At 61.2% G+C, this 55,587-nt stretch carries 55 protein-coding genes and 1 tRNA gene (1 of these 56 only partly in view); 26 read left to right on the plus strand and 30 right to left on the minus strand.

Annotation, left to right across the window (positions count from 1 at the left end):
• Positions 1–32: 32 nt before the first annotated feature.
• Complete coding sequence (locus HFC70_RS16145) at positions 33–821, minus strand: SDR family oxidoreductase (RefSeq protein WP_168474308.1); 789 nt, start codon at positions 819–821, stop codon at positions 33–35.
• 270 nt (positions 822–1,091) lie between these two features.
• Here HFC70_RS16145 and HFC70_RS16150 point away from each other — a divergent pair, with 270 nt between their 5' ends.
• The 3 genes from HFC70_RS16150 to HFC70_RS16160 all read left to right on the plus strand — a co-directional run bounded on the left by HFC70_RS16150 (position 1,092) and on the right by HFC70_RS16160 (position 5,505).
• Entirely contained in the window at positions 1,092–2,753 is a 1,662-nt protein-coding gene (locus HFC70_RS16150) for an electron transfer flavoprotein-ubiquinone oxidoreductase (RefSeq protein WP_168474309.1), read from the plus strand.
• A gap of 207 nt (positions 2,754–2,960) precedes the next feature.
• Entirely contained in the window at positions 2,961–4,847 is a 1,887-nt protein-coding gene (locus HFC70_RS16155; RefSeq protein ID WP_168474310.1) for a M10 family metallopeptidase C-terminal domain-containing protein, read from the plus strand.
• 142 nt (positions 4,848–4,989) lie between these two features.
• The gene (locus tag HFC70_RS16160) at positions 4,990–5,505 is read left to right on the plus strand and encodes a GNAT family N-acetyltransferase (protein ID WP_246735821.1); all 516 of its coding nucleotides are present in this window, start codon (positions 4,990–4,992) and stop codon (positions 5,503–5,505) included.
• Positions 5,506–5,535: 30 nt separating this feature from the next.
• On the opposite strand, the gene HFC70_RS16165 is transcribed toward HFC70_RS16160, so the two are convergent.
• On the minus strand, positions 5,536–5,754 hold the full coding sequence (locus tag HFC70_RS16165; protein ID WP_168474311.1) for a type II toxin-antitoxin system VapB family antitoxin: 219 nt from the start codon (positions 5,752–5,754) through the stop codon (positions 5,536–5,538).
• A 200-nt stretch (positions 5,755–5,954) separates the two neighbouring features.
• Between HFC70_RS16165 and HFC70_RS16170 the strand changes: the two genes are divergently transcribed.
• On the plus strand, positions 5,955–7,094 hold the full coding sequence (locus HFC70_RS16170) for a low temperature requirement protein A (protein WP_168474312.1): 1,140 nt from the start codon (positions 5,955–5,957) through the stop codon (positions 7,092–7,094).
• Positions 7,095–7,110: 16 nt separating this feature from the next.
• Here HFC70_RS16170 and HFC70_RS16175 read toward each other — a convergent pair whose 3' ends face one another.
• A complete protein-coding gene (locus HFC70_RS16175) occupies positions 7,111–7,512 on the minus strand; it encodes a DoxX family protein (RefSeq protein ID WP_168474313.1) in 402 nt (133 codons plus the stop codon).
• Positions 7,513–7,813: 301 nt separating this feature from the next.
• Here HFC70_RS16175 and HFC70_RS16180 point away from each other — a divergent pair, with 301 nt between their 5' ends.
• Entirely contained in the window at positions 7,814–8,428 is a 615-nt protein-coding gene (locus HFC70_RS16180; RefSeq protein ID WP_168474314.1) for a L,D-transpeptidase, read from the plus strand.
• Between the two features lie 38 nt (positions 8,429–8,466).
• Here the strand turns inward: HFC70_RS16180 and HFC70_RS16185 are convergent, their stop codons facing one another.
• Positions 8,467–9,249, minus strand: coding sequence for a helix-turn-helix domain-containing protein (locus HFC70_RS16185; protein WP_168474315.1), 783 nt, complete (start codon positions 9,247–9,249; stop codon positions 8,467–8,469).
• 115 nt (positions 9,250–9,364) lie between these two features.
• Between HFC70_RS16185 and HFC70_RS16190 the strand changes: the two genes are divergently transcribed.
• Positions 9,365–10,300 (plus strand): DMT family transporter, encoded by a 936-nt coding sequence (locus HFC70_RS16190; RefSeq protein ID WP_168474316.1) that lies wholly within the window; start codon positions 9,365–9,367, stop codon positions 10,298–10,300.
• Positions 10,301–10,351: 51 nt separating this feature from the next.
• Here HFC70_RS16190 and HFC70_RS16195 read toward each other — a convergent pair whose 3' ends face one another.
• A complete protein-coding gene (locus HFC70_RS16195; RefSeq protein ID WP_168474317.1) occupies positions 10,352–11,263 on the minus strand; it encodes a DMT family transporter in 912 nt (303 codons plus the stop codon).
• A gap of 131 nt (positions 11,264–11,394) precedes the next feature.
• On the opposite strand from HFC70_RS16195, the gene HFC70_RS16200 reads away from it, so the two are divergent.
• Positions 11,395–11,871, plus strand: coding sequence for an Lrp/AsnC family transcriptional regulator (locus HFC70_RS16200; protein WP_168474318.1), 477 nt, complete (start codon positions 11,395–11,397; stop codon positions 11,869–11,871).
• Between the two features lie 192 nt (positions 11,872–12,063).
• Here the strand turns inward: HFC70_RS16200 and HFC70_RS16205 are convergent, their stop codons facing one another.
• A complete protein-coding gene (locus HFC70_RS16205) occupies positions 12,064–13,080 on the minus strand; it encodes a zinc-binding alcohol dehydrogenase family protein (protein ID WP_168474319.1) in 1,017 nt (338 codons plus the stop codon).
• Between the two features lie 124 nt (positions 13,081–13,204).
• Between HFC70_RS16205 and HFC70_RS16210 the strand changes: the two genes are divergently transcribed.
• Entirely contained in the window at positions 13,205–13,621 is a 417-nt protein-coding gene (locus tag HFC70_RS16210; RefSeq protein WP_168474320.1) for a helix-turn-helix domain-containing protein, read from the plus strand.
• Here HFC70_RS16210 and HFC70_RS16215 read toward each other — a convergent pair.
• Positions 13,607–14,764, minus strand: coding sequence for an MFS transporter (locus HFC70_RS16215; protein ID WP_246735828.1), 1,158 nt, complete (start codon positions 14,762–14,764; stop codon positions 13,607–13,609). The genes HFC70_RS16210 and HFC70_RS16215 overlap by 15 nt on opposite strands.
• 372 nt (positions 14,765–15,136) lie before the next feature.
• Here HFC70_RS16215 and HFC70_RS16220 point away from each other — a divergent pair, with 372 nt between their 5' ends.
• Positions 15,137–16,045, plus strand: a complete 909-nt coding sequence (locus HFC70_RS16220) for a diacylglycerol kinase family protein (protein ID WP_168474322.1) — start codon at positions 15,137–15,139, stop codon at positions 16,043–16,045.
• Positions 16,046–16,087: 42 nt separating this feature from the next.
• Here HFC70_RS16220 and HFC70_RS16225 read toward each other — a convergent pair whose 3' ends face one another.
• From HFC70_RS16225 to HFC70_RS16245, 5 genes are all read right to left on the minus strand, one after another.
• Positions 16,088–17,692 carry an ABC transporter ATP-binding protein gene (locus HFC70_RS16225; protein WP_168474323.1) on the minus strand — a complete coding sequence of 535 codons (1,605 nt, stop codon included), beginning with the start codon at positions 17,690–17,692 and terminating at the stop codon, positions 16,088–16,090.
• Positions 17,693–17,694: 2 nt separating this feature from the next.
• Positions 17,695–18,819, minus strand: a complete 1,125-nt coding sequence (locus HFC70_RS16230; protein ID WP_168474324.1) for an ABC transporter permease — start codon at positions 18,817–18,819, stop codon at positions 17,695–17,697.
• A complete protein-coding gene (gene oppB, locus HFC70_RS16235; RefSeq protein WP_168474325.1) occupies positions 18,812–19,735 on the minus strand; it encodes an oligopeptide ABC transporter permease OppB in 924 nt (307 codons plus the stop codon). The genes HFC70_RS16230 and oppB overlap by 8 nt, the downstream gene beginning before the upstream one ends.
• Positions 19,736–19,793: 58 nt before the next feature.
• On the minus strand, positions 19,794–21,389 hold the full coding sequence (locus HFC70_RS16240; RefSeq protein ID WP_168474326.1) for a peptide ABC transporter substrate-binding protein: 1,596 nt from the start codon (positions 21,387–21,389) through the stop codon (positions 19,794–19,796).
• A 218-nt stretch (positions 21,390–21,607) separates the two neighbouring features.
• On the minus strand, positions 21,608–22,966 hold the full coding sequence (locus HFC70_RS16245; RefSeq protein WP_168474327.1) for a glutamine synthetase family protein: 1,359 nt from the start codon (positions 22,964–22,966) through the stop codon (positions 21,608–21,610).
• Positions 22,967–23,170: 204 nt separating this feature from the next.
• Between HFC70_RS16245 and HFC70_RS16250 the strand changes: the two genes are divergently transcribed.
• On the plus strand, positions 23,171–24,541 hold the full coding sequence (locus tag HFC70_RS16250; RefSeq protein WP_168474328.1) for an aspartate aminotransferase family protein: 1,371 nt from the start codon (positions 23,171–23,173) through the stop codon (positions 24,539–24,541).
• Between the two features lie 57 nt (positions 24,542–24,598).
• On the opposite strand, the gene HFC70_RS16255 is transcribed toward HFC70_RS16250, so the two are convergent.
• The 3 genes from HFC70_RS16255 to HFC70_RS16265 form a co-directional block, all read right to left on the minus strand.
• On the minus strand, positions 24,599–25,375 hold the full coding sequence (locus tag HFC70_RS16255) for an SDR family NAD(P)-dependent oxidoreductase (RefSeq protein WP_168474329.1): 777 nt from the start codon (positions 25,373–25,375) through the stop codon (positions 24,599–24,601).
• Between the two features lie 108 nt (positions 25,376–25,483).
• A complete protein-coding gene (locus tag HFC70_RS16260) occupies positions 25,484–25,771 on the minus strand; it encodes a DUF2218 domain-containing protein (protein WP_168474330.1) in 288 nt (95 codons plus the stop codon).
• A gap of 1 nt (position 25,772) precedes the next feature.
• Positions 25,773–26,363 (minus strand): PadR family transcriptional regulator, encoded by a 591-nt coding sequence (locus HFC70_RS16265; protein ID WP_168474331.1) that lies wholly within the window; start codon positions 26,361–26,363, stop codon positions 25,773–25,775.
• 157 nt (positions 26,364–26,520) lie between these two features.
• Between HFC70_RS16265 and HFC70_RS16270 the strand changes: the two genes are divergently transcribed.
• The 3 genes from HFC70_RS16270 (at position 26,521) to HFC70_RS26795 (ending at position 28,369) form a co-directional block, all read left to right on the plus strand.
• Complete coding sequence (locus HFC70_RS16270; protein ID WP_168474332.1) at positions 26,521–26,994, plus strand: OsmC family protein; 474 nt, start codon at positions 26,521–26,523, stop codon at positions 26,992–26,994.
• A 220-nt stretch (positions 26,995–27,214) separates the two neighbouring features.
• A complete protein-coding gene (locus tag HFC70_RS26790) occupies positions 27,215–27,583 on the plus strand; it encodes a hypothetical protein (RefSeq protein WP_210259298.1) in 369 nt (122 codons plus the stop codon).
• Between the two features lie 63 nt (positions 27,584–27,646).
• Complete coding sequence (locus HFC70_RS26795) at positions 27,647–28,369, plus strand: hypothetical protein (RefSeq protein ID WP_210259299.1); 723 nt, start codon at positions 27,647–27,649, stop codon at positions 28,367–28,369.
• A gap of 218 nt (positions 28,370–28,587) precedes the next feature.
• On the opposite strand, the gene HFC70_RS16280 is transcribed toward HFC70_RS26795, so the two are convergent.
• The 4 genes from HFC70_RS16280 to HFC70_RS16295 all read right to left on the minus strand — a co-directional run bounded on the left by HFC70_RS16280 (position 28,588) and on the right by HFC70_RS16295 (position 31,568).
• Positions 28,588–30,090, minus strand: coding sequence for an AMP nucleosidase (locus tag HFC70_RS16280; protein WP_168474333.1), 1,503 nt, complete (start codon positions 30,088–30,090; stop codon positions 28,588–28,590).
• A gap of 97 nt (positions 30,091–30,187) precedes the next feature.
• Positions 30,188–30,364, minus strand: a complete 177-nt coding sequence (locus HFC70_RS16285) for a hypothetical protein (RefSeq protein ID WP_168474334.1) — start codon at positions 30,362–30,364, stop codon at positions 30,188–30,190.
• Positions 30,365–30,384: 20 nt separating this feature from the next.
• Positions 30,385–30,585 carry a hypothetical protein gene (locus tag HFC70_RS16290; protein ID WP_168474306.1) on the minus strand — a complete coding sequence of 67 codons (201 nt, stop codon included), beginning with the start codon at positions 30,583–30,585 and terminating at the stop codon, positions 30,385–30,387.
• A gap of 89 nt (positions 30,586–30,674) precedes the next feature.
• A complete protein-coding gene (locus tag HFC70_RS16295; protein WP_168474545.1) occupies positions 30,675–31,568 on the minus strand; it encodes a LysR family transcriptional regulator in 894 nt (297 codons plus the stop codon).
• Positions 31,569–31,669: 101 nt separating this feature from the next.
• Between HFC70_RS16295 and HFC70_RS16300 the strand changes: the two genes are divergently transcribed.
• Positions 31,670–32,410 carry an SDR family oxidoreductase gene (locus tag HFC70_RS16300; RefSeq protein WP_210259300.1) on the plus strand — a complete coding sequence of 247 codons (741 nt, stop codon included), beginning with the start codon at positions 31,670–31,672 and terminating at the stop codon, positions 32,408–32,410.
• Between the two features lie 48 nt (positions 32,411–32,458).
• Positions 32,459–32,677, plus strand: a complete 219-nt coding sequence (locus tag HFC70_RS16305; RefSeq protein WP_168474336.1) for a 4-oxalocrotonate tautomerase family protein — start codon at positions 32,459–32,461, stop codon at positions 32,675–32,677.
• 87 nt (positions 32,678–32,764) lie between these two features.
• On the opposite strand, the gene HFC70_RS16310 is transcribed toward HFC70_RS16305, so the two are convergent.
• The gene (locus tag HFC70_RS16310) at positions 32,765–33,100 is read right to left on the minus strand and encodes a DUF2147 domain-containing protein (protein ID WP_168474337.1); all 336 of its coding nucleotides are present in this window, start codon (positions 33,098–33,100) and stop codon (positions 32,765–32,767) included.
• Between the two features lie 533 nt (positions 33,101–33,633).
• On the opposite strand from HFC70_RS16310, the gene HFC70_RS16315 reads away from it, so the two are divergent.
• A complete protein-coding gene (locus tag HFC70_RS16315) occupies positions 33,634–33,900 on the plus strand; it encodes a sel1 repeat family protein (RefSeq protein WP_168474338.1) in 267 nt (88 codons plus the stop codon).
• 173 nt (positions 33,901–34,073) lie between these two features.
• Here the strand turns inward: HFC70_RS16315 and HFC70_RS16320 are convergent, their stop codons facing one another.
• Both HFC70_RS16320 and HFC70_RS16325 read right to left on the minus strand, forming a co-directional pair.
• Entirely contained in the window at positions 34,074–35,183 is a 1,110-nt protein-coding gene (locus HFC70_RS16320) for a pyridoxal phosphate-dependent aminotransferase (RefSeq protein ID WP_168474339.1), read from the minus strand.
• 130 nt (positions 35,184–35,313) lie between these two features.
• The gene (locus HFC70_RS16325) at positions 35,314–35,724 is read right to left on the minus strand and encodes a PilZ domain-containing protein (RefSeq protein ID WP_168474340.1); all 411 of its coding nucleotides are present in this window, start codon (positions 35,722–35,724) and stop codon (positions 35,314–35,316) included.
• Between the two features lie 245 nt (positions 35,725–35,969).
• Between HFC70_RS16325 and HFC70_RS16330 the strand changes: the two genes are divergently transcribed.
• Positions 35,970–36,428, plus strand: a complete 459-nt coding sequence (locus HFC70_RS16330; RefSeq protein WP_168474341.1) for a host attachment protein — start codon at positions 35,970–35,972, stop codon at positions 36,426–36,428.
• Between the two features lies 1 nt (position 36,429).
• Here HFC70_RS16330 and HFC70_RS16335 read toward each other — a convergent pair whose 3' ends face one another.
• Complete coding sequence (locus HFC70_RS16335) at positions 36,430–36,783, minus strand: hypothetical protein (RefSeq protein WP_168474342.1); 354 nt, start codon at positions 36,781–36,783, stop codon at positions 36,430–36,432.
• A 472-nt stretch (positions 36,784–37,255) separates the two neighbouring features.
• On the opposite strand from HFC70_RS16335, the gene HFC70_RS16340 reads away from it, so the two are divergent.
• Positions 37,256–37,489 (plus strand): hypothetical protein, encoded by a 234-nt coding sequence (locus HFC70_RS16340; RefSeq protein ID WP_168474343.1) that lies wholly within the window; start codon positions 37,256–37,258, stop codon positions 37,487–37,489.
• Positions 37,490–39,019 (plus strand): efflux transporter outer membrane subunit, encoded by a 1,530-nt coding sequence (locus HFC70_RS16345; protein ID WP_168474344.1) that lies wholly within the window; start codon positions 37,490–37,492, stop codon positions 39,017–39,019. It abuts the gene before it with no gap.
• 117 nt (positions 39,020–39,136) lie between these two features.
• Here HFC70_RS16345 and HFC70_RS16350 read toward each other — a convergent pair whose 3' ends face one another.
• Together HFC70_RS16350 and HFC70_RS16355 are read right to left on the minus strand one after the other, a co-directional pair.
• Positions 39,137–40,360: an acyl-CoA dehydrogenase gene (locus tag HFC70_RS16350; protein WP_168474345.1), complete on the minus strand. Its 1,224-nt coding sequence runs from the start codon at positions 40,358–40,360 to the stop codon at positions 39,137–39,139.
• A gap of 237 nt (positions 40,361–40,597) precedes the next feature.
• Positions 40,598–41,743, minus strand: a complete 1,146-nt coding sequence (locus tag HFC70_RS16355; protein ID WP_246735822.1) for a calcium-binding protein — start codon at positions 41,741–41,743, stop codon at positions 40,598–40,600.
• A gap of 167 nt (positions 41,744–41,910) precedes the next feature.
• Between HFC70_RS16355 and HFC70_RS16360 the strand changes: the two genes are divergently transcribed.
• Entirely contained in the window at positions 41,911–43,128 is a 1,218-nt protein-coding gene (locus HFC70_RS16360; RefSeq protein WP_168474346.1) for an FAD-dependent oxidoreductase, read from the plus strand.
• A 9-nt stretch (positions 43,129–43,137) separates the two neighbouring features.
• Positions 43,138–43,944, plus strand: a complete 807-nt coding sequence (locus tag HFC70_RS16365; protein WP_168474347.1) for an aldolase/citrate lyase family protein — start codon at positions 43,138–43,140, stop codon at positions 43,942–43,944.
• 52 nt (positions 43,945–43,996) lie between these two features.
• Here the strand turns inward: HFC70_RS16365 and HFC70_RS16370 are convergent, their stop codons facing one another.
• From HFC70_RS16370 to HFC70_RS16380, 3 genes are all read right to left on the minus strand, one after another.
• On the minus strand, positions 43,997–45,847 hold the full coding sequence (locus tag HFC70_RS16370; protein ID WP_168474348.1) for a methyl-accepting chemotaxis protein: 1,851 nt from the start codon (positions 45,845–45,847) through the stop codon (positions 43,997–43,999).
• Between the two features lie 213 nt (positions 45,848–46,060).
• Positions 46,061–47,011, minus strand: a complete 951-nt coding sequence (locus tag HFC70_RS16375) for a site-specific integrase (RefSeq protein WP_368669701.1) — start codon at positions 47,009–47,011, stop codon at positions 46,061–46,063.
• A gap of 367 nt (positions 47,012–47,378) precedes the next feature.
• Complete coding sequence (locus HFC70_RS16380; protein WP_168474350.1) at positions 47,379–48,407, minus strand: porin; 1,029 nt, start codon at positions 48,405–48,407, stop codon at positions 47,379–47,381.
• Positions 48,408–49,123: 716 nt separating this feature from the next.
• Here HFC70_RS16380 and HFC70_RS16385 point away from each other — a divergent pair.
• Both HFC70_RS16385 and HFC70_RS16390 read left to right on the plus strand, forming a co-directional pair.
• Positions 49,124–49,213, plus strand: a tRNA-Ser gene (locus HFC70_RS16385).
• A gap of 254 nt (positions 49,214–49,467) precedes the next feature.
• Entirely contained in the window at positions 49,468–50,457 is a 990-nt protein-coding gene (locus tag HFC70_RS16390) for a porin (protein WP_168474351.1), read from the plus strand.
• Between the two features lie 120 nt (positions 50,458–50,577).
• Here the strand turns inward: HFC70_RS16390 and HFC70_RS16395 are convergent, their stop codons facing one another.
• Together HFC70_RS16395 and HFC70_RS16400 are read right to left on the minus strand one after the other, a co-directional pair.
• Positions 50,578–51,462 (minus strand): alpha/beta fold hydrolase, encoded by an 885-nt coding sequence (locus tag HFC70_RS16395; protein ID WP_168474352.1) that lies wholly within the window; start codon positions 51,460–51,462, stop codon positions 50,578–50,580.
• Between the two features lie 79 nt (positions 51,463–51,541).
• Positions 51,542–53,611, minus strand: coding sequence for a lytic transglycosylase domain-containing protein (locus tag HFC70_RS16400; protein WP_168474353.1), 2,070 nt, complete (start codon positions 53,609–53,611; stop codon positions 51,542–51,544).
• A 220-nt stretch (positions 53,612–53,831) separates the two neighbouring features.
• Here HFC70_RS16400 and dapA point away from each other — a divergent pair, with 220 nt between their 5' ends.
• From dapA to HFC70_RS16415, 3 genes are all read left to right on the plus strand, one after another.
• Complete coding sequence (dapA, locus tag HFC70_RS16405; RefSeq protein WP_168474354.1) at positions 53,832–54,716, plus strand: 4-hydroxy-tetrahydrodipicolinate synthase; 885 nt, start codon at positions 53,832–53,834, stop codon at positions 54,714–54,716.
• A 159-nt stretch (positions 54,717–54,875) separates the two neighbouring features.
• Entirely contained in the window at positions 54,876–55,355 is a 480-nt protein-coding gene (smpB, locus tag HFC70_RS16410) for an SsrA-binding protein SmpB (RefSeq protein ID WP_168474355.1), read from the plus strand.
• A 3-nt stretch (positions 55,356–55,358) separates the two neighbouring features.
• A protein-coding gene (locus HFC70_RS16415; RefSeq protein ID WP_168474356.1) for a DUF3830 family protein crosses the window boundary here: on the plus strand, positions 55,359–55,587 show its 5' portion. It continues 191 nt past the right edge of the window; only the first 229 of its 420 coding nucleotides appear in the window; its start codon is at positions 55,359–55,361; its stop codon lies beyond the right edge, outside the window.

Genomic DNA, 55,587 nt, shown 5'->3' on the forward strand with positions numbered 1-55,587 from the left:
ACCCATGGCCCCGGTGCCGTTGATCCCATCACTCAGTTCGACTTGGACGCGCCGCCGTCGACGCGCAGCATGGTGCCGGTGATGTAGCTGGCGGGGACCGAGCAGAGGAAGGCGGCGGCGGCGCCGAATTCGTCCGTGGTGCCCATCCGGCCGGTGGGAATGGTCTTGATCGAGGCGCTGCGCACCTCTTCGATGGTCCGGCCGCTTTTCGCCGCATTGGCGCCGTCCAGCTCGTCGATACGGTCGGTATGGATGCGGCCGGGCAGGATCATGTTGGCGGTGACGCCGTAGCTCGCGACCTCGCTCGACAGCGTCTTGTTCCAGCCGACCAGCGCGCCGCGCAGGGTGTTGGAGAGCGCCAGGTTGGGGATCGGCTCGAACACGCCGGACGAGGCGACCGTCAGGATGCGGCCAAACCCTTGCGTCTGCATCAGCGGCAGCAGAGCGTTGGTCAGCGTGATGACCCGGACCACCATGGACTGGAAGAAGGAATAGAGCTTTTCCGCGGTCATGTCCTCCACCGTGCCCGGTGTCGGGCCGCCGGTGTTGTTGACCAGGATGTCGATGCCGCCGAGCTTTTCTTTCACGGCATGCATCATGGTCTGCACGAAATCGGCGTCAGTCAGATCCGCCTCGACATAATCCGCCTTGCCGGGGCCGGCCGTATTGATCGCCTCGCAATTGGCCTTGAGCTTGTCGGCGCTGCGGCCGCACAGCAGCACATGCGCGCCTTCAGCGGCCAGGGCCTTGGCGATGCCGAGCCCGAGGCCGCGCGACGAGGCCAGCACCAGCGCCCGTTTTCCCGTGATACCGAGATCCATGAGGATGTCCTTTTCAATTGATTGTGCTGCGATCTTATAAGCGTCGCGGCATTTTTGGGAAGCGCAAAGCGGCCGCGCCCCGTGGCAATTTGCGCGGGGCAGGGCCCGGCAATTTAATTGACGTGAACGTAAACGTCATATAATTCTGCGTCCGAGGACTGGCATTGGTCAAAAACACAAAGCAGCTGTCGCAACTCGGCTCGACAAGGCGCCCATGTTTTGACAAGGAAGTAGCCATATCGAGGAAATGGCCGAGCGGAGTGAGAGACGATGAGCGAGCAGCAGGAATTGCCGGAACGCGAGAGCATGGAATTCGACGTGGTGATCGTCGGTGCCGGGCCGGCCGGCCTGTCGGCGGCCATCCGTCTGAAGCAGGTCAATCCGGAGCTGACCGTCGTCGTTCTCGAAAAGGGCGCTGAAGTCGGCGCGCATATCCTGTCCGGCGCCGTGGTCGATCCGGTCGGCATCGACAGGCTTTTGCCCGGCTGGCGCGACGAGGCCGATCATCCCTTCAAGACCGAGGTGACCGACGACCAGTTCCTGCTCCTGGGGCCGGCCGGCTCGATCCGCCTGCCCAATTTCGCCATGCCGCCGCTGATGAACAACCACGGCAATTACATCGTCTCGCTCGGCAATGTCTGTCGATGGCTGGCGACCCATGCCGAAGCGCTGGGCGTCGAGATCTATCCGGGCTTTGCCGCCACCGAACTGCTTTATAACGAGGCCGGCGCCGTGATCGGCGTGGCCACCGGCGACATGGGCATCGAGAAGAATGGCGAACCGGGTCCGGCCTATACCCGCGGCATGGAACTGCTGGGCAAATATGTGCTGATCGGCGAAGGCGTGCGCGGCTCGCTGGCCAAGCAGCTGATCGAACGATTCGATCTTCAGAAGGACCGCGAACCCCAGAAATTCGGCATCGGCCTGAAGGAACTCTGGCAGGTCAAGCCGGAGCATCATAAGCCCGGCCTCGTGCAGCACTCCTTCGGCTGGCCGCTCGGTATGAAGACCGGCGGCGGTTCGTTCCTCTATCACCTCGAAGACAATATGGTCGCCGTCGGCTTCGTCGTGCATTTGAATTACAAGAATCCCTATCTCTATCCCTTCGAGGAATTCCAGCGCTTCAAGACCCACCCGGCGATCCGCGCCACGTTCGAGGGCGGCAAGCGCCTGTCCTACGGCGCCCGCGCCATCACCGAAGGCGGCTACCAGTCGGTGCCGAAACTGTCCTTCCCGGGCGGCGCGCTGATCGGCTGTTCCGCCGGTCTGGTCAACGTGCCGCGCATCAAGGGCAGCCACAATGCCGTGCTGTCGGGCATGCTGGCGGCCGACAAGATCGCCGAGGCGATCGCCAATGGCCGCGCCAATGACGAGCCGGTCGAGATCGAAAACGCATGGCGCTCCACCGATATCGGCACGGATCTGAAGCGCGTGCGCAATGTTAAGCCGTTGTGGTCGAAATTCGGCACGGCGTTCGGCGTGGCACTCGGCGGCCTCGACATGTGGATCAACCAGATCTTCGGCACATCGCCCTTCACGCTGAAGCACGGCAAGACCGATGCGCAATCGCTTGAGCCGGCGGCAAAACATAAGCCGATCGCCTATCCACGGCCGGACGGCGTGCTGACCTTCGACCGCCTGTCGTCCGTCTTCCTGTCCAACACCAACCACGAGGAAGACCAGCCGGTCCACCTGAAGGTCAAGGACATGGATCTGCAGAAGCGCTCCGAACACGACATCTATGCAGGGCCCTCGACCCGCTACTGTCCGGCCGGCGTCTACGAATGGGTGGAAAAGGATGGCGAGGACGTCTTCGTCATCAACGCCCAGAACTGCGTGCACTGCAAGACCTGCGACATCAAGGACCCCAACCAGAACATCACCTGGGTCCCGCCCCAGGGCGGCGAAGGGCCGGTCTATCCGAATATGTGATGGTGGGAGATCGGGCCGCCCGGATCGCCGCGCCGAGAGGGGCGGCGATGCACCGGTCGGTGCCAACAGGGGCGCGACCGGCGGAAATCGGTGTCCTGGGTAATCGCCCGCGCTTGATTTTGAAATACTTAACTACCTTCCTTTACAGAGAAATATTGAATCCTCTTTATTAGTGGACACTTAAGTTGTGTTTCGAAGGGGGTATCGATGAGTGTTGCGACGGTCGCGTCATCGCGGCAGTATTGGGATGCGCTGGTGGGTGGTTACAAATGGACCGATGCCACGGTTACGTTTTCATTCGCCACATCGACGAGCGACTATGGCGCGAACTACAGCCGTACGGGCGAGGCCAATAACGGCTTCGGCGTGCTGAACGCCACGCAACAGTCCGCCGCGCGCGCCGTGTTCGCCGAAATATCCGGTTTCACCAACCTGAATTTTTCCGAGAGCACGGGATCGGACGTCTCCTCCGCCACGATCAGGCTCGGTCAGACCCTGTCCACCGCCACGGCCCATGCCTATTTCCCGGGAAGCTACGAGGCCGCCGGCGATGTCTGGTTCCGCAACGACGGCACCTATGACAGCCCGGTACTCGGCAGCTACGCCTATAACGAAGGTTTCCTGCACGAAATCGGCCATGCGCTGGGGCTGGCACACGGTCACGAAATCCGCGCCGGCTTTGGAAGGCTGAGCGCTGCCTACGACAGCAACGAATTTACGGTGATGACTTATCGTGACCATGTCGGCGATTCCGTCCGCGATGGGAGCGAGAACGAGACCTGGGGCAATGCCCAATCGTTCATGATGCTGGACATCGTGGCGCTGCAATATCTTTATGGCGCCAGTTACGCTGCAAGCGGCGAGGTGTTCAGCGGCGACACGGTCTATACCTTCTCCAGCACGACCGGCGAAATGTTCATCAATGGCGAGGGGCAGGGCACGCCGGGCGGCAACCGCATCTTCCGGACCATCTGGGACGGCCATGGCAGCGATACCTACGACCTTTCCAATTACACGACGAACCTGCAGATCGACCTTCGACCCGGACAATGGTCCACCTTCGCCCAGGCACAGTTGGCCGACCTCGACGGCGGCAGTCGCGCAACGAACCTGGCGCGCGGCAATCTGGCCAATGCGCTGCTCTACAGCGGCGATATCCGGTCGCTGATCGAAAACGCCGTCGGCGGCAGCGGAAATGATACGATCACCGGCAATGATGCCAACAACGGGCTCACCGGCGGCGGCGGCGACGACGTGCTCAATGGTGGTCTGGGAAATGACACGCTGAATGGCGGCTCCGGCGCGGACGTGCTCAATGGTGCTCTGGGAAATGACACGCTGAATGGTGGCGCAGACAACGACGTGCTCAACGGCGGTCTGGGAAACGACCTGCTGAATGGCGACGCTGGCGACGACCGCTTCGTGCTGGAACTTGGCGTTGACGCCTATGACGGAGGGGACGGCAATGACAGCCTGTCCTTCGCCACGTCCACCCGGGCGCTCGTCCTCAATCTGACCGATGCCAGCCAGAACAGGAACGACGCCCTCGGCGAAACCTATGTCAATATCGAGACCTTCATCGCCACCCGGTTTGCCGATGGGATGACCGGCAATGACGAGGCAAACATCTTTTATGGCGGCTTGGGCAATGACCGGCTCTATGGCGGGCTCGGCGGCGATACGCTGTTTGGCGAGGCCGGCACGGACTACCTTTACGGCGAGGCGGGAAATGACACGCTCAACGGCGGCTTGAACGCGGACAGGCTGTACGGCGGCGCCGGCGCCGATACCTTCGTCTTCGCCACGGTCACCGCCTCCACCTTTGCAGCGCGGGACATGATCTATGATTTTTCGGCGTCCGATGGCGATCTGATCGACCTTGTTGCCATCGATGCCAATAGCAGGGTGGTGAGTGACCAGGCCTTCACCTGGATTGCAACCGCCGCATTTTCCGGCCTCGCTTCGGAACTGAGGGTGGACTACCTCAATTCCGGCACGATCGTCAGCGCCGATCTGAACGGCGACCGGCGCGTTGATTTCGCCGTCAACCTGAACAGCGGCGTCGAACTCACATCGGACAGCTTCCTTCTTTGACAAGCAGGCAGTGAAAAGTACGATGCATTCGCGCACTGTGCCGCAGCGGGGTGGCGACGGGCTGGCTTATCCGAATATGTGAGTGTGGGGGGCGGCCGAAAGGCCGCCTTTCTTTCTTTTGGTGCTTACTTTGGAGTAAGGCATGGACTTGATGATTGAGGCTGCCGAGCGTCAACATTTTCCCCAGCTTCGGCAGGTCGAACTGAGCGCTTTCGAGACCTTGCGTTCTGCCGGTGCCGTTTCAGGCGAACCGATGGCAAGCACGGATGAAGAACTGCAGCGCTATCTGGATGATGGCCTGCTTTACGTCGCCATAGACGACGACGGCGATCCCGTCGGTTATGTGGGTGCGACCATTGTTGCCGAGGAGAATTGCATACATGTCGGCGAAATGGACGTTCATCCCGCCTTTCAAGGAAAAGGCATAGGGCGGCGGCTTTTGCTGGCGATCCTGAATGCAGCCCGTTTGCGTGGCCTGACTTTTGCCACGTTGACGACCGACCGGATTGCGCCTTTCAATGCACGGTTCTATCTGACCTTGGGATTCGCACTGGTCGAGGGCACCGAACGCTCACATCGCTTAACGACAATATTGGAGGAGGAAATCGCCAAGGGCCTTGATCCGTCGAGGCGCTGTGCGATGAGGCGAGAGCTTTGACAATCACGTCAAATTAGGACCCGACCAGGATCACTCCGGCGCCCCAAATGTTCCGTCCGGGTTCCAACGCCGCCGCGGCGGAACCGCGAAATCAGGCTCATTGCCGCCAAGCGCGATCAGCCGGCGTCTCGCCTCTCTCTTCACGAGGGCGGTCAAAGCCTCCTTCATCACCGCGGAGGTCTCCTGAATGCCCGTGAATTCCTTGGCGTCCGCAAGCAATTGATCGTCGATGGTAATCGTCGTGCGCATCGGCTTGGCTCCTGTAGCGGGCATCAGAAATAGCATCAATCGATAGGCAAGCCTTGCCGCGGGAGCCGACCGTTGTCGTTGGCTTGGGACTGTCGCCAGGGTCCTGTGGTCGGCCTGGCCGCGGCAAATTTCGATTATTCTTGCTCTGGACAGAGATCGCCGAGGACTGTTTTCTATCGGTGGATAGTGTCGGAGGTCCGATGTCGGAAAAGCAGTCCAGCCCGCCCCAATTTCGTGTCCAGACGATCGAGCTGTTTTTCGATCTCGTGTTCGTGTTCACGATCACCCAGGTCACGCATCTGGTAGAACACGCTCATGGTGCGATCGATTACCTCCACGCCTTCTCCATCCTGATGCTCGTTTGGTGGATGTATGGCGGCTACATTTGGCTGACCAATCATGCCCACGCGCCAAAATCCATGCGCCTGGTTCTCATCGCAGCGATGGCGGGGTTTCTGGCAATGGCGCTGGCCATTCCGGACAGCAACGGTGCGGGTCGACTCCCCTTCGGCATAGCCTATCTATTCGTGGTGCTTCTGCACTTTCTTGCCTTTGTGTGGCAAGGCGGCGCTGGTGCGGCGCGCGCCATGCTTCGCATCGTTCCCTTCAACATAACAGCCGCGCTTTTGGTCATCAGCGCCGGTCTGATTGATACCAACTGGAACTGGATACTGCTGCTGGCGCCGGTATTCCTGTATCTGATCGTTGCCGTATTCAATACCGGTGAAGGCTTCGCGCTCGACAGCAGCCATTTTGTCGAGCGCCACGGCCTGTTGTTGATCATCGTGCTTGGTGAGATCGTCATTGCGGTCGGCACCGGGTTCAATGCGCCGCCGCGCGATCTTACGTCTCTTCTGGCGCTTGTCCTGGCGCTGGCCGTCATCGCTGCGCTCTGGTGGAGCTATTTCGATCGAGACGATGCCAGGGCCGAACACAATATGCTTGCGCGCGACAATCGCGGGCGCACCCGGATAGCCTTGTTCGGCTTTAACGGTGCCTATTTGGTCATGATGGGAGGGCTCATTCTGGTCGCGGCCGGACTGAAGGCCAGTCTTGGCGAAATGACAGGCGAGGAAACGATTGACCAAGGCGCCGCCGCCCTGCACGGCAACGATATATTGCTTCTCTGGGGGCTGGCGCTCTATCTGGCGGGGAATGGATTGTTTAAAATCGTGCTCGGTTTGCAGCCCGCATTGCCTCGCCTGGTTGCCGGCCTGGTGTTTGCCGCCGCAGCCGCCTATCACCCGCCTTTGCACGGTCTGTTGCTTGTCGCTCTCGGGCTGGTTTTGGTGGTCGTAACGCTTGCGGCGGAATCTGCCGCAAGCCACAGCATGTCGTGATAGGCCTTCCGATCTCTCAGCCCTGCCGGCCGGCCTTCCAGGCCACCACCATCAGCGCGCCGATGACAGAGATATGTTCCATGGCCACATGGAATTCGATGGTGCGGAACGGCTCTTCCATCGTCCAGAAATCGTGGGCGATCGGGATCGTCAGGGCGGTGAACACGGCAAGCGCGCCGGCGCCGAGCCAGGTCCAGCGGTTGAGGATGACAAGGGCCGATCCGGTCAGTTGCACGATGATCGTGGCCACGGCATAGAGCGGCGACGGTTCAAGGCCGAAATGGCTCATTTCGGCCATGGCGGTGCTGAAATCCATGAGCTTGGAAAGGCCGCTGCCCCAGAATATGAAGGTCAGCACGGTCCGCGCGACATAGCCGAACCAGGTCGTGCCGGTGAGTGAGGTCACAAGGCTGTTCATGGAAAATCCCCCGAGAGACGAGACGTGCCAGCGTGGCAGGGGTGGCCGATTTGGCCATTGGCAAAATCATGGATCCCTCCTGTCGATCAGGCACGAAAGCGGTTGCGTGTTCGCCCCCTGGCGACCATCGATGCGCGCTCTATAGAAGGCTTTGCTGACCTTCGCCCCCTTCGATCCAAGGGGATGTCGGATTTTGTTTTTTGTCAGGTTGGCCGGCCCGTGGGACAGCGCCGTTAAATCTCCATTAACCATAAATTCCTTACCGTGACGCAGAGATTCGCGCCCCACCAAGGACACAAAAATGACGATTTCCCGCCGTGCTCTGCTCATCGGCCTGCCGCTCCTCATGGCCGGTTGCACCGCCGGTCCAAGCCAGCAGGCGAAATATGGCGCGCTGCCGGACGAAAAGTTTCCGCTGAAGCAGGTGCCACTGGAAAAGATCAAGCCGGAACTGCGCCGCCAGGAAGTGGCCTATGAAACCACCCATCCGGCCGGCACGATCGTCGTCGACACGCCGGCGCGCCGGCTCTATTACGTGCTCGGCGATAACAGGGCGATGCGCTACGGCGTCGGCGTCGGCCGCAACGGCTATGCGCTGGCCGGTCAGGCCTATATCGGCCGCAAGGCGGAATGGCCAAGCTGGACACCGTCGCCCAACATGCTGCGCACCAATCCGGAAAAGAACAGGAAATATGCCGGCGGCCTGCCGGGCGGCCCCAACAATCCGCTGGGCGCCCGCGCCATCTATCTCTACCGCGGCGGCAACGACACCATGTTCCGCATCCATGGCACCAACCAGCCGCAATCGATCGGCCTTGCCATGTCGTCCGGCTGCGTGCGGATGATGAACCACGACGTCATCGACCTCTACGAGCGCGTCGCTGTCGGCGGCCGGGTCGTGGTGTTGCAGGCCTGATACCAAGTCTCGATGGTAGGAGAACCTATAGGTTCCTCTCATCGAGACTTGGTATAACGTCTGCGCATCGCCGTCGGGTTCTGGCCGGTCAAGCGCTGGAACATGGCGATGAAGGCCGAAGGCGTGCTGTAGCCCAGGCGTTGCGCGATACGGTGGATAGCCTCGCCCTCCTCGATGAGGGCAAGTGCTGTCAGCAGCCTGAGGCGAAGTCGCCAGTGGTTGAAGGACAGCCCAAGCTGTTGCTGGCATCGGCGCGCCAGCGTCCGCTCGGTCACGCCCACACTATGCGCCCATTCCGACAGCGAGCGCGTGTCGCCGGGATTGTGCTGCAATCGCGCCAGCACCGGAGCCAGGATCGGGTCGTCCGTCGTCGGAAGATATCGATCGAAGCGTGGCGCCGCGCCGATCTGATCGATGATCACCATGGCAAGGCGCATGTCCTGCGGCGTGCGGGGATGATGGACGCCCCGGAGCTCAAAATCGGCCACGACAGCTTTCAGCACGCTGCTGACATCCAACGTGCAAGGTTGCTGCGGCAACTCGCTGCAAAAGTCTGGCCCCACATAGATCGAGACATATCGAATGTCCTGCCGGGTGATCGCATCGTGTTCAAAGCCGGGCGGTATCCACAGCGCATATTGCGGCGGCGAGAGATAGGTCACGCCCTCCACCGAGATTTCGGCAACGCCCTGGATCGCGTAGTTGAGTTCGCCCCAGGTCTGGCGGCGTGGTGGAAAGACCGTGCCGGCCCTGAAATGCACGGTTCGAAACGACACGGGATCCGGCGGTTCGCCTTCCAGGTCTCCGTAGACGATAGGCATTGGCCATTCTCCGCAATGGGTTGTCCGAAACTCACGATATAATGAATTACTGACATATGCTAGAAGCCGGAATGGGCGGCAACGGGTCGCCACTATCCATAGGGCGCATAGAACGATGGCAATCGACACGAATAAGGGTTCGGGCTGGGTTGAGATATCCGCCGGCCTGTTGGCTGTCCTGACGATTCTGATCTGGTCGGGCAATACAATCGTCACCAAGGCTTCGGCTGGCGTCATCGAGCCGGCGTCGATCTCCTTCTATCGCTGGCTGATGGCCTTGCTCATTCTGTCGCCATTCGTGGGCCGGCAGATATGGACCAATCGCCTCGCGGCCCTGAAGCTCGCTCCAAAGCTTGCATGCCTGGGTCTGCTCGGCATGGTGATCTATCAGAGCCTTGCCTATGAAGCGGCCAAGACCACCACGGCCGTCAATATGGGCTTGCTGGTCGCATTGATGCCGTTGATCGCCATCCTGCTGGCGTCCGCTTTCGCGGCCGAAAGGCTGACATTGATGCGGCTGATCGGTGGTGGTGTCTCCGTCATGGGCCTGGTCTACCTGATTTCTCGTGGCGATCCGGCTGTCCTGCTCAAGGGAGGCGTCCATATCGGCGATGGTCTGATGATCGTTGCGGTCATCGCCAACGCGCTTTATGGCGTGCTGCTGAAGCGTTGGGCGCTGCCATTGCCGATGTGGCTGCAACTGTGGTGGCAAATCGCCTTTGCGACGCTCTTCCTCTTTCCGCTGTGGCTGTCGAGCAATATCAGCCCTATCACCCCATCAAATCTGCCGTTGATCCTCTTTGCCGCCATCCCGACCTCGCTGCTCGCTCCCTTCTGCTGGATGGTGGCGATCCGCCATCTCGGGGCGGCGCGCAGCGCCCTTGCCATCAATCTTCTGCCGGTCTTTGTGGTGGTGCTCGCATGGGCTTTGCTGGGCGAGCGGTTCGAATTCCACCATCTTGTCGGTGGCGGGTTGGCTCTTCTGGGCGTGGCGATCGGTATTCGGCAGCCCGCGTCGCCGGGCGCATCGCCGGCCGCCAGCAGGGACTAGAATGTTTCAATCTAGCCAGGAAACGCTCAAGGCTTGACGCTTCGGGCCGTTCTATGTCCGGCGATGGTGGGACAGAAGACCCGTCGACAACAACACGCCGGCGCCGGTCACCAGCGTGGCGATGATCGTCAGCGGGCCGATCGGCTCGCCGAGCAGCAGCGCGCCACCGATGGCAGCGGCCACCGGCGTCACCGCCGTATAGGCGGCCGCCTGCGTGCCGCCGAGGCTGCGCACCGCCGCGCCATAGAGCAGCGTGGCCAGCAGCCCGGACAGGATGCCCTGCGTCAGGATCTGCAGGCCGGTCTCTGTAAACGGTGCGCTCAGCAGGTGGGTGCCGTAGAACGGCAGCAGCGCCAGGTTGATGATCGTCGACCAGACGCAGATCAGCGCACCGCCCTCGAAGGCCGACAGCCCGGAGCGACGGAAGGCATGGGTGTAGATCGCCCAGAGCGTCGCGCCGGCTGGCAGGATCGTATAGCTCACCCAGGACAGTATCCCCGTCGAGAAATTAGCCGCCAGCAGCAGCAGGCCGCCGGCCAGGATCGCCGCCATGCCGAATTTGCGCATCCTGTCCGGCTTTTCGCCGAGCAGCGCCATGCCGATCAGCGCGGTGGCCAGCGGCATGATGCCCGGCAGCAGCACGCCGGCCGCCGAGGCCGGTGTCGAGCGCATGCCGAAGGCGACCACCTGGAAGAACGGCGCGCCGGAGCCGAGCACCATCAGCACCAGCGGCAGTTTCGGCACGCCCTTCGGCCACAATCCGGTTTTCAGCCAGAAGGGTGCCAGCAGCACGGCCGGAATGCCGTAGCGCAGCAGGCTGAGATCGAGTGCCGACAGGGAGCCGCCGACGCTGTGGCGGGTCGAGATTAGCCACGCCGCCCAGATCAGCACCACCGAAAGGGCCGAGGCGGCGCCGATGCCGGCGGATAGGGTGGGCTTGGTCGTCTCTGCTGCCGGGGACATGAGGGCCTCTTTATGTGCGGTTCGAAGTGCCATTCTAGTTCAGCCGAGCCTTGCCTGTCCTTGCTATTTCTGCCGGTTGATGATGCAATATTGGCATAAGCAGGAACAAGATGGTGCCAAAGGACGAAAATATGCCAAAACTCGATAAATTCGATCTCGCCATCCTGGCGGCGCTGCAGGACAACGGGAGGGCCACCAATGTCGAGGTTGCCGATAAGGTCGGCCTGTCGCCGTCGCCCTGCCTGCGGCGCATCCGCCTGATGGAGGAGGCGGAGATCATCCGCGGCTACCGGGCCGACATCGATCGCCGCGCCGTCGGGCTGGAGCTGACCGTCTTCATCGCCTTCAAGGTGGCCCATCACACCCGCCAGCATGCCCAGGAATTCCAGCAGGCCTTGCAGGACCTGCCGGAAGTGGTCGGCTGCTCGATGATCTCAGGCCATTCGGACTTTTTGGCGGAAGTGGTGGTGGAAAACCTCGCGGCCTACGAGGCGCTACTGACCGACAAACTGCTGGTCCTGCCCCATGTCACCGATATCCAGTCAAACTTCGCCATCCGCAGCGTCAAGACGGCCGGACCGCTGAAGCTGCCGGACGGCCGGGGGTGAGGGAATTACTGGCCTGGCCTGCCCCTCACCCTAACCCTCTCCCCGCAGGCGGGGAGAGGGGACGTGCCCCGATTTATTCGCGAGAAGAAGTTGGGCGGGTGCGGCATCGTCCCTTCTCCCCGTTAACGGGGAGAAGGTGCCGGCAGGCGGTTGAGGGGCCGCGCCTCAATCGGGGGCAACTGAGGAATCTTTTCAGAACCCTTCGAGCACGACCTTGCCTTTCATGCGGCCGCTTTCGACCAGGGCGTGGGCCTTTTTCAGGTTTGCGGCGTTGATGGTCCCAAGCGTTTCGGACAGCGTCGTGCGGATCTTGCCGGCGTCGACGAGGTCTGCGACATGGGTCAGCAGCTTGTGCTGTTCGATCATGTCGGCGGTCTCGTGCAGGGACCGGGCGAACATCATCTCCCAATGGACCGACACGGCTTTGCCCTTGAAGGCCATGATGTCGAAACCGCCCTTCGGATCGTCGATGATGGCGATGCGACCCTGCGGCGCGATGATGGCGGCGAGATCGGCCTTGTGCACGTCGCTATGGGTGACGGAAAAGATGAAGGCCGGTGCGCCGATGCCGAGCGCCTCGTATTGCGTGGCCATCGGCTGGCTGTGGTCGATGACGTGGTCGGCGCCGAGCGTCTTGGCCCATTCGGCCGTTTCCGGCCGCGAGGCAGTGGCGATTGCCGTCAGGTCGGTCAGTTCCTTGGCCAATTGAATGGCGATCGAGCCGACGCCGCCGGCGCCACCGGTAATCAGGATCGCATGGTTGGCGCCCGCCACCTTGTCCTGGACCTTGAGGCGATGAAACAGCGCCTCATAGGCGGTGATCGCCGTCAACGGTAACGCTGCGGCTTCTGCAAAGCTCAGGGTTTTCGGCTTCAAGCCGACGATCCGCTCGTCCACCAGGTGAAATTCGCTGTTGGTGCCGGGGCGGTTGATGGCGCCGGCGTAAAAGACTTCGTCGCCCGGCTTGAACAGCGTGACGGCATCGCCGATCGTCTTGACCACGCCGGTTGCGTCATAGCCGAGCACGCGGGTCTGGCCTTGTTCCGGCGCCGCATTGTTGCGGACTTTCGTATCGACGGGATTGACCGAGACGGCCCGGATTTCGACGAGAAGGTCCTGGCCTTTCGCCTCTGGCATGGGCATGTCGAAGTCGATCAGCGCGGTGTCTGCGGTAATGGGCTGGGGTGTCGTGTAACCAATGGCGCGCATGAAAAATCTCCTTGAATTGTCTGCACGCCATTCAAGTGATACATATGAACGACATTCGCAAGAATGCACATATTGTGTTCATAGGCACATATCTTGGCTGTAGTATCAAAAAGGATACCGTAAAATGTCCCGTCCGCGCGCCAAGCTGACCAACAATTTTCCGGGGTGTCCGGTCGAATCCACGCTCAGCCTGCTCGATGGCAAGTGGAAGGGCGTCATCCTCTATCACCTGCTGAACGAGGGCACGCTGCGTTTCAACGAGTTGCGGCGCCGGCTGTCATCGGTGACCCAGCGCATGCTGACCAAGCAACTGCGCGAACTGGAGGAGAGCGGCATCGTCTCGCGCACGGTGTTTGCCGTCGTGCCGCCGCGAGTCGATTATGCTTTGACGCCGCTCGGCCGCAGCCTGGAGCCGGTGATCCTGGCGCTGTGCTCCTGGGGGCAGCAGCATGTGGTCTGCCGCAATGGCACCAAGACCATCGTCATGCCGGAGGAGCCCGAAACCGAGGCTGCGCTTGAGGTCCGCTCAGAGGCGGCCTGACGGACGCCTTTCGAGCAGCACGGACAGGCCGAACACCATGAGGCCGAGAAACGACAGCACCGAGCCGACATAGCCGGTGGCGCCATAGCCGTAACCGGCCGAGATGACCAGGCCGCCGAGCCAGGCGCCGAGCGCATTGGCAATGTTGAAAGCGGAATGGTTGGAGGCGGCCGCCAGCGTCTGGGCATCGGCGGCGACGTCCATCAGCCGCGTCTGTACGGCCGGACAGGCGGCAAAGCCGCAGCCGGTGAGGAACACGCAGATGCACAGCATGACAGGATCATGGGCGGTCATCGAAAACACGCTCATCAGCACGACATTGAAGGCCAGCATGCCGCCGATCGTGCCCTTCAGCGAATAATCCGCCATGCGGCTGCCCAGCACATTGCCGACATTCATGCCGACGCCGAACAGCGCCAGCACCACGGCAATCATGCTGGCCGGCAGGCCGGCTGTGTCCGTGGTGGTCTTGGCGATATAGCTGAAGATCGAGAACATGCCGCCGAAGCCGACGGCGGCGACCGCCAGCATCAGCCAGACCTGGATGCGGCCGAAGGCGCCAAGTTCGCGGCGAATGCTGGCGCCCTCGGACACCTGATCTTTCGGCAGGTAGAGGGCCAGCAGCACGACGGTCAAAACGCCGATGCCGCCGACCATGCAGAAGGCGGCCCGCCAACTCATGATCTGACCGAGGAAAGTGGCAATTGGCGTGCCGACCAGCGTGGCGATGGTCAGGCCCAGCATGACGCGGCCGACAGCGCGGGCGCGCCGGTGCGGCGGTACCATGGAGGCGGCTACCAGCGCCGCCACGCCGAAATAGGCGCCGTGCGGCAGGCCGGTGATGAAGCGAAGCGCGGTGAACGACAGGAAATCCGGTGCCAGCGCGCTGGTGACATTGCCGAGCGCGAAGACGCCCATCAGCAGGAGCAGCAGCGTGCGGCGCGACAGCTTGGCGGCCAGAACGGCAATGATCGGCGCGCCGACCACGACACCGAGCGCATAGGCGCTGATCACCTGGCCGGCTTCCGGCACGCTCACGCCATAGGTCGTTACGACATCCGGCAGCAAACCCATGATGGCGAATTCGCCGGTGCCGATGCCAAAACCGCCGGCGGCAAGGGCGATTTCGATCAGGATGGCCATCAGCGGCGTGATGCCGGCAGGGCTCTGGGTCGCCGTGGCACGGGCAGCGGAATCGACGGGCAGGCAAGTCGTATCGGTCATGAACCACCTGGAATCGGCTGCCTTGGGAGATGCAGCGCGTCTGGGCTGAAGGAGGGGTCGCAACTGGCGCGCGGGGCAGGGGGATTTCTGCCGGTACCGTGAAGCTGACGTGATTTGACATATATCACGGATTTGTGCGGTGCGGTAAAGCCCCCTGTGATCACATGCTCTTGATTTCGGCGCGCCAACACTGATTTGTGTGCAACACATGAAACCTTTGACATTGCCGCACGTTGTTCCCCGCCGTAAATCGCGCGAAACCACGTCGAGCGGCCCACCGGAAGCGGAATGATGAAACTGAAAGCAGTGTTCAATCGCGACGGCGGCACCTTCAAGACCACCGATATGCAGGCCTATTGCGCCCATGCGACGGCCGCCTTTGAGCGGGCCGGCCATCAGGTGTCCTGTTCGGTCGTGGCCGGCAGCGAGGTCGAGGGCACGCTGAAGTCGGCAGCTGGCGAGGGGGTATTCGATGCCCTGATCGCCGGTGGCGGCGATGGTACGATTTCGGCCGCGGCCGGCATCGCCTGGAAGGCGGGCCTGCCGCTCGGCGTCGTGCCGGCCGGCACCATGAACCTGTTTGCCCGCTCGCTGAAACTGCCGCTCGACATCTGGCAGGTGCTCGATACGCTGGCGGGAAGCCCGGTGCGCGCCGTCGACATCGCCACGGTCAACGGCCGGCCCTTCGTCCACCAGTTTTCGGCTGGACTGCATGCGCGCATGGTCCGAATGCGCGACGCCATGGAGTTTTCCTCGCGCTTCGGCAAGATGCGCGCCAGCACGCGGGCCGCCCTCAGCGTCATGTTCCAGCCGCCGCGTTTCGAGGTGATCTTCGACATGGACGGCGATGGCCGCAACGAGCATCGTGCCGTTTCGGCCATCTCGGTGTCCAACAATCCGATCGGCAACAATGCCCTGTTTTTTGCCGATGATCTGACGACCGGCAAGCTCGGCGTCTATCTCGCCGATCCGCTGACACCGTCGGGCGTCGCCTATCTGGCCGTCGATATCCTGCGCGGCCGGCTGGAGGAAAACCAGGCCGTGACCGCCTCGACCGCAAAGCTGGTGAAACTGCATTTCCCGGAACACCGCAAGGGCGCGGCCTGCGTGGTCGACGGCGAATTGCTGCGCATGCCAAGGGATGTCGAGGTCAAGCTGCATGCCGGCGAACTGAAGGTGCTGGCACCGGCCGTGGGGTGAAACAGGACATAATATCCTCTCCCTTGCGGGAGAGGATATGTCTCAATGGGCAAACGCCGCGGCGATCAGGGCCTTGGTATAGTCCTCGGCCGGACGCTCGAAGATTGCCTCGGTCGCACCCTGTTCGACGATCTTGCCGTTCTTCATCACCACCACATGGTCCGACATCGCCCTGACCACGGACAGGTCGTGGCTGATGAAGACATAGGAGAGGCCGTGCTTTTCCTGCAGGTCGCGCAACAGTTCGATGACCTGCAACTGCACCGATCGGTCGAGCGCCGAGGTCGGCTCGTCGAGAATGATCACCTTGGGCTTCAGGATGATCGAGCGGGCAATGGCGATGCGCTGGCGCTGGCCGCCGGAGAATTCGTGCGGATAGCGGTTGCGGGCCGCCGGATCGAGGCCGACTTCCAGCAGGGCCGCGATGGCGCGCTTGTCGCGGTCGGCCTTGGTCAGCTGCGGCTCGTGCACGTAGAGGCCTTCGGTGATGATTTCGCCCACCGTCTGGCGCGGCGATAGCGAGCCATAGGGGTCCTGGAACACCAGCTGCATCTGCCGGCGATAGGGGCGCATCTGGCCGCGGTCGAGCAGCGAGATGTCCGTCGTCTCGAACCGGTAGCGCCCGTCAGAGGCAAGCAGCCTGAGCAGGGCACGGCCGAGCGTCGACTTGCCGGAACCGGATTCCCCCACCACGCCGATGGTCTGGCCCTGGCGCAGCGTCAGGCTGACATTGTCGACGGCGCGGAAGGTTTTCGATCCGCGGAACAGGAAGCCGCTGCCGATGTTGAAATCGACGACCACATTGCGGCCTTCCAGCATGATCGGCGCATCATCGGCCGGCGGCGCCTTCACGCCATGTGGCTCGGCCGCCAGCAACATTTTTGTGTAGTCGGCCGTCGGCCGCTCGAAGATCTCTTCGCGCGAACCCTGTTCGACGACCTCGCCGCGCCGCATGACGATGACGCGGTCAGCGACATGCTTGACCACGCCGAGGTCATGGGTAATCAGCACGATCGCCATGCCGAAGCGCTTCTGCAACCCGGCGAGCAGGTCGAGGATCTGCGCCTGGATGGTGACATCCAGCGCCGTGGTCGGCTCGTCGGCAATCAGCACGTCGGGCTCGTTGGCCAGCGCCATGGCGATCATCACGCGCTGGCGCTGGCCGCCCGATAGCTCGTGCGGATAGCTGTCGATGCGCCGGTTCGGATCGGGAATGCCGACCAGGTTCAGCAGTTCCAGCACACGGGTCCGTGCCTGGCTTTGGCTCATGCCGCGGTGGTAGCGCAGCGGTTCGGCGATCTGCTTGCCGATCGTGTAGAGCGGATCGAGTGAGGTCATCGGCTCCTGGAAGATCATGGTGATCTTCGAGCCGCGAACCTCGTTGAGCGCTTTCAGCCCGGCATGGGCCAGATCGACCTCGCCGTAGGGGGCCGAGCCCTCGACCCGGCCATTCGATGCCAGAAGCCCCATGATGCCCATCATCGTCTGGCTCTTGCCGGAGCCGGATTCGCCGACGATGGCAAGCGTCTCGCCCTTCCTGACCTCGAAGGACACGCCCTTGACCGCCTCGACATCGCCGTCCGGCGTCGAGAATGTCACCTTGAGATCCTTGACCGTCAGCACGGTGTTCATTTGCGTTGTGTCCATGCTTATCGATCCTTCGGATCAAGCGCATCGCGCAGGCCGTCGCCGACGAAGTTGAGGGCAAACAGCGTGATGACGAAGAAGATTGCCGGGAAGATCAACAGCCACGGCGCGCTCTGCATATTCTTGGTGCCCTCCGAGATCAGCGTGCCCCAGCTGGCCAGCGGCGCCTGGACGCCAAGGCCGAGGAAGGACAGGAAGCTTTCGGTCAGGATCACCTGCGGCACCACGACGGTGACGAAGACGATGACCGGCCCGATCGTATTGGGGATGATATGACGGCGGATGATCTGCCAGTCGGTGAGACCCAGGGCCTGGGCAGCGCCGACGAATTCGCGGCGCTTCAGGGACAGGGTCTGGCCGCGCACGATGCGGGCCATCTCCAGCCATTGCACGGCGCCGATGACGGCAAAGATCAGCACGATCGACCGGCCGAAGAAGACGACCAGCACCACCACCAGGAAAACGAAGGGCAGCGAGTAGATGATTTCGACAAAGCGCATCATCACATTGTCGACCCGGCCGCCGATATAGCCCGATGTCGCCCCATAGATGACGCCGATGCCGAGCGAGACGAGGCTGGCGGCAAGGCCGACGGCAATCGAGATCTGGCCGCCGAGCATGACGCGGACCAGAAGGTCGCGGCCGTTGCTGTCGGTGCCGAACGGGAAATACTGCTGGTCGACCGTGCCGGTTAGGGTCATCGACAGCTGGTCGGGCGAGGTTTCGGCCACCGTGGTGTTCTTGAACTCGTTGACCCGGTCGAAATAGCGGATGCTGCGCGGATCGATCGGCCGCTCGGAGGTCACCTTGACGGTGAAGGCACCGTTTTCGATGGCGAGATTCTCGATCTTCAGGCGGGCCCGCTGCGCGGCACCTTCGGCAACCGCGGTCAATGTTTCCGGATCGGGCCGCGGCGTCAGGCTCGGGGGGATCGAGACATAGGACGGGAAGACCTGATCATAGGTATGGGGCGAGAAGAACGGGCCGGCAAACGAAAACAGCACGATCAGCAGCAGCATGACGCAGCCGGCCATGGCCGCCTTGTTGCGCCGGAAACGCAGCATGGCGAGTTGCCCGAGGCTGCGGCCTTCGATTGCGGGCGCAAGCGGAGTGGGTGTATCAGTCATGGCGGACCCTCGGATCGAGCAGGCCATAGGCGATGTCGACCAGCAGGTTGAAGACGATCACGAACACGGCGACGAGAATGACCGTGCCCATGACCAGGGGATAATCGCGATTGAGAGCGCCGAGCACGAAATAGCGGCCGACGCCGGGAATGGTGAAGATGCTCTCCACCACGGCCGAGCCGGTGAGCAGCGCGGCGGCACAGGGCGCCAGATAGGAGACGACCGGAAGCAGGGCGCCACGCAGCGCATGGGTGATGACGACGACCCGCGATGGCAGGCCATAGGCCCGGGCCGTGCGGATATGGTCGGTATGCAGGGCCTCGATCATCGATCCGCGGGTGAGGCGTGCGAACACGGCCAGTTGCGGCAGGGCAAGCGCCGTCATCGGCAGGATCAGGTTGCGCGCCGATCCGTCACCCCAGCCGCCGGCCGGCAGCCAGGACAGCATCACAGCGAAGATCAGGGTCAGCACCGGACCGACGACGAAATTGGGCACGGTGACGCCGACGGTCGCAAAGGCCATCAGGCCGAAATCAAGGGCGCTGTTCTGGCGAAGGGCTGCAATCGTGCCGAGCGTCACACCGCCGATCAGCGCGATCAGGATGGCATAAAGGCCGAGTTCGACCGAATAGGGCAGGGCCTTGCCGATCAGTTCGGAAACCGTGTTGTCCTTGTAGATGAAGCTAGGGCCGAAATCGCCGGTCGCGGCATTGCCGAGATAGTTGATATACTGGCGCCACAGCGGCTGGTCGAGCTTGTAGGTGGCCATGATATTGGCCATGGTTTGCGGCGGCAGCGGGCGTTCGAGATTGAACGGGCCACCCGGCGCGAAGCGCATCAGGAAGAACGAGATCGTCACGACGACGAACACCGTGGGCACGGCGCTCAGAAGTCGGCGCAGGACAAATGAGATCATGGCGAAAACGACGGCGCGCGACAGCCATCATGCTGCCGCGCGCCATTCCCTATGTTCGTTATTCGGAAACGCTGAGGAACTTCGACAGATGCTCGTTGACCGGATTGTCGCCCCAGCCCGAAACACGCGACGACACCAGCCACAGATTGGCATTGTTCATCAGCGGCGCGATCGGCTGGTCATTCATCAGAATGGTTTCCGCCTTCTTCATCTCGGCCATGCGCTTGGCTGGATCGGTTTCCTCATAGGACTTCTTCATCAGCGCATCGAATTCCTCGTTCTTGTACTTGCCGTAGTTGAACGTGGTGTTGGTGCTGATGTCGAGAGCCAGGAAGTTTTCAGGATCGGCATAGTCGGCTGTCCAGCCGGCGCGGGCAACGTTGAACTTGCCGCCTTCCTGCAGGTAGGCGTAGTGCGAGGCCACGTCGAGATTGACCAGCGAGACCTTGGCGCCGAACGTGTTCTTCCACATGTCGGCGACGGCGGTGGCGACGCGTTCATGGTTGGCATTGGTGTTGTAGCGGATCTCGATTTCGAGCGGCTTGCCGCCTTCGCCGTAACCGGCGGTCTTCATCAGCTCGACAGCCTTGTCTTCGCGGTCGATCTGCGACAGCGCTGCGAAATCCGGCTGTGGGCCCTGGCCATAACCTTCCATACCCGGCGGTACGAGGTTGTAGGCCGGAAGCTGCGCGCCGGCGTAGATTTCCTGGGCCAGGAAGTCGCGGTCGATGGACATCGACAGGGCGCGGCGGACGTTCACGTCGTTATACGGCGGCTCGCGGTTGTCGAAGACATAGTAATAGGTGGCGAGACCCGGGGTGACATGCACCTGGTCGCTGTAGCTTTCGCGCAGGCGTTTGATCTGGTCGGCCGAGAAGTTGTAGACGAGGTCGAGTTCCTTGGCCTCGAAGCGGCGGACGGACGCGGCATCGTCATCGATCGGGTAGAAGATGACCTTGTCGAGCTTGACGTTGGCGGCGTCCCAGTACTTGTCGTTCTTCACAACGGTCAGGGTATCGTTCGGGACGTGAGCCTGAAGCACGAAGGCGCCGTTGCTGACCATGTTACCCGGCTTGACGAACTGGTCGCCGAACTTCTCGAAATTGGCCTTGCTGACCGGCAGTGCGGTGTAGTGGGCGAGAAGCTGCAGGAAGAACGGCGTCGGGCGCTCGAGCGTGAACTCGAGGGTCTTGGCGTCGACGGCCTTGATGCCGAGCTGGTCGATCGGCACTTCGCCCTTGTTGGCCTTTTCGGCATTCTTGATCGGGTAGAGAATGTTGGCATATTCGGCCGCGGTCTTCGGATCTTCCAGGCGGCGCATTGCAAAGACGAAGTCCTCAGCCGTCACCGGCGAGCCATCCGACCAGTTTGCGTTTTCGCGGATCTTGAAAGTGTAGACCGTGCCGTCGTCGGAGACAGTCCAGCTTTCAGCCGTGCCCGGAATAATCTCGCCCTTGGCGTCGAAAATCGTCAGGCCTTCGAACAGGTCGCGCACGACGAAGCCTTCGATGTCGATCGAGATATGGGCATAGTCGAGCGTCTGCGGCTCGCCGGCATTGCCGCGATGCAGCACGGCTTCGGCGAAGGCTGGAGCAGCACTCATGAGCATGGTGCCAAACAGCAGCGATGTGGCCAGTTTCTGTATTCTTGTCATTTTTTTATCCCCTTTCAGGCTAATGGAAGGCCGAAAGAGACGAGAAAACCATTTGGAATACAAGAGGCGAATTTTACGGCAGGCCACACCTTTGATTGAAATAAACGCAAACGCAGGATTTTAAAAAGAAATCCGGCTTTGGCGCAATCAATGCAAAAATTATGTCGCGATCGCGATATTTTTTACCGCCCAGTAAAGGGCAAGGCTGTTGATATCCTCTAGATCCGCGCCAGATAGGTCTGGTAATCGAAGTCGGACACCGTCCGCAGATACGTAATCGCCTCCTTGCGCTTGGTGTCGCCGTAGAGCTTGCGATAGCGGATGTCGAAGATATCGGCGATGAAATCCGACGCGCGGAACAACTCGACGGCGGTCAGGAAGTCGTGGGTCAGCAGATCGGGATTGTCCGGCGCGCTGTCCGGCGTCGTCACCGGACCCGGATCCAATACCTCATCCAGCCCCAGCAGCATGCCGCCGAGAATGGCGGCCAGAAGCAGATGCGGATTGGCATCGGCGCCGGCGACGCGGTGCTCGATGCGGGCGGCTGGGCCGTCCTTGTCGGGAATGCGGATCGCCGTGCCGCGATTGCCAAAGCCCCAATCGGCCTTGTCGGGCGCAAACGAGCCCGGCTGGAACCGGCGGTAGGAATTGGCGAACGGTGCGAAGATCAGCTGCGCCTCGCGCATGGTCTTCAGCATGCCGGCGGTGACCGATTTCAGCGTGACCGGATCGCCGCCCTTGGCGTCGAGAATATTGTTGCCTTGGCGGTCGAGGATGCTGGCATGCACATGCAGGCCGGAGCCCGCCTGGTCGCCATAGGGCTTGGCCATGCAAGTGGATTTCAGCCCGTGCCGGCGGGCGGCGAAATCGACGACGCGCTTCAAGTAGACGCAGTCATCGGCCGCCGCCAACGCATCCGGCTTGTGCAGCAGGTTGACCTCGAACTGGCCGGGGCCGAATTCCGCCGTCGTCGCATCGGCCGGCAGGCCCATCGCGTCGGCATACTGGCGCACGGTGTCGAGAAAGCCTTCCATCGCCGCCGTGGCGCTCATATCGTAGAGCTGGAAACCGTTCGGCTCGCCGCGATAGGTCAGCACTTTCGGCGGCGTGGGCTTGCCGGTTTCGCGCCAGTCGTCCTCGACCACGTAGAATTCCAGCTCGGTGGCCACGACCGGCGTCAGGCCGCGTTCCTCGTAGCGCTTCAGCACATTGGCGAGGATGGCGCGCGGGCAGAGAAAATGCGGTTCGCCTTCCAGCGTGTGCATGGTGGCCATCACCTGCTTGGAGCCCGCGGGCCCCCAGGGCATTGGGGCCAGCGAATTCTTGTCCGGCACGCAGATGCCGTCGGGATCGCCAAGCGTCAGCGACAGGCCGGTGATGTCGTCATTGTCGTCGCCCCAGATGTCCAGCGACTGGGTCGAGGCCGGCAGGCGCACGGTGTTTTTCCAGACTTTGTCTTCCGCCTTGATCGGGATCATCTTGCCGCGCAGGTCGCCGTTCATGCCGACCAGCAGCACTTCGATGCGCGCCGAAGGGTCGGCGGCGGGGTTGGCGGCGACCGGGGAGGATGCTGTCATGGAAGGCGGCTTTCGCTGGAGGAACGAGGGGAGATTTGGCCGCAGGAGGTCGCGGATCGACGCCCTTGCCAAACGCATTTCGGAAGGTCATGTTCGTAGCCGATAACATTCCGCCTTTCAATCAGGCATGGAACAAGACCGGCGCGGACGGCCTCTCGGAAGCCCGCCTGAGACAGGTCTTGTGCGCTCAAAAGGACAGCTGCCATGAACACGCTTGCCGTTGCTTCTTCCAATCTCGGTGCCATCGATGCAGCCCATCATCTGCATCCCTTCTCCAACATGAAGAAGCTCAATGCCGAAGGCACGAAGATCATCGAGCGGGCCGAAGGCATGCATATCTGGGATTCGACCGGCAAGCAGTATCTCGATGCTTTTGCGGGCCTGTGGTGCGTCAATGTCGGCTATGGCCGCCAGTCGATCGCCGAGGCCGCCTACAAGCAGATGCAGGAACTGCCCTATTACAACACGTTTTTCGGCACCACCACGCCGCCGGCGACTTTGCTCGCCCAGAAGATCGCCAGCCATACCGGCCCGACGCTGAACCATGTCTTCTTCACCAATTCCGGCTCCGAGGCCTCCGACACCTGGTTCCGCATGGTGCGCGTCTACTGGAAGGCGCTCGGCCATGAAACCAAGACGATGGTGATCGCCCGCAAGAATGCCTATCACGGCTCGACGGTGGCCGGCGCCTCGCTCGGCGGCATGAAATGGATGCACGAGCAGGGCAACCTGCCGATCGAGGGCATCGCCCATATCAACCAGCCCTACTGGTTTGCCGAGGGCGGCGACCTGTCGCCCGCCGAATTCGGCCTGAAGGTCGCCCGCGAACTGGAAGAGAAGATCGATGAGCTGGGCGAGGAAAATGTCGCAGCCTTCGTCGCCGAACCGATCCAGGGCGCCGGCGGCGTCATCGTGCCGCCGGATACCTATTGGCCCGAGATCGTGCGCATCTGCAAGGCGCGCAACATCCTGCTGGTCTCCGACGAGGTGATCTGCGGCTTCGGCCGCCTAGGCTCGTGGTTCGGCCACCAGCATTACGGTTTCGAGCCGGATCTGGCGCCGATCGCCAAGGGCCTGTCGTCGGGCTATCTGCCGATCGGCGGCGTACTGGTCTCGGATCGCGTCGCCGAGGTGATGCGCGAAGAGGTTGGCGATTTCTACCACGGCTACACCTATTCCGGTCACCCGGTCTGTGCCGCCGCAGCGCTGGAAAACATCCGCATCATCGAAGAGGAAAAGCTCGTCGAGCGCGTGCGCGACGATATCGGCCCCTATTTTAAGTCTGCCTGGGCGTCGCTGGCCGATCACGACGTCGTCGGCGAAGCCGTCAGCGTCGGCCTGATGGGCGCCGTGCAGCTGTCACCCGACAAGGAGAAGCGCAGCCGTTATGCCAAGCCCGACGATATCGGCACGCTCGTGCGCAACCAGTGCGTGGCAAACGGCGTGATCCTGCGCGCCACCGGCGACCGCATGCTGGCCTCCCCACCGCTGATCATCTCGCGCGCGGAAGTCGACCAGACGGTCGAGGTGCTGCGCAAGGGGCTGGATGTCCTGCGCGATACGCATCGGGACTAGAAACCGGGCGGCAGGTGCCGCCCGAACACAATCATCGCTCCTGCGAACACAGTCGCCTCACGGCATGACCTGGCCGCCGTTCACGTCGATGGTCTGGCCGGTGATGTATCCGGCGAGCTGGCGGGAGGCGAGGAAGAGATAGGCGCCGACGCAATCCTCCGGCGTGCCGGTCCGCTTCAGGGGCACGGCGGCGGCAACCTGCTCAAGCTGGCCGGGCAGGGCATATTGGTCCTGGAACGGCGTCGCGATGAAGCCGGGTGCCACCGCGTTGACGCGAACATCATATTTGCCGAACTCCAGCGCCATGCCCTTGGTCACCGCGCCGACGAAGGCCTTGGATGAGCCATAGACGCCGGACCCGGCAGTGCCGCCGGTGCGGGCCGCGACCGAGGTGGTGTTGATGATGAAGCCACCCTGCTTCTTCAGGTGCGGCAGGGCGGCATGGCTCGCCGACAGCACGGAGCGGGCATTGACGTCCATCACCTTGTCATAATGGGCATCCGTCATGTCTTCGTAGAGCACGCGGGCGATCATGCTGCCGGCATTGTTGATCAGGCCATCGAGCCGGCCAAAGGCCTGCGCCAGCCGGTCGACAGCAGTCGCCATCGCCTTGGAGTCGGTGGCATCCGCCTTCAGCGTCAGAACGGTGCCGCCCGAAGCCGTGATCTCCTGGGCGATCGCCTCGGCTTCTTCGGCCTTTGAATTATAGTGCAGCCCGATCAGCGCGCCCTGGGCGGCGAAGGCCCGCGCCAGCGCCGCGCCGATGCCGCTCGACGCACCGGTGATGAGCACGGCCTTGCCGGAGAGATCGGGGATTTTGAGCGTATCGGTCATGGCAGAAGTCCTCCTGTTGTCCGACAAGTTTAGACCGCGAATGCCCTCGCTTGGCAAGATCGCTCTGGAGCTGCCCGCTTCACGATACGCGCAGCGGGCAGCTCCTATTCATGCCGCTGTCCATTCGAACGGCAGCGGTGCCTCGCGGAAGGCGAAGCGGTCGAGATGGCTGGAGACCACGCCCTGCATGCGCTCCAGCACCTCGGGCGAAGACGCCTCGATGACCACGGTCAGGGCCGCGTCATCGGCCGACATCTCGGCGACGGCTTCGGGGAAGCGCACGGTGGCGCGGTTTTCGCCGAGCTCCACCTCGAGCTTGTGGCTCCAGTGCTTGCAGAGCTGCTGCACATATTTCCAGCCGTGTTCGGTGGCGATGGTGGCTGTTGTCTTTGTCATCTCAGAGCCTTTCGATCTTGCTGGCGGCCTCGTCGAGGATACGTGCCACATCGAGCTGTAACTCGCGCGTCACATTGTCTTGAGACAGCCGCTCCTGCAGGGCGGATTTCAGATTGTGCATGGCCCGCCGCACCGGGGCGGCATCCGTCTGTTCGCTGACCCTGGCCAGAGCCGTCAGCCGCGCCATGGCAATGGCCACCTCGTCGGCCCGCTCAGTGAGATGCTGGCGCCCGGCCTCGCTGATTGCCAGCAGCTTGCGCGGCCCCTCGCTGATCTGTTCTTCGGCAAGCCCCATGTCGATCAGCAGCGTCATGGTCGGGTAGACCACGCCGGGGCTCGGCGCATAGGCGCCGCCAGAACGGCTCTCGATTTCGCGGATCAGGTCATAACCATGGCGCGGCTGCTCCTCGATCAGCTTCAGCAGCACCAGGCGCAACTCGCCGGTCTCGAACATGCGCCGGCGTTCGCCGCCATGTCCGCGGCCTCCTTCAAATCGGCCGCGGGGACCGCCGCCAAAGCCGCGCTCCTTCATGGCCTGCCAGAACGCGCGGCCTTCACGGCGGCCGCAGCCTTCAGAATGCATATGTCTCATCAGGTTTCTCTTTTCGTTGCTTGAACTGTATCTAAGATATATCTTAGTGCGGTCTTTGCAAGAGGGCCCCGGAATTTTTTCGATCCGACCATGGCGACGCCAGCCGTGCTTCGGCCTATTGTCGAAGCCGAAGACTCGCGGGAAGGAGATTGGACAAATGACCGAGCACAGACACGAGTATCGGGTGACCGTGACATGGCGGGGCAACCTGGGCAGCGGAACCTCCGGCTACCGCGCCTATGGCCGCGACCACGTGATCTCGGCCGACGGCAAGCCCGACATTCCGGGTTCGTCCGATCCGGCCTTTCGCGGCGATGCCAGCCGCTGGAATCCCGAAGACCTGCTGGTGGCCTCGCTCTCGGCCTGCCACAAGCTCTGGTATCTGCACCTCTGTTCCGTCTCGGGCGTGGTGGTCACGGCCTACGAGGACCATGCCGAAGGCGTCATGGTGATGGATGCGGAAGGGGTCGGCCGCTTCACCAGCGTGGTGCTGAAACCGCGCGTCACGATCAAGGTCGGCACCTACCCGCAGATCGCCGCGGAACTGCACGCCGAGGCCCACGAGCAATGTTTTATCGCCAATTCGGTGAATTTTCCGGTGCGCTGCGAGGCGGTGATTGTGGAGGGGTGAGGGGTGGCGTCTTGGGGGAGGCTTTGCGGCGAAGGCGGATATGCGCTTTGCTCGAAGTGCCAATTTGGGGCCGATGCGGGCTGGCCGGCTTCTAGCAGCGCATCTTCGAAAGCGGGCCAATCTGTTGAGTTGGAAGTACTTGCCTCCCTTTTGGGTTGCAATTTAATAATAACATGCGCAGCATATTTTGATACCGTACTAAAGCAATCCAGGGGGAGATATGGCTAAGAAAATCCAAGTGAGCGAACCTGCGGCAGAAGAATCAAAAACGGCTGCGGAACTAAAGCGTCGGAGGTCTCAACGATCATTCCCAGCCTCTTCATTCGAAGAGCCGCTTGGTTTTGCTAAATCCGTCTTCAAAATCGGGAGTGGGCAGCCAATTAAACGGCTTACATTGTTCGATCAACTTGGGAAGTCACCTGAGAGTGGTGCTTCTCGGCAACTTATCATCAATTCCGGCAAGTATGGGCTGACGAAGGGTGGGACGAGCGCCGACAACATCGAATTGACCGCCGAGGGACTTAAAGCAGTCGATGACCAAACCCCAGAAAGGGAACGCGCCCGTATCAATGCGCAACTTGCAATTTAAAATATTGAGCCATTTCAGGCACTTTATCAGAGATTTTCCGGAAACAAACTTCCAGCGCAAGCCGTGTTAATTGACGCCGTGAAAGATCTCGGCATCGACTCCGCCCACGCCGTCGAAGCGGTGGAAACGTTTGTTGTTAACCTAACCTTCGTCGGATTGCTTAAGACGTTGTCTGGGGCAGAGCGAATAATTCCGATGGACATGCTGTTGGATTCGATAACCCCGACCCCTGCAACGGCCGCTCGACCGTTGCCGATGCAGTCTACTAGTGTCACGACCTCAGAGCACGCAGCGTACGAGGCAACGTGCTTTTACATCGCGCCAATCGGGGACGAGGCGTCAGAGACACGGAAGCATAGCGATCTTTTCCTCGGAACCATCGTTGAGCCTGCAATCGAGCAATTCCAACTTAAGGTCGTTCGCGCAGATGCAATTGACAAGCCTGGGGTGATCACCCGGCAGATTATTGAATACATTATGAGGTCGCGATTAGTTATAGCGGACCTCTCATTCCATAATCCCAACGTTTTCTATGAACTGGCACTGAGACATGCAATCAAATTACCTATCGTGCAAATTATACGGGCATCCGATCGCATCCCCTTTGACGTAAACCAGATGCGCACTATTCCCATTGACACGTCTGATATCTATTCGTTCGCGCCGAAAATTGAGACATATCGCGCTGAGGTGGCCAACCACGTTCGTCGCGCCCTGGAGCCCGATCACGTGGTTGACACTCCCATCTCAACGTACTTTCCAAACATGGTGGTGGCGCTGCAATAGCAGACGTTGAAATCTTCGATTCGACTGAATTTCCAATGACTATTGGAAGAGAGAAATCGGGCGCAAAGTAGCGCTGCAAAGATCGAAGGGACTAGCTGTGTCAAGGAATCGCTTCCACAAGCTGAATGTTAATAGCAGCTTACCGGAATTTGAACCTTGTCCATGAAGGTCTGAAATAAGGCGCAAAGCTGGCCTTAGAAAACCCCGCAACCGTCCCCCTACTGAAACGCCGTCTCGTAAAAACTCCGCAGCTTGCGCGAATGCAGTCGTTCGGGTGGCATTTCGGCGAGTTTCTGCAGGGCGCGGATGCCGATCTGCAGGTGCTGGCTGACCTGGGTCTTGTAGAAGGCGCTGGCCATGCCGGGCAGTTTCAGTTCGCCATGCAGCGGCTTGTCGGAGACGCACAACAGCGTGCCATAGGGCACGCGGAAGCGGAAACCGTTGGCGGCGATGGTGGCCGATTCCATGTCGAGCGCGATGGCGCGCGATTGCGACAGCCGCTTGACCGGCCCGCGTTGGTCGCGCAGTTCCCAGTTGCGGTTGTCGATCGTCGCCACCGTGCCGGTGCGCATGATGCGCTTCAGCTCGAAGCCTTCATAACCGGTGATCTCCTCGACCGCATCCTCGAGCGCCAGCTGTACTTCGGCCAAAGCCGGGATCGGCACCCAGACGGGCAGGTCATCGTCGAGCACATGGTCTTCGCGCACATAGGCATGGGCCAGCACATAGTCGCCGAGCCGCTGGCTGTTGCGCAGGCCCGCGCAATGGCCAAGCATCAACCAGGCATGGGGACGCAGAACGGCGATATGGTCGGTGATCGTCTTGGCGTTGGAGGGGCCGACGCCGATATTGACCATGGTGATGCCGGCATGGCCATCCTTCTTCAGGTGATAGGCCGGCATCTGCGGCAGGCGACCGAGCGACAGGGCCGAGTCAGGCCCGTCGGCGCCGGCCGGCGTGATGATATTGCCGGGCTCGACAAAGGCGGTGTAACCGCCGCCGCCGTCCGCCATCAGATTGCGGGCATAGGCGCAGAATTCGTCGATATAGAACTGGTAATTGGTGAACAGCACGAAATTCTGGAAATGCGCCGCACTCGTCGCGGTATAATGCGACAGCCGCGCCAGCGAATAGTCGATGCGCTGCGCGGTAAACGGGGCCAGCGGCTGCGGCTCGCCGGGGCGCGGCTCGTATTCGCCATTGGCGATCTCATCATCGGTGGTCGACAGGTCAGGCGTGTCGAACAGGTCGCGCAGCTGGATATCGGCCAGCCCATTGGCCTCGGCTTCCACATGGGCGCCTTCGCCGAAGGCGAAATGCAGCGGAATAGGCGTCGAGGATTCCGACACCACCACCGGCACCTGGTGGTTGTTGATCAGCAGCGCCAATTGCTCGACCAGATAATGGCGGAAGAAATGCGGCCGGGTGATGGTCGTGGTATACATGCCCGGCGCCGTCACATGGCCGTAGGACAGGCGCGTGTCCGCATGGCCGAAGCTGGCCGTCTCGATGCTGACCTGCGGATAGAAGGCCCGGTAGCGGCCAGCGGGCGAGGCGCCGCCGGCCAAGGCCTGGAAGCCCTCGATCAGGTAGCGGGTATTGCGCTCGTAGAGCTCGGTGATGGCATCCACCGCCAGCGCCGCGTCGGTAAAGACGCGCGGCTCATAGGGCTCGGGGCCGAGGAAATTCAAAGGGGAGAGTGTCGAGATTCGCTTGTCCATGGGCCTTTATATAATGGTCTGTTTGACAAGCAAACGACGCGGCATGACCCGGACCGCTTTTTTGGTCGCCGGCGTCCGGCGACACGCTCGCAATCGTTCAGCTCAGCGACTGGCGCTGCAGGCTGACGAACAGAACGAGGCCGGCCCCCTGCTTGCTGATGCCGGCAGGTCCTGACTGGCTGAAGCCAAGCGCCGCCAGCGGGCCGAGCAGCAGGGCTGCCAGAAAGGCAACCCGGAGGCTGGAGGCGGCAGAGCCGAGGACGGATGCGGTCATGGCAGTCTCCTGTTCAAGGGTTAGAGTTGTACGGTGCAGAAGCTGCTGGCCGGATGCAGGCAAGGCGTCGCGGTGCCGTAATGCACCCGCTTCGGCCCGCGACCGTCAGCCACGACCAGGGCCGAGAAGCCCATGGCAAAGATCGCCATCGTCAGTGTGATGATTGTCAGTCTGCGCAGCACGACGTCCATGATCAAAAGGCCCCCGCCAAAATCGTTCATTCGATACAGTCTTTATGGCAGGGGTTGCCTGAACCCTGTCTGAGGTCCCGGTTCATCGGGCGTTCAGCAAGGCTGTCGCCAGCACACGGTCAGAGCTTTGCCTCGGCAAACACGGCCGCGGCCCAGTCCAGAAAGACCCGGACGCGCGAGGCGAGCTGCCGGTTCTGCGGGTAGAGGGCGGAGAGCGGTGTCGGCGGCGGCGGACACTGCGGCAGGACTTCGACCAGGGCGCCTGTCTCGAAATCGGCGGCCAGGCGATAGCGCGGCGCCTGGATCAGGCCGAAGCCCAGCCGTGCCAGATCGGCCATGGTATCGGAGTTGTTGACCGTCAGCCGGCTCGGCAGGGTGACGAAGCGCGTCTGCCCCTCGACCAGGAATTCGAGCGGCATGGTTTCGCCGGTGCGCGACGAGACGAACCCCACGCAGACATGGCCATGCAGGTCCTCGATCGACGACGGCATGCCATGCCTCTCGATATAGGCGGGGCTGGCGCAGGTCACCTCCTGGATGGTGGCGAGCCGCCGCATGATCATGCCGCTATCGGTGAGTTCTCCGGCCCGGATCACGCAATCGATGCCCTCGCGCACCAGATCGACCAGCCGGTCGCCCTGGCCGATATGCAGGTCGATCAGCGGATAGCGATCCAGAAATTCCGGCAGCCGCGGCAGCAGGAAGGTACGCGTCAGCAGCCCATGCGCATCGATGCGCAGCATGCCCTGCGGCTGGGCGTTGCGAAACACGCTGTTGGCGTCTTCGATATCGGAAAGAATCGAGAGGCAGCGCTGGTAATAGGCCTGGCCGTCCAGTGTCGGCGTGACATGCCGCGTCGTGCGCTCCAGCAGCCGGGCGCCGACATCGGCCTCCAGCAGCTTGATCGCCTCCGTCGCCGTCGAGCGCGCCAGGCCGAGGTCCGCGGCGGCAGCGGTGAAGCTGCGCCGTTCCACGACACGAACAAAGAGCTGCATGCGATCCAGGCGGTCCATGATCTTGTTCACCATAGCCGAATACTCTTGTCAAATATTGGGTGATTGTTTCGCTAGGGCGACAGGCCTATTTTCGAACCATCAACAGAAGGAGAGACATCATGACAGACACATTGGAACGCACAGCCATCGTCACTGGCGCGTCGAAGGGCATCGGCGCTGCCATCGCCCTGCGGCTTGGGGCCGATGGATTTGCCGTTGTGGTCAATTATTCCAGGGACGAGCAGCCGGCCCTCGACGTGGTCAGCGCGATCAAGGCGGCTGGCGGGCGTGCCATCGCGGTCAAGGCCGATATCGGTGCGGCGTCCGGCGTGGCGGCTTTATTCGACGCCGCCGAGCAGGCTTTCGGCGGGGTGGATGTGCTGGTCAACAATGCCGGCATCATGACGCTCGGACCGATCGCGACGGTCGAGGACGCGGATTTCGAGCGGCAGGTCGCCATCAATCTCGGCGGCACGTTCCGCGGCATGCGGGAAGCCGCAAGGCGCCTGCGTAACGGCGGCCGCATCGTCAACTTTTCCTCCAGCGTCGTCGGCCTTTATCAGCCGGCCTATGGCGTCTACGCCGCCACCAAGGCGGCGGTCGAGGCCCTGACCCATATCCTCGCCAAGGAACTCGGGTCCCGCGACATCACCGTCAATGCCGTGGCGCCAGGCCCGGTGGAAACCGATCTCTTCATGACCGGCAAGTCGGAGGAGGTGCTGAAGACCATCATCGGCCTCAATCCGCGCAAGCGCCTCGGTCAACCCAACGATATCGCCTCGGTCGTGTCCTTCCTGGCCGGCCCGGACAGCGGCTGGGTCAGCGGCCAGATCATCCGGGCCAATGGCGGCGTGATCTGATCGGCGCACCGCACTGATACGAATTTCATCAACAACAGGAGAAGCACCATGCCATTCGTCAACATCAAGACGCCGGAAGGCGCCCTGTCCAGGGCGCAGAAGGAAGACATCGTCCACCGCACCACCGACATGCTGGTCGAGTATTTCTCGGAAGCGGCGCGGCCGCATACCATGGTCCTGATCGAGGAGGTCAAGGACGGCGGTTATGCCCGCGCCGATGAGGTCTTTGTCATTCCGTCCGCCTATCGGGCTGAAGCCGGCCTATGAACTGAAAAGGCCGGCTGATGGTTCATCAGCCGGCCTTGATGGCGTCGCCGTTCCGGAACGCGAAGCGGGACCGAAGGGCTTTGCCTGCTACAGGCGCGTCCAGGTCTGCGACTTGCACAGCACGGCCAGCACGCAGCCCTTCATCTTCAGCGAATTGCCCGACACGCTGCCCGAGCCGCTATAGGTCTTGTCGGCGTCGGGATCGGTGATCTCGCCCTTATAGCTGTCGCCGCTGCCGGCCATCTTGCCGATCTGCTTGCCGGCATGCTTGCCCGACTTCAGCGTCACGCAGAAGCTGCCGCCGCAGGGCGCGATCTGCGCCGTGGCGCCGCTGGCCGTCTTCCAATTGCCTTCGATCGGCTCGGCCGCCTGCACCGTTACGGTGCCAAGCGCCAGTATCGCCGCCAGTATGAGTGTCCGCATGTCGTCTTCTCCTCCCGATATGTGCCTGTAAAAGGCCTGAGCCGCGTTCCATCCGGGCGTGCTTTGCAGGCAAGCCACGCCTCCCTCCGCCGGAACACTGAAAAATTATCTTACGCGGACGTAAAGGTAAATAGGGTTTTCGCGTCCCTGCACGGCTCGAAAGACAGTTTTTTCAGTGCCGATAGGCCGGGGAATAAGGGGCGAGTGTTTTTCATGGTGAACGGTTGGTAAATCCGATGCCGTGAATCAATGGTAAAATTAACTCGAAAGTCCCTGAGTTGCAGGGCCTGTCATGTTTAACAGAAATACAAGTTTACAAAGGGTTTTCACTGCGTTTTCAGCTAATTAATCATGCATTTTAAGCGCATTTTGACGGCCGGCTGGCATAGTGAAGTCATCAAACGAGCAGGGACAAACCCGCCGAACCGGACGGATCCAGACAAAGCCGCAGAAGACGGCCAGGAGCCCGAAGGAGCCTCAAAAGGGGCAAAACAGGGATAGTTTTAAACCGACAGGCAACAGGGACAAAACCGATGGCACGCTTTGAAATGCACAATTCCGAAATGGCCACCATGGGTGGCGAGGCGAAAGCAGACGTCTTCTGCGACATGGGTCTGATGTATGCGACCGGCCGCGGTTGCGATCAGGATCTGGTCTCGGCGCACAAGTGGCTGAACATCGCCGCCATCAAGGGCTGCGAACGCGCCGCCGAACTGCGCGCCGATCTGGCCCAGTCGATGAGCAAGTCCGATCTTGCCCTGGCCCTGCGCGCCGCCCGCGAATGGATGACCATGCACTGAGCGTGCCGAACCCTATCGTCCGGGCACAACCCGGATCAACAGACCAAAAAGAACCCTTTGAGAGAGGGAAGCGTGGCGGGGGTCTTCTGGACGGGGCCGATGCCAACACATGAGAACCGCGACCGGCAGGAACAAGGCCGGCGCGGTTCTTTTTATTGTGGCTACCGCCGTCTTTAGAGGGTCGCCAGAACTTTTGGCAGGGCGTCCTCGAACAGGTCCATGTCCGCCGGCAGGCCGGTGCTGACCCTTATGCAGCGATTGAGCGGGGCTACGCCCGGCATGCGGATGAACACGCCATGGTCCATCAGCCCGTCGACGATGGCGCGGGCATAAACCTGGTCGCGACCGCAATCGATGGCCACGAAATTGGTGGCCGAGGCAAGCGGGGCGAGCCCGTTGGCGCGCGCGATCCCAGCTATCCGTTCCCGCGCTGCCTTGATCCGCTCGATCACATCAATCAGATAAGCCTGGTCGGCGAGTGCGGCCAGCGCCGCTTCGGTCGATACGCGCACCATGCCGAAATGGTTGCGGATCTTGTCATAGGCCTTGACCGTTCCCGGCGTGCCGATCGCATAGCCGATGCGTGCCCCCGCCAGGCCATAGGCCTTGGAAAAGGTGCGCATGCGGAGAACGTTCGGCAGGTCTATCAGCGCGTCGATCGGCGGAATGGAGCCGGCCGGTGCCGTCTCGCAATAGGCTTCATCCAGAACCAGCAGGCACGTTTCCGGCAGGGCACGGGCGAAGGCGACGACGCTGTCCGCATCCCACCAGCTGCCCATCGGATTGTCGGGATTGGCGAAATAGACGAGCGGCGCGTTCTCGCGAATGACGGCGGCCAGAAGCCCGTCGAGATCCTCACGGTCGTCGACATAGGGCACCGTCACCAGCCGCCCGCCGAAGCCGTTGACATGGAAATTGAAGGTCGGATAGCCGCCGAACGAGGTGACGACCGGCAGGCCCGAATCGATCACCAGCCGCACGGTCAGGCCGAGAAGGTCGTCGACCCCTTCGCCGACGGCAAAATTGTCGGGCGACAGGCCGAGATGGGCTGCCAGCGCCGTCTTCAGCGCATGGTTTTCCGGATCGTTGTATTTCCAGATCTGGCCTGCTGTGTCGCGGATGGCGGCAAGCACCGAAGGCGCCGGGCCGAAGCCGCTTTCGTTGGCGCCGATCCGCGCTTTCACCGCCAGATGGCGCTGGCGTTCGATGGCTTCCGGGCCGACAAAGGGAACGGTGGAGGGCAGGGCGCTGATCAGCGGCGTGAAGCGCGAGAAGGCGGACATCAATCGAATTTCCTGGGCATGATTTCAAACGCGCCCACAATAGGTCGAAGCTGGCTCGACGCAAGTGCCGCTTTGGGTCGCAAGTGTCGTGCGCCGCGCAGAAATCCGGCAACGGTCGAGCCGCAATGTTTCAGCGTCGTTTGTCGCGCCCAAGCCCTTGCGGCACATTCTTGCCGCGCGCCACGATCTCGTCGCCCATGATGAAGTCGGCGCGCACGATACGGCGCAGAAGATCCTCGGGGATCGGCATGATGAACTTCACGCCGGCGCGGTTGCCGTTGCGATAGACTTCGGCACAGCCGATGCGATTGGCAAGGCCGATGACCTCAAGATAGTAATGGCTGGGCAGGCCGTGCTCCAACGACAGTTCGATGCCGGCGCCGCCGCGGGAAATGTCCTGGATCTCGCAGTTGCGGACCGATACGCGCGTCAGGCAGGGGCTGACGGCCATGATGCGCGCCGGACGTTTGACATGGAAACGTTCCCACCGGCGTTCGTACATTTCCGACTGCACAGTCGCCAAATGGGTTCCGGCGTGCATGGGCTCTCCTCTTGCGCGGTTGATCTCGCGCTTGGCGCCAAGATGACCGAATTTTGTTCTTTTCTGGTCAATCGGATCGGTAAACTTTTACAAGCCTGCGAAGATTTGACACGTCTTTTTCCAGCCTTGCGAGATTTCACCGTCTCTTGATCCAGGTCATGAAGAAACCTGAAATCGCAGATAGCATCCAGTCATCGTCTGCAATCCGGCATTCGGCCGGGCGCCGACATTCGGAGGGAAAAGACATGAACCGGAATACGATAGCCGCGAAAGCCTGGGTGATCGTCTGTGATGGTGCCAAGGCGCTGTTTCTGCAAAATGTCGGCACTGCACAATCCGTCAATCTGGCCGTCGTCGAGCAGATGAGCCAGCCCGATGAGGCCGCGCATGACCTGGGATCGGATCGTCCGGGCCGCGCATTTCAATCGGAAGGGTCGGCGCGAAGCGCCATGGAAGAGACCGATTGGCACGAAACGGCCGAGGCGGATTTCCTGCTTGCCGTTGCCGGCCGGCTCGCAGCGCTCGTCGAGACGGGGGATATCCAGGATATGATCCTTGTCGCACCGCCAAAGGCGCTTGGCCAACTGCGGCCAGCCCTTGGGGCTGGGATCAACAACGTCCTGCGTGCCGAGATCGCCAAGGACTATGTCAAACTGCCGGTCGCCGACATCGAGAAGCACTTGGCGGCCTTGAAGGCCGCATGAATTACTGGCTGAGTTCGAAGGAGAGCCGCACCACATGGTGCAGGAATTCCGGATCGATCAGCATGTTGAAGCCGACCGTCACCTTCTCGGCTTCGCGGCGAATGAAGGTGCAGCCGATCTCGTCGCGAATGCCAAGGATTTCCAGAAAGAAATGATTGGGGATCGGCACATGCGGGCTGACCTCCAAATCCGCACCGTAAAGCGAGATCGTACGGACAAGGCACCGTAACGACGTCTTGGTGCTCAGGTGATGGCCGACGAAAATGATTTTCCCGGGCCGATCGATGGCAAATTTCTCATAAATTTGATCTTGTGGAATGTCTCGCTTGGCGTCTGGAATAAACTGCAAGGGCATAACACCCTCCTTTATTGTTTTAGAGTGTCAATTTAGCGCAACTTTACTGATGCTTCCTGAACGGCTTCGATAAAATACCGAAAGAGTGCGCCGGAACGTCGCATTTATCGGGCTGTGTCCGATCAAGGACGGCCGAGTCGTGTGGGTGGATGCGCTCGCAAGTTTTACCTAACTTTACACTCTCTTGACGCCGCTTAACGTTCGTTCAGCTAGCTTGCAATCGGCAGATTTGGCGCGGAAGCCGGCAGGAGCCCAATCCGGTGCAAAGCCGCTACTGGCGAGAAATCGCCAGTGGGGCCCTGCGAGTGCCGGTTGAAGCCACAGGCTTACCCCCGGCTGGCACCTCGCGGGGCCTACAATCAAGGCCGGCACCGACAGGTGAATATTCAAAGGCAGATCTTCGGTCGTCGGTTCAACGCATCGGTGGAGTTTCGACGTCGTGACATATCTGCATCCCGCAAGAAACGCGCACATGGCACTTTTCAAACCGTTCGTCGGCGCAGCGAAGACGGCCGCCCTCGCCTTGATGGCGGTCACGATCCTGGGCGCCGTGCTTCCCCTTATCGCAGAGCTGACGGTGCGGCATTTGGGGCTGCTGGTCGGCGTGAACTTCCTTGCTATCCAGCTCGGGACGCTTTGGTCCTTGCGGAATAGCAGCCCGGCGCGCCGCATGCGCCAGCCTCTCGATAGCGGGGTTACCGAATAAATGCGACGCGCTGGCGGTAAACATCGGCAGGCCGTGCGGAAGTCACGCCGACCGCGACGCAAGGGGCTCGCATGGGCAGTCTCGCCCATCCTGGCACTTTTCATACGGCCTTATGAGCGGCCATTTGGCATCGTATCCGTCGCCGCCATCCCGGTGCTGGCGGCTCTGTCGGGTTGTTCGAATGTGGATGTCACGCCTCCTCGGATCGATACGCCGGACCACTTCGCCTATGAAGCGCGGACCAACGAAGCACGGTCCATCCAGCAGGCATGGTGGACCGCTTTCAACGACAAAGCGCTTTCCGGCTATATCGAAAAAGGTCTTGCGCAGAGTCCGCAGCTCCAGCAGGCAAGGGCAAAGGTCGATCAGGCAAAAGCCAATGTCGGGTTGGCAAATTCCAGTCTCCTTCCATCGCTTTCAACAGGTGCAGGCGTCACACGAGGCGACAAGTATGGTTTTGGCACGGCTCACAGCAGCAAGTACAGCACGCTGTCGGCTGACTGGATGGTGGATCTCTTCGGAGGTAAACGCGCCAGCAAGCGAGCCGCAGAGGCTGACCTGGCGTCAGCATTGTCCTCAAAGGACCAAACCGAGGACGATCTCGTTTCCTCGATCGCGTCGGCCTACGTCGACATACGATACTACCAGAAGCGAATTGACATCGCGCGTTCGACCGTTGCTAACCGAAAGCAAAACCTGGACTCCGTGTACGACAGTCGCGACGCCGGCGAGGTGTCGAACATTCAGGTTGTCAACGGGAAGCAACTTGTGGCGCAGGCCGAAGCGACGTTGCCCTCGCTCGAGGTTCAACTGGATTCGACGATCGCGACCCTTGCGGAGCTGGTGGGAGAATCCGTCAACCGGATCAAAGCGGAAGTCTCCCATTCAACCGGGCAACCTATCCCGCGCTATAAGATTGGTGCCGGTGTTCCGGCGAATGTCATCCGCAACCGTCCGGACGTCAGAATTGCGGAAAGCAATTTCGCATCGGCTGCGGAAAGCGTCGGCGTGGCCAAGGCCGCTTTCTATCCAAGCCTGGACCTGTCCGGCTATCTGACGCCGACCAAGGTCCTCGACACGGGCCATGTGAACGTATGGTTGCTCTCAGCCGGTTTGAGCGCACCGATCTTCGACGGGGGCAAGAACAAGGCAAATCTTGCCAGTGCGAAGGCCAAGCTGGAGGAAGCGCGGGCTGCCTGGCGTGCAGCCGTGCTCTCTGGAATATCCGATATCGAAAGGGCGTTGGCGGCCTACAATAAGGACGGCGCCAATATCGCGGCACAGCGAAAACTTGTGGCGACATCGCAGGAAAGCGTCGAGCTAGGCCGAGTGAGCTTCCAGCTGGGAGCAGACCCGATCTCGAACGTTCTGAATACGGAGAAGGATTATCTAGCAGCGCAGGAGGGGCTGTCGGATGCGATAAGGCAGCAGGCATTGCACTACATTACGTTGTGCAAGGAAGCCCCGGCAGATCGTGTCGATCACCTGAATGAAGTGCAGAGCCAGGAGGCAATCGTCGCAAAAAAGTAGATCGTGGCGTAAGACCGGTGCAACGGATCCTCGATCTGTGATGATTGTCGGCACAAGGAAAAAAGGCCGCGCCAGGAGCATCCTGACACGGCCTCATCGGTCGGTCTTGGCAGGCGCTTATTGGAAGGCCTGAAGCCCGGTCTGGGCGCGGCCAAGGATCAGCGCATGGATGTCATGGGTGCCCTCGTAGGTATTGACAGCCTCCAGGTTCATCACATGGCGGATCACGCCATATTCGTCGGAAACGCCATTGCCGCCATGCATGTCGCGTGACACGCGGGCGATATCGAGCGCCTTGCCGCAATTGTTGCGCTTCATCAGCGAGATGAGCTCTGCCGGCGCGCGGTGCTCATCGAACAGGCGTCCCAAGCGCAGGCAGCCCTGCAGGCCGAGGGAGATTTCGGTTTCCATGTCGGCCAGCTTCTTCTGGATCAACTGGGTTGCGGCGAGCGGCCGGCCGAACTGCTTGCGGTCCAGGGTGTACTGGCGTGCCGCGTGCCAGCAGAATTCCGCCGCCCCCATGGCGCCCCAGGCAATACCGTAGCGGGCCCGGTTGAGGCAGCCGAACGGGCCGGCAAGGCCGGAGACATGCGGCAGCAGATTGTCGTCGGGAACGAAGACGTCCTGCATCTGGATCATGCCGGTGACGGAGGCGCGCAGCGAGAACTTGCCCTCGATCTTCGGCGTCTCAAGCCCCTTCATGCCGCGCTCCAGGATGAAACCCTTGATCTTGTTGTCATGGGCATCCGACTTCGCCCAGACGACGACCACGTCGGCGATCGGCGAATTGGTGATCCAGTTCTTGGCACCGGACACCAGATAGCCGCCATCGACCTTCTTGGCCCGCGTGATCATCGAGGATGGATCGGAGCCATGGTCGGGTTCGGTCAGGCCGAAGCAGCCGACCCATTCGCCGCTGGCAAGCTTCGGCAGGTATTTGGCGCGCTGTTCGTCCGTGCCATAGGCAAAGATCGGATGCATGACCAGCGACGACTGCACCGACATGGCGGAGCGATAGCCGGAATCGACCCGCTCGACTTCGCGGGCGACCAGGCCATAGGCCACATAATTGGCGCCGACGCCGCCGAACTCTTCCGGAATGGTCGGCCCGAGCAAGCCGAGTTCGCCCATTTCCGACATGATCTCGCGATGGAAGATCTCGCGGCGGTTCGCCTCGATCACCCGCGGTGCCAGCTTGTCCTGGCAATAGGCCCGCGCCGTGTCGCGGATCATCCGTTCCTCGTCGCTCAGCTGCTCTTCCAGCAGGAAAGGGTCTTCCCAGACGAAGGCCGCCATCTTGGCGCGGGCCTGTTCCGGAGTGGCAGGGTGATGGTCTGTCATGTCGCGGTCCTTGGATGATCAAAAATCATGGTCTGCCCATTGCTACATCAGCTTTTCCGCGAGGAAAAGCCCGAAGATTCCAAGTGTTCAGGAAAATCGATTGAATGGAGCGAGGTCTGATTTCATTCCAAAATGGAATGATGTTTCGGATTTGAGTTGAGCATGAACAAACAAAAGCGCCGGGCGTGACCCGGCGCTTTCAAGTTCGTTGGCCATGGCTGGCGCAAATTGAATTAATCAGAGGTAGAAGTCGTTCGTGTACATCTGGGTAACGCCGGTCACCACGATGTGGAAGTCGCCGACGCGGTCGCCATTGACATCGCCGGCGATAACGCCGTTTGCGAAGCGAAGTTCGCCGCCGCTGCCGCTGAAGCTAGAAGACCCGATGAAGTCGAAGGCCTGATTTCCGCCAAAGTCAGTATTCGCATCGAGTGCGGTCAGATTGATCCGGTCGCTCTCGCTGTGGTAGAAATCATTGATGACATCGCGAGCCGATGTGGCAGTCGTATCGCTCAACGCATTGAACACAAACGTATCTGCTCCGGTGCCGCCGGCCATCACATCCCTGCCGCCACCGCCGTAGAGCACATCGTTGTTGGCGCCGCCGATGAGTTTGTCTGCGCCGGAGCCGGCGTTTAATGTGTCATTGCCGTTGCCGCCGTAGAGCGAATCGTTGCCGTTGCCGCCAGAAATTCCGTCATTGCCGTTGAAGCCGTTCAGCAGGTCGACGCCATCGTCGCCCCACAGTTTGTTATTGACATTGGAGCCGTAAACGCGGTCGTTGTAGCCGGTGCCGACCGCGTTCTCGATACTGATCAGCGTCTCGTCTTCTTCATTGGTGGCGGTGGCAAATCCCTGTCCGAGATCGACATAGACGCCAGTACCGCTCAGGTCGGCATCACTGTCCTGGGTCTCGTAGCTGATCATGTCGATGCCCGCGCCACCATGGAAAGTGTTGGCCCAGCCGACGGAGAAGAAGGAATCGTTGCCCGCTTCGCCATTGTAGATGCTCTGGTAGGTGGACACCTGGATGCGGTCGTCGCCGTAGCCGGCCCAGACTTCGTCCACATAGTTGGTGGCGGTCGAAAAGCCGTCGGCATAATAGACGTCGTTGCCGTCTTCGAGGTAAATACGGTTGCCGCCCTCGAAATAATTGTAAACGCGGTCAGCGCCGCTGCCGGCCTCTACATAATTAAAGCCGCCGTTGTTGCCGCCGACGTCGAGATAGATGACATCATTGCCGCCATAGGCATAAATATCCACTTCAGCGGATGCGTAATTGGATTGCCGAATGGTGTTGTTGTAGTTGTTACCGAAAATTTCAGTAGCCATTTTCTGGTCTCCGTTGCTTTCCGTCGCTGGCGAATAGTTCGATGGTGTCATAATGAGCTTTGTTGTCTGAACAAGGGCTGAACAGTGGAAAAAACGTGGTGACGGCGTTTAGGTTCCCTGTGCTTGACGAGGCAAGACCTTGGCGCTAGGCCTTCAGTCGCAAGGCGAGGCGGTCTGCGACCGCCATTGCCGTCGGTTTGAAATCCCAGGAGCATCATGTGACAGGCAGACTGGTCATCATTGGAGCCGGGCAGGCGGGCTTTGCGCTTGCCGCCAGATTGCGGGCGCTGAAGGATGATCGGCCGATCACCATTCTGGGTGCCGAAAGCGAGTTGCCCTACCAGCGACCGCCCCTGTCGAAAAAATATCTTCTCGGCGAAATGAGCTTTGACCGGCTGCTCTTCCGCGGCGCGGAATGGTATGCCGACAATAATGTCGAGATACGGCTGTCGGCCTGGGTCGAAGACATCGACCGAGCCGGTAAGGCTGTACTTCTGCAGGACGGCTCGTCGATTGCCTACGAAACTTTGGCGATCGCCACGGGTGCCTCGCCACGGCAACTGCCGGCGGCCATCGGTGGCGATCTCGACGGCGTCTTCGTGGTGCGCGACAAGCGCGACGCGGATCGCCTGACGGCCGAGATGCGGCCCGGACGTCGCCTGCTGATCATCGGTGGTGGTTATATCGGGTTGGAAGCTGCGGCCGTGGCCCGCCATCTCGGCCTGGAAGTCACCCTGATTGAAATGGCGGAGCGCATCCTGCAGCGGGTGGCCGCCAAGGAGACGGCCGATTTCATGCGGGCCATTCATGTGCAGCATGGCGCCGTCATTCGCGAAAGCACCGGCCTGGTGCGGCTGATCGGCGAAAACGGCAAGGTAACGGCGGCGGAACTGTCCGATGGTTCGGTTCTGGACGTCGATTTCGTCATCGTCGGCATCGGCGTCTCGCCGAATGATCGCCTGGCAAAACAGGCCGGGCTGGAGGTTGCCAATGGCATCGTCGTCGATGCCTTTGCGCGGACCTCGGACGCCTCGATCTTTGCCATGGGCGATTGCGCGGTGCTGCCATGGAAGGGGCAGATGATCCGGCTGGAATCCGTGCCAAATGCCGTCGACCAGGCGGAAGCCGCTGCGGCCTTCATGACGGGCGGCACGGAACCCTACGAGGCGAAACCTTGGTTCTGGTCCGATCAATATGACGTGAAACTGCAGATTGCCGGCTTCAATCTCGGCTATGACGAGACCGTGCTGCGGCCGGGCGCTCGCGAGGGCAGCGCCTCGGTCTGGTATTTCCGGGCCGGGCAGTTCATCGCCGTCGACGCTATCAACGATGCCAAGGCCTATGTGACCGGCAAGAAGCTGCTGGAGCAGGGGCGCGAGCCCGACCGCAGCATTCTGGCAGACGCCACGGCCGACCTGAAACAGCTTTTATCGTGAGTGTTTGCCATGCCCGTTCCTGAAAACAGCTTCAAGACCGCCATTCGCCAGGGGCGCCCGCAGATCGGCCTGTGGCTCGACATGGCCGACGCGTTGGCGGCTGAAATTGCCGGCCATGCCGGTTTCGACTGGCTGGTCATCGACGGTGAGCACGGGCCGAACGATCTGCGCAGCATTCTTGCGCAGTTGCAGGCCCTGGCGACGTCCTCGTCCGAGCCGGTGGTGCGTGCACCGGTCGGCGAAACGTGGATGATCAAGCAATTGCTCGACATCGGCGCACGCACGCTTCTCATCCCGATGGTCGATTCGGCCGAGCAGGCCGAGGCCATGGTGCGCGCGGTGCGGTATCCGCCTAGGGGTGTTCGTGGTGTCGGGGCGGCCGTGGCGCGGGCGTCTGCCTTCAACACGATCCAGGATTATGCCGACACGGCATCCGACGGCATCTGCCTGCTGGTCCAGGCCGAAAGCCGGGCGGCGATTGCCGATCTGGAAAATATCGCGGCCGTCGATGGGGTGGATGGCGTATTCATCGGCCCGGCCGATCTGGCCGCGGACATGGGCTACCTCGGGCGCATGGATGCCCCGGAAGTACAGGCCGTGATCGAGGCGGCGATCGGCACCATCGTCAAATCAGGCAAGGCCGCCGGCATTCTGACCTTCAGCGAAACGCTGAACCGCCGTTATATCGAACTCGGCGCCAGTTTCGTGGCGGTCGGTGCCGACGTGACGGAATTTGCCGGTGCCTTGCGCAACCTGTCCGGTCGCTATCGGGACGGTGTTGATGCCGCACCGGTGCCGGCCAAGGCGGGCTATTGACGGCACCGGCGACCAAGGCCACCCAACCGTTGCCGCCGCCGTTCGCCTGATCTCATCTGGCGGCGGACGATGCCGCCGCCGTGGTGCTTTGAAGGGATGACGGCTGCGTCGAAACCTTGAAGACCGAGACCTTGTTGGAGAGGCGGTCAGCCTCCGAGCGGATCGCATGGCTTGCCGCGGTGCTCTCCTCGACCATCACGGCGTTCTGCTGGGTAAACTGATCCATCTGGTTGACGGCGCCGTTGACCTCCTCAAGGCCGCTGGCCTGCTCGACGGCCGAACTGGCAATCTGCGCGACGAGCCGCGAGATGTCGCCAACCTGCCGCACCACCTTTTTCAGGGCCTCGCCGGTCTGGTTGACGAGGCTTGCGCCGAGCGCCACCTGTTCGTTCGATCCGGAAATCAGCTGTCGGATTTCCTTGGCCGCGTCGGCCGAGCGCTGCGCCAACCCCCGCACTTCCTGGGCCACGACTGCAAAGCCCCGTCCGCTGTCGCCGGCGCGCGCCGCCTCGACACCGGCGTTAAGCGCCAGAAGATTGGTCTGGAAGGCGATCTCGTCGATGGCGTTGATGATCTGCTCCATCTGCAGGGCCGAGGCCTCGATCCGCTCCATTGCGATGACCGCCTGGCTCATGGTCTGGCCGCTTCGCTCGGCATCCGCATGGGTGCTCTCGACCGTTTTGCGGGCCTGGCTGGCGCCGCTCGAGGTGGCCTGCACCGTTGCGGTGATCTCGTTGAGTGCTGCGGCCGTCTCTTCCAGGCTGACCGCCTGCTGCTCGGTCCGCTGCGCCAGTTGATCGGCGGCGGCGCTGATGCTGCTTGATCCTTCCCGCAGACTGCTGACGCCATCGGAAATATCGGCAATCGCGTCGTGCAGGCGGTTGAGTGCGCCGTTGTAATTGACGCGAAGGGATTCATATTCGGCGGGAAAAGGTGCGGCAATCGGCTTGGTCAGGTCGCCCTGCGCCAGCAGTTCAAGCGCCCGTGACAGGTTTTCCACGACAAGTCGCTGCTCGGCGGCGTGCGACTGGCGCCGTGCCTCATGCTGGCGGCGCAGATCTTCGGCCTCCTGCCGCTGGACGATGGCCGCCCGCGCCATCTCGCCCTGCGTCTTGGCGGAGCGTTCGAGCGCTGCCAGCGCGCGCGTGATCGCCTTGGTCCCACCGGCCTTTGTCTCGCTCTCGCCTTCGCCGTGCCGGGCGGCGAACTCGGCCTTGCGCAGGCCGACATAGAGAATGCCGACAACCCGGCCATCGCTGAGAATGGGCTCGTAGATGGTATAATAGGCCTCGCCGAGGATCTCGGCCTCGCCGCGAAAAACCTTGCCCTGGCGCAGAACAGTCTCGATCACCGTCTCGGCCGTCAGCCGTGTGCCGACGGCGCGGCTGCCATCCGGTTTGGTGACATTCGTGGATATCCTGAGATCGCCGAGGAAGATGGTCGCGGTTCCGCCGGCTTTTTCGCGAACGGCATCAACGATGGTGGTATCGTCGTTGATGCGGGTGCCACCGTAGAAGAGCACGCCATCGCGCACCACGGCATCACCGCGCTGGCGAAGTTCAGCCTGCAGGATCTGCAGGTTGTTGTCGAGGCTATGCTGCGCCAGAGCCAGCATTTCCTGTTGCGTGGCGCGGGCGGCGGTCTCGACCAGGGTCGAGGCGATGGCGTCGAGAGATGCGCGGCTGTTTGAGAATCGCCCGGCGGTCTGGGCCAAGGCTGCGGCGGCAATCAGCAGGGAAGCGGCTGCGACGACTTGCGCAGTGGTCGCCGACATGCCGGCAGTGATGGCAAGACGCGGCACGGATCCCCACAAGACTGCGCCAAGTAAAAGTGCTCCCGCAAACATAAGCGTCGGCGCGATTGCCGACAGGCTCGCTCCGCCGTGGCCTTTGAAGATCCTCATGTCACCCCCCGTGACGAACCAGCGCGACGAGCCCTCCGAGACTCAAAGCGCCCGCCGCACAGATTTTAATCAACAATGATTAATAGGAAATGCGGATGGGGGCCTACCAATCCTTTGGTCGCGGTTTGGCGCTCTTATGAGCCCACATTTGCAAGGGGGAGGCTTCGTGACCGGGCGAACGCGCAAGGGGCGGAGAGGCTCCGGCCCCCTCCGTCAGTTTACGGACTTCTCGGCAATGGACATGCGCTCCAGAACGGGAACGCACATGTCGAGGTCGTGCGAGGCCAGATGCGCATAGCGCATGGTCATCGACAGGGTCTGGTGGCCGAGCCACATCTGCACGCGACGGATGTCGATGCCGCCCTGAACGAGGCGCGATGCGCAGGTATGGCGCAGGATATGCGGCACCACGTCCTTGTCGTCGCCAAGCCCGATCTCTTCCTTGGCTTCATTCCAGGCGGCGCGAAAGCGCTGCTGCTGGATGCTGCTAAACGGGCCGATATTGCGCTTGTCCGAGGCCTTGATCGCCTCGATGGCGCGGCCGGTGAGGGGGACCGACCGGCTGCGGCCGGATTTCGTCACCCAGAATGTGGCGCGTTTGTTCGTAACGTCGTTCCAGCGCAGGCCCAGACCTTCGCTGAGGCGCGCACCGGTATCGACCAGAAAGATGCAGAACCGCGCATAGAGTTCGGACTTGGCCCGGATCGCGGCGAACAGTTCCGCCTCTTCCTCGTTTTCGAGAAAGCGGATGCGTCCGGACTTTTCCTTCTGTCGACTGAATTCGGGCAGACTGACAACGTCACCCATCTTGTTGGCCTTTCGCAGCAATTTGCTGAGCGCCGCCATCTTTCGATTGATGGTGGCGTTGCTATTACCGCGCTTGCGCAATTTTCCGATGAGATCGTCGAGCATGTCCTGCGAGAAAACCGAGAATGTCGGGTCAGGAAGCAGGTCGTTCAGCTCGCCGATGAAGTTAGTCACATTGTATTTGTGACTTCCCGGCGCCCACAGAATATCGCCATAGCGCGCGAACAGGACCTTCAACGACGTGTCTTTGACGATGCCGATCGGGCCGGACAGCGAATACTGGTAATTCAGCCTGTAGCCGGCCGACTCGCTGTTGAGATGGACGCTTGTACGCGCGTCACTTTTTAAGGCCTCGATACGATCCAAGACATAACTCCTTCACTTCCGGAGCGACTATGAAGTCAATTCCGCCGGAATGTAAAGGACATAATTTCGCCGTCAACGTAAACGCAAGCAAAGCTTGCATTACAGATCCGCAATGATTCAAGTTGTACTGAGAATAGATTCTAGAGCGTCGTTAAACTCCTAAGAAATACTGAGGATATAAATGATTATACCGAAGTAAGTCTGTGAGTCAACGATAAAAAACGATATCGTTTCGCAAATAAATCGACCCAAAATGTCGATTTTAACCTCAGCGCCAAAAGGCTGAGAGGGACCCCGCGACTGGCGCGGGGTCCCGAAGAGTGCTTTTCGAAGTCAACTAGACTTTGATCGGCTGAACTTAGAAAGAACGCTGAAGGCGAACAAAGCCTTCCCAGTTGTTGTCGTCGCCGCCGTCTTCGTCTACGTAGTTCACAGCAACCTTGGTGGTCAGACCCTCAGCGATCTTGTAGTCAACCGTGAGACCAGCCGCCCACATGTCGTTGCTGCCGGTGAAGTCGCCGTCGACGTCAGTGTCGATGGTGTTCCAATACTGGAAAGCCGGGGTCAAGGTAACCTTGTCGGTGATCTTGGCGGCGTACTGAGCGGCGATCGTCCATTCAGCAACGTCGTAGTAAGCATTGACGCCGGTCGAATAGATGGCGGCCAATCCAAACGTGCCTGGGCCAACGTCAGCGAAGAGCTTGGCGCGAATTGCGCCGTTTTCCCATGCGAAGTCGTATGCGCCGAGCAGTTCAGCAGTAACAACACCAAACGAGCCAGTAACCTGGGCTTCCAGACCAACGCCGTCGTTGCCTTTGTATTCAGCCGTCAACTCGTCGCTGTAAGTCTTGGACAGCTCATCGACGAAAAAGCCAAACGTGAATGCGTCAGATGCGTATTCATAACCAGCAGAGTTGATGCGGTTCGAGCCGAGGTCGTCGGTTTCGCCCGACAGATCGTTGTCCCAGTAGTTGTACATGTAGCCGACCTTGAAGCCGCCAGCCGTGATGTAGGCTTCGTCGATTTCGAGGCTGCCGCCGTCGCCGTCGCCTTCTGCCCAGGTACGGATGGCGATGTACGAGCCGACCGTGCCGATTTCAGAGTCGTTCTTGGCTTCGACATTGATCTTGGCGCGGGTACGGGCGTTCAACGAGAAATCGTCGTCGCCGTCCGTTTCAGCGAACTGCAGTTCGGTACGAACGTAGCCCGAGATCTTGAGGCAGGTCTCGGTGCCGGGGATGTAGAAGTAGCCGGTGCCGAAAGCGTCGCAAACGCGAACGTATTCCATGGGCTCGGGCTCAACAGCGACGATAGCGTCGGCAGCCTGAGCGCCAGATACTGCTGCGAGAGCGGCAGCGGAGCCGAGAAGTAGGCTCTTGATGTTCATATTGACCTCCAGTCAAGTTTCGTAAGGGTCTGGGTTCTTTGGCTGAAGGACAGCATTCCCTGCCCCATCCCCGTCGGTTTCAGAAGACGGACGATCCACCGCCTCGCTTCCGAGATTGAAAATACAAAACGTGGCCCGTCATGCAATCACCAAACCGCGATAAGGAATGAAATCCACGCCCTTCCCAAAAGTCTGTTGCTGAAAGGACACAAACTCGCCACCGGACCGGGGCAAAGGTTTACAGATTATTAAGAAAATCCTTTTGAAAGCAGTACTTAACGGATGCTGCCAGGAGGGGCACCGGCAGCAAAGTTCCGAATTTCAACGATTCGAGCCCGGTTTCTCAAGGGTTCTCGCCAGCTCTGCGACAAAGGCATGCCCGAATTTGGCACATTGCCATGCCATAAGCCTCGTCTGGGCGCGCCGGCGGCAAAGGAGCGGCCAGCACGATTCGTCATTTTGTGCATCGTCCGGCGTCGAGAGAGCAGGAATCGCCGAGCGATTCTGGACGGGTGGCACGGCAGTTCGCGCGGCGGCGTCCACTCTTTATAGGAAGCACGCCCATTGGAGCCTCTCTATAAGGAATTGTACTCTCTATATACGGGGCTCCAGCGCAGGCGGATGCGGCCGGCGGCGCGCCCTGGCCTCGCGTAAAATGTGCAGCACGGAGAAAAGCCCTTGCAATCGCTGTAACGAGTGAATAATCAGGCCGGACCGGAGAGGTGGCCGAGTGGTCGAAGGCGCTCCCCTGCTAAGGGAGTATACCCGGAAGGGTATCGTGGGTTCGAATCCCATCTTCTCCGCCATTCCTGGCTTTTATTGAACATTGACGATGCCGCGCGGGGTTCCGACGCGGCTTTTTTCGTTTCTGGCCCTTGGCGCCTTGGTCAGCCTTGGAGCGCGGCCTGCCGGTCGTTGCCCCATGACTGAGAGCCACGGCGCGCTTTTCGGAAATGCCGGCTCCATCCCCTTTCGGAATCCGCCGTCAACCCGCTGAAAATAAACAGGAATATGCATTTTTTTAGGCCTCTGTCAGGATGAAACTTGACTGGAGGTCAATATGAACATCAAGAGCCTACTTCTCGGCTCCGCTGCCGCTCTCGCAGCAGTATCTGGCGCTCAGGCTGCCGACGCTATCGTCGCTGTTGAGCCCGAGCCCATGGAATACGTTCGCGTTTGCGACGCTTTCGGCACCGGCTACTTCTACATCCCCGGCACCGAAACCTGCCTCAAGCTCAGCGGCTACGTTCGTGCCCAGGTCGACATGTTCGAAGACGATGATGGCGATTTCGCTGCCGACATGTGGACCCGCGCTCACCTGGAAGTCGAAGCCAAGAACGATTCCGAAATCGGCACGATCGGTTCTTTCTTTGCTTTTCAGGTCAAGGGCTTGGAAGACGGCACCAACGAAGATCCGTTCACGCTTGACGAAGCCTACATCACGGCTGGCGGCTTCAAGGTCGGCTACATGTACAACTACTGGGATTCGGGTCTGGCCGGTGAAACCGATGACCTCGGCTCGAACCTGATCAACTCTGCCGGTTATCAGTATACCTCGGATGCCTTCAGCTTTGGTATCTTCGTCGACGAGCTCAACGCTTCCGTTCTCCACGAGAATGACGGTATTGGCCTCGAAGCTCAGGCCACTGGTTCGTTCGGCGCCGTTACGGCTGCTCTCCTCGGTGCTTATGACTTCGCGCGCGAAGAAGGTGCTGTCCGTCTGATCGTGGAAGCTGAAGTTGGTCCGGGTACTCTCGGCCTTGCAGCTATCTACTCCAGCGGCGTAAATCAGTACTACGACACGGCAGAGTGGACCATTGCTGGTTCGTACGCCGCCAAGCTGAGCGACAAGTTTACCCTTACTCCGGGTGCCCAGTTCTTCTCGGATTACGATCTGGTTGATGGCAATGACGCTTGGGCCGCTGGTCTGACTGTCGACTACAAGATCGCTGACGGTCTGGCTGCTAAGGCTTATGTCGAATACTTCGAGGAAGATATCGCTGACGATGGCGTCTGGAGCGGCTTCGTCCGTCTGCAGCGTTCGTTCTAATTCGATCTGACGATCGGATTAAGAGAAGCCCGGCTTTCGAGCCGGGCTTTTTCTGTTTGAGTGCCCTTACGGTGGAAACATTCGCTCCACCCTTGGCCCGGAGCGCGCTTTTACGCCCCGCTACTTCACCCGCGCAAGAAACGCCCGGATCCTGTCGGGAACCTCTGCCAGATGCAGGATCGGCGCATGACCCTGGCCGTCAACGGTCACCGCCTGCATGGCGCCGTGCCGTTCCGCCATGGCCTCAAGTGTCTCACGCGACAGCAGCGCGGAGTTCGCGCCGCGAACCGTCATCAGCGGGATCGTCCGAAATCCGTCGAATTGCGGCCAGAGGTCCGGCAGCGGTTGGCTGAGATCGGCCGCCGCCAGGGCCTCGGCAATGGCTGGATCGAAATCGGCGCGCAACTGGCCGTCCGTCTCCCGGTAGATGGCGTCTGCCATGTCGCGCCAATCCTGGTCGGAGAGGCTTGGGAAGCTGGCGCCGTGTGTCGCCTTCAGGATTTTCGCCGCATCATCCATGTCGCGCGGCAGCCGTTCCTTGCCAAGATAGGCCTGGATCTGCCGCAGACCGGCAAGCTCGATCACCGGTCCGATATCGTTGAGAATGACGGCGGCGAGCAGGTCCGGTCGCATGCCGGCCAGCAGATGCAAGGTCAGCCCGCCGCGCGACGTGCCGATGAAAGCTGCCCGCGGGATGCCAAGTGCGGCGCAGACCGCGATCACGTCGCCGGCCTCGACCACCAGATTGTAGCGGCTCTTGTCGCTGTCCCAGTCTGAAAGCCCGCGGCCACGGTAGTCGATGGTGATCACTCGTCGCGGCAGGGTGCTGTCGGTCGACAAAAGATCGGCCAGCTGGTGAAAATCGCGGCTGTTGCGGCTGAGGCCGGGCAGGCAGATGACCGGCAGACCTGGATGATGGCTGCCATAGTCCCTGAGATAAAGTCTCAAACCGTCATCGGTCGTGACATGGCGCTCGATGAAGCCGTTTTGGGAGATATCCGACATGCTTGAATTGCCTCCACTGTCTGGTGGACAACCTTAGCCGATGTCGAATTCCGTGCAACAGCGGGGATGGCGTGTTCGATCAGCGGCCGTAGCGCAGATCATGCTCGATCCCGGCACTCTGGCCAAGCCGGGTCTTGTAGATCTGGTAATTCTCCATCACCCGCTGCACATAGTTGCGCGTCTCGGGGAAGGGGATGCGCTCGATCCAGTCAACGACGTCGTCGATCGGTAGCCCGCGCGGATCGCCGTAACGGTTGACCCATTCCGGCACGCGGCCGGGGCCGGCATTGTACGCGACGAAGGTCAGGATGTAGGAACCGCCGAACTTGTCGATCTGTTCGCCGAGATAATGGGCGCCAAGCGTCGCATTATAGCCGGCGTCGCGCGTCAGCTTTTCCGGCGCATAGGCCAGACCATGCCGGCTGGCGACACCCTTGGCCGTTCCGGGCATCAGTTGCAGCAGCCCGCGCGCGTCGGCCGGCGACACGGCAGCGGGGTTGAAGGCGCTTTCCTGGCGGGCAATCGCATAGGCCAGCGCCTTGCCGGAGCCGCCAATATCGGCCGTGCCCGGAATGACGCCGATCGGAAAGGCCAGCGCCGGCACGTCGATGCCGCGTCCATAGGCGATCTTGCCGATCTGCAGGGACAGCTGATGGTCGCCGGTCTTTTCGGCCTTGGCGGTCAGCAATGCCAGTTCGCCGGGGCTCTGCAACTGTTCGGCCAGCGCCCGGTAGAGGCTGGCACCTCGCCAAGCGTGACCGGCCGTCTCGTACCGGCCGATTGCCTGCACCGCCTCGCGATTGGCAAAGCGCTGCCGGTCCTCGGTGCTTGGCTGCGGATAGGGGATCTGGATGCCGGCCTGCTTGATGCGCGCGGCCGCCAATTGGCCGTAATAGGTGCTGGCAAAGCCGGCCGCCTTGGTAAAATGTTCCCTGGCGCGGGCCTGATTGCCGCCGGCTTCCTCGGCGCGGCCGAGCCAGTACCAGGCGCGCGATGCCGATAGCGGCCGGTTCGAGGCCTGCAGGATCTTTGCGAAATGTGTCCCGGCCGCCTTGTTGTCCTTGAGCCCGCGCAGCGCATACCAGCCAGCGTGAAATTCGGCATCGACGATATCGACCGATTCCGTCGCGGCATGCTGGGCTGCCACCTGATAGGCCGCCTTGAACTTGCCGAGATCGGCCAAGCCCCGCGCCACGATGCGTCGCTCGTTCCACCATTCGCCGGTATCGACCAGCTTGTCCGCATCGCGCGGCGCCTTGGCCAGAAGCTTGGCGGCCTCTTCGAACTTGTCCTGCCGGCGCAGATATTCGATCTGCGCGAAGAGATAGGCGGGATCCGACGTCCAGCCGGCATCGACCGCTTTGAGAAGGGTGCCGGCCTTGGAGGATTTGGCAAGTACGGCGCTCCAGGCATTGTAGAGCGATTGCGCCTTGCCGAGCGTCGAGAATCGCTTGGCCTGGGACACCCGGCCGCGATACATCAGATAATCCATCCGCGCCTTGTGGTCGGCAGCCGTCAGCAGGTCGGCAAATTCGCCGAGGATCTTGTCTTCCATGGCCGTGTCCAGCGCATCGCGCCGCCACACGGTCCCGAGCATCTTGGCCGCATCGCGGCTTTTGCCGACCGATTGCAGGGCGCGCGCCAGAACGATCGCCCCTTCCGGTGTTTCAGGCGCGGTTGCCCCGAACGCCGATAGGACATCGTCCGCCCGAGGCTTTTCTCGGTAAAGCGCGCGCTCCGAATTGGCGCGGAAGGCCGAAATGCCAGGCCAACCCTTCAGCTCGCGCTGCGCCGCGGTGATTTCGCTGGAGGGAATGTCCTTGAGCCCCGACATGGCGATCGACCAGGTCAGCATATGCCGGTCGAGCGTGTCGGGCATGCGGTCGCGGATCGCAAGGGCTGTCGCGCCCTGCTTGTTGGACAGCGCGTCGAGCCCGGCTTTGAGCTGCGGGCTTGCCGCCGGCAGCCGCGATGTCCGCGGAATGGTGCCGGTGATCTCAAAGGAGGGGGCTGTCTGCGGCAGCGGTGTGGAACTGCTTGGCTTCGACAAGGGCACGGGAACAAGCGTCTCTGCGCGCAAGCCACCCGCACCGCTGGACGCGGCAAAGCCGATGCCGAGCGCGGAGGCCAAGAGATAGATCCTTCTCATGCGGGAGCCCTTGGAAAAACGAAACCCCTTCCATTAGCAGTGCAAGAAATTAACGAAACCTTACCATAATGCATCGAATACAGGCTTTTACCGCGGCGCGTTCTATCATAAAAGCGCCGCCGATGCGCTTGCCGCAGGCTGGTCGCCGCACTAGACTGCCGCCGTTTGTAACCGAGGAATGCGGCTGAAGCATGAATGCTGGCCGTGAGGAGTCTTTTGGATGTTTCAGGGATCTATTCCCGCTCTTGTCACGCCGTTTACCGAAGCCGGTGCGGTGGACGAAGCCGTTTTTGCCGATCATGTGGAATGGCAGATCACCGAGGGCAGCACCGGTCTCGTGCCGGTCGGCACCACGGGTGAATCGCCGACCCTTTCCCATGCCGAGCACAAACGGGTGGTGGAACTCTGTGTCCAGACGGCAGCCGGCCGCGTACCGGTGATTGCCGGCGCCGGTTCCAACAATACCAAGGAAGCGATCGAACTGGCCCAGCATGCCGAAAAGGCAGGCGCCGATGCGGTTCTCGTGGTCACGCCCTATTACAACAAGCCGACCCAGAAGGGGCTTTATGCCCACTACGCGGCTGTTGCTGAAGCGATCACGCTGCCGATTATCATCTACAACATCCCGCCGCGCTCGGTGGTGGACATGTCTGTGAGCACGATGGCCGAGTTGGCGCGGACCTACAAGAACATTGTCGGCGTGAAAGATTCGACCGGCAGTGTGGAGCGCGTTTCCGAGCAACGCGCCGCCTGCGGCAAGGATTTCATCCAGTTGTCGGGGGAAGACGCAGGAGCACTCGGTCACGCTGCGCATGGCGGCAGGGGCTGCATTTCCGTAACCGCCAATGTCGCACCGCGTCTCTGTGCCGAGTTCCAGGCGCTGCTGCGCAAGGGCGATTTTGCCGGCGCGCTCGAGCATCAGGATCGCCTGCTGCCGCTGCACAAGGCGATTTTCATGGAACCCGGCCTTTGCGGTGTCAAATATGCGCTTCACCGCATCGGTCGCATGAGCCGCGCCGCACGCTTGCCTTTGTTGTCGACATTGGAGCCGGCAACCGAGGCCGCAATCGACGCCGGCCTCAGACATGCCGGCCTGATCAATTGACAAGGCCTTGAGCCGGGCGGGCGACTGCCCGGCTTTCTCTATCCGCTTCTTCCCTTCCGTATCGCCCTATATTACATAGGGTTGAGACGAACCCGCGCCGCAGGCCCGCCGGCAGGGACAAAAAGACAAGGTTGGGCGGAATGAACGGATCAAGTCATCATGGCACCCAGAGGCAGCCAGCGCACGGTCAACAAGATTGTCGCGGAAAACCGCAAGGCCCGCTTCAACTATGAAATCCTCGACACCTATGAAGCTGGGCTGGTTCTGACCGGCACCGAGGTCAAGGCGTTGCGCGAAGGCAAGGCCAATATCGCCGAGTCCTATGCCTCCGACGAGGGTGACGAAATCTGGCTGATCAATTCCCATCTGCCCGAATATCTGCAGGCCAACCGTTTCAATCACGAGCCGCGTCGTCGACGCAAGCTGCTGCTGAACAAGCGGGAGATCAACCGCCTGCGCCATGCCGTCAACCGCGACGGCATGACACTCATCCCGTTGAAGATCTATTTCAACGAAAAGGGCCGGGCGAAGATCGAGCTGGCGCTTGGCAAGGGCAAAAAACTGCACGACAAGCGCGAGACCGAGAAGGAACGCGACTGGAACCGCCAGAAGTCCCGCCTGATGAAGACGGGCGGCTGAGACGTGTCCGATACTCCGTTTTTGAACGTCTCGGTTGGCCCCTTTGCCTTCAAGGCCAGGCTGGAACTTCAAAAGGCGCCGCTCACCTGCGCGGCCTTCCTGTCGCTGCTGCCGTTTGCCAATCAGGCGATCCATTCGCGCTGGAGCGGCGAGGCGGTCTGGGTGCCGCTTGGTGAGTTCCAGTTCGGCGTCGGTTTCGAAAACCACACCTGCCATCCCTCCAGAGGCGATA

The organism is Agrobacterium sp. a22-2 (assembly GCF_012276985.1).
Taxonomy (GTDB): Bacteria; Pseudomonadota; Alphaproteobacteria; order Rhizobiales; family Rhizobiaceae; genus Allorhizobium.

Excerpts from the sequence above, each read along its gene's own strand:
- HFC70_RS16155 (WP_168474310.1), top strand. The coding sequence starts at position 2,961 with ATGAGTGTTGCGACGGTCGCGTCATCGCGGCAGTATTGGGATGCGCTG.
- HFC70_RS16300 (WP_210259300.1), top strand. The coding sequence starts at position 31,670 with ATGACAGACACATTGGAACGCACAGCCATCGTCACTGGCGCGTCGAAG.
- dapA (WP_168474354.1), top strand. The coding sequence starts at position 53,832 with ATGTTTCAGGGATCTATTCCCGCTCTTGTCACGCCGTTTACCGAAGCC.
- HFC70_RS16200 (WP_168474318.1), top strand. The coding sequence starts at position 11,395 with ATGCCAAAACTCGATAAATTCGATCTCGCCATCCTGGCGGCGCTGCAG.
- HFC70_RS16310 (WP_168474337.1), bottom strand. The coding sequence starts at position 33,100 with ATGCGGACACTCATACTGGCGGCGATACTGGCGCTTGGCACCGTAACG.
- HFC70_RS26790 (WP_210259298.1), top strand. The coding sequence starts at position 27,215 with ATGGCTAAGAAAATCCAAGTGAGCGAACCTGCGGCAGAAGAATCAAAA.
- HFC70_RS16290 (WP_168474306.1), bottom strand. The coding sequence starts at position 30,585 with ATGAACGATTTTGGCGGGGGCCTTTTGATCATGGACGTCGTGCTGCGC.
- HFC70_RS16180 (WP_168474314.1), top strand. The coding sequence starts at position 7,814 with ATGACGATTTCCCGCCGTGCTCTGCTCATCGGCCTGCCGCTCCTCATG.
- HFC70_RS16250 (WP_168474328.1), top strand. The coding sequence starts at position 23,171 with ATGAACACGCTTGCCGTTGCTTCTTCCAATCTCGGTGCCATCGATGCA.
- HFC70_RS16215 (WP_246735828.1), bottom strand. The coding sequence starts at position 14,764 with ATGGCCATCCTGATCGAAATCGCCCTTGCCGCCGGCGGTTTTGGCATC.
- HFC70_RS16320 (WP_168474339.1), bottom strand. The coding sequence starts at position 35,183 with ATGTCCGCCTTCTCGCGCTTCACGCCGCTGATCAGCGCCCTGCCCTCC.
- HFC70_RS16190 (WP_168474316.1), top strand. The coding sequence starts at position 9,365 with ATGGCAATCGACACGAATAAGGGTTCGGGCTGGGTTGAGATATCCGCC.
- HFC70_RS16210 (WP_168474320.1), top strand. The coding sequence starts at position 13,205 with ATGTCCCGTCCGCGCGCCAAGCTGACCAACAATTTTCCGGGGTGTCCG.
- HFC70_RS16285 (WP_168474334.1), bottom strand. The coding sequence starts at position 30,364 with ATGACCGCATCCGTCCTCGGCTCTGCCGCCTCCAGCCTCCGGGTTGCC.
- HFC70_RS16255 (WP_168474329.1), bottom strand. The coding sequence starts at position 25,375 with ATGACCGATACGCTCAAAATCCCCGATCTCTCCGGCAAGGCCGTGCTC.
- HFC70_RS16370 (WP_168474348.1), bottom strand. The coding sequence starts at position 45,847 with ATGAGGATCTTCAAAGGCCACGGCGGAGCGAGCCTGTCGGCAATCGCG.
- oppB (WP_168474325.1), bottom strand. The coding sequence starts at position 19,735 with ATGATCTCATTTGTCCTGCGCCGACTTCTGAGCGCCGTGCCCACGGTG.
- HFC70_RS16295 (WP_168474545.1), bottom strand. The coding sequence starts at position 31,568 with ATGGACCGCCTGGATCGCATGCAGCTCTTTGTTCGTGTCGTGGAACGG.
- HFC70_RS16195 (WP_168474317.1), bottom strand. The coding sequence starts at position 11,263 with ATGTCCCCGGCAGCAGAGACGACCAAGCCCACCCTATCCGCCGGCATC.
- HFC70_RS16280 (WP_168474333.1), bottom strand. The coding sequence starts at position 30,090 with ATGGACAAGCGAATCTCGACACTCTCCCCTTTGAATTTCCTCGGCCCC.
- HFC70_RS16205 (WP_168474319.1), bottom strand. The coding sequence starts at position 13,080 with ATGCGCGCCATTGGTTACACGACACCCCAGCCCATTACCGCAGACACC.
- smpB (WP_168474355.1), top strand. The coding sequence starts at position 54,876 with ATGGCACCCAGAGGCAGCCAGCGCACGGTCAACAAGATTGTCGCGGAA.
- HFC70_RS16260 (WP_168474330.1), bottom strand. The coding sequence starts at position 25,771 with ATGACAAAGACAACAGCCACCATCGCCACCGAACACGGCTGGAAATAT.
- HFC70_RS16355 (WP_246735822.1), bottom strand. The coding sequence starts at position 41,743 with ATGACACCATCGAACTATTCGCCAGCGACGGAAAGCAACGGAGACCAG.
- HFC70_RS16380 (WP_168474350.1), bottom strand. The coding sequence starts at position 48,407 with ATGAACATCAAGAGCCTACTTCTCGGCTCCGCTGCCGCTCTCGCAGCA.
- HFC70_RS16400 (WP_168474353.1), bottom strand. The coding sequence starts at position 53,611 with ATGAGAAGGATCTATCTCTTGGCCTCCGCGCTCGGCATCGGCTTTGCC.
- HFC70_RS16165 (WP_168474311.1), bottom strand. The coding sequence starts at position 5,754 with ATGCGCACGACGATTACCATCGACGATCAATTGCTTGCGGACGCCAAG.
- HFC70_RS16160 (WP_246735821.1), top strand. The coding sequence starts at position 4,990 with ATGGACTTGATGATTGAGGCTGCCGAGCGTCAACATTTTCCCCAGCTT.
- HFC70_RS16220 (WP_168474322.1), top strand. The coding sequence starts at position 15,137 with ATGAAACTGAAAGCAGTGTTCAATCGCGACGGCGGCACCTTCAAGACC.
- HFC70_RS16240 (WP_168474326.1), bottom strand. The coding sequence starts at position 21,389 with ATGACAAGAATACAGAAACTGGCCACATCGCTGCTGTTTGGCACCATG.
- HFC70_RS16390 (WP_168474351.1), top strand. The coding sequence starts at position 49,468 with ATGAACATCAAGAGCCTACTTCTCGGCTCCGCTGCCGCTCTCGCAGCA.
- HFC70_RS16350 (WP_168474345.1), bottom strand. The coding sequence starts at position 40,360 with ATGACAGACCATCACCCTGCCACTCCGGAACAGGCCCGCGCCAAGATG.
- HFC70_RS16315 (WP_168474338.1), top strand. The coding sequence starts at position 33,634 with ATGGCACGCTTTGAAATGCACAATTCCGAAATGGCCACCATGGGTGGC.
- HFC70_RS16330 (WP_168474341.1), top strand. The coding sequence starts at position 35,970 with ATGAACCGGAATACGATAGCCGCGAAAGCCTGGGTGATCGTCTGTGAT.
- HFC70_RS16170 (WP_168474312.1), top strand. The coding sequence starts at position 5,955 with ATGTCGGAAAAGCAGTCCAGCCCGCCCCAATTTCGTGTCCAGACGATC.
- HFC70_RS16325 (WP_168474340.1), bottom strand. The coding sequence starts at position 35,724 with ATGCACGCCGGAACCCATTTGGCGACTGTGCAGTCGGAAATGTACGAA.
- HFC70_RS16265 (WP_168474331.1), bottom strand. The coding sequence starts at position 26,363 with ATGAGACATATGCATTCTGAAGGCTGCGGCCGCCGTGAAGGCCGCGCG.
- HFC70_RS16245 (WP_168474327.1), bottom strand. The coding sequence starts at position 22,966 with ATGACAGCATCCTCCCCGGTCGCCGCCAACCCCGCCGCCGACCCTTCG.
- HFC70_RS16185 (WP_168474315.1), bottom strand. The coding sequence starts at position 9,249 with ATGCCTATCGTCTACGGAGACCTGGAAGGCGAACCGCCGGATCCCGTG.
- HFC70_RS16340 (WP_168474343.1), top strand. The coding sequence starts at position 37,256 with ATGGCACTTTTCAAACCGTTCGTCGGCGCAGCGAAGACGGCCGCCCTC.
- HFC70_RS16305 (WP_168474336.1), top strand. The coding sequence starts at position 32,459 with ATGCCATTCGTCAACATCAAGACGCCGGAAGGCGCCCTGTCCAGGGCG.
- HFC70_RS16335 (WP_168474342.1), bottom strand. The coding sequence starts at position 36,783 with ATGCCCTTGCAGTTTATTCCAGACGCCAAGCGAGACATTCCACAAGAT.
- HFC70_RS16230 (WP_168474324.1), bottom strand. The coding sequence starts at position 18,819 with ATGACTGATACACCCACTCCGCTTGCGCCCGCAATCGAAGGCCGCAGC.
- HFC70_RS16345 (WP_168474344.1), top strand. The coding sequence starts at position 37,490 with ATGCGACGCGCTGGCGGTAAACATCGGCAGGCCGTGCGGAAGTCACGC.
- HFC70_RS16270 (WP_168474332.1), top strand. The coding sequence starts at position 26,521 with ATGACCGAGCACAGACACGAGTATCGGGTGACCGTGACATGGCGGGGC.
- HFC70_RS16145 (WP_168474308.1), bottom strand. The coding sequence starts at position 821 with ATGGATCTCGGTATCACGGGAAAACGGGCGCTGGTGCTGGCCTCGTCG.
- HFC70_RS16395 (WP_168474352.1), bottom strand. The coding sequence starts at position 51,462 with ATGTCGGATATCTCCCAAAACGGCTTCATCGAGCGCCATGTCACGACC.
- HFC70_RS16175 (WP_168474313.1), bottom strand. The coding sequence starts at position 7,512 with ATGAACAGCCTTGTGACCTCACTCACCGGCACGACCTGGTTCGGCTAT.
- HFC70_RS16365 (WP_168474347.1), top strand. The coding sequence starts at position 43,138 with ATGCCCGTTCCTGAAAACAGCTTCAAGACCGCCATTCGCCAGGGGCGC.
- HFC70_RS16225 (WP_168474323.1), bottom strand. The coding sequence starts at position 17,692 with ATGGACACAACGCAAATGAACACCGTGCTGACGGTCAAGGATCTCAAG.
- HFC70_RS16150 (WP_168474309.1), top strand. The coding sequence starts at position 1,092 with ATGAGCGAGCAGCAGGAATTGCCGGAACGCGAGAGCATGGAATTCGAC.